This window comes from Arthrobacter bambusae (assembly GCF_030812595.1).
GTDB lineage: Bacteria > Actinomycetota > Actinomycetes > Actinomycetales > Micrococcaceae > Arthrobacter > Arthrobacter bambusae_B.
The window spans coordinates 1-57,671 of sequence record NZ_JAUSSZ010000005.1 but is presented as its reverse complement, the minus strand read 5'-3'; the positions used below and the strand labels follow the sequence as shown (position 1 = coordinate 57,671).

The 57,671-nt window shown below is 64.7% G+C and carries 52 protein-coding genes, 1 tRNA gene, 1 pseudogene and 1 riboswitch (1 of these 55 running past the window's edge); of the genes and pseudogenes, 45 read left to right on the top strand and 9 right to left on the bottom strand.

The genetic code is table 11. The features are described 5' to 3' along the window. From J2S96_RS08685 to J2S96_RS08660, 6 genes and pseudogenes are all read left to right on the top strand, one after another. On the top strand, positions 1-327 hold the final stretch of the coding sequence (locus J2S96_RS08685) for a PP2C family protein-serine/threonine phosphatase (RefSeq protein ID WP_306861884.1). It extends 471 nt beyond the left edge of the window; 327 of the gene's 798 nt are visible here — the last part of the coding sequence; the start codon falls outside the window, past its left edge; it ends in the stop codon at positions 325-327. 104 nt (positions 328-431) lie between these two features. Further along, positions 432-1,094: a hypothetical protein gene (locus J2S96_RS08680; RefSeq protein ID WP_306861883.1), complete on the top strand. Its 663-nt coding sequence runs from the start codon at positions 432-434 to the stop codon at positions 1,092-1,094. Positions 1,095-1,187: 93 nt separating this feature from the next. Next, positions 1,188-3,395, top strand: a pseudogene (gene ligA / locus J2S96_RS08675) (NAD-dependent DNA ligase LigA); the annotation flags it as partial. Then, positions 3,392-4,219 (top strand): inositol monophosphatase family protein, encoded by an 828-nt coding sequence (locus J2S96_RS08670; protein ID WP_306861879.1) that lies wholly within the window; start codon positions 3,392-3,394, stop codon positions 4,217-4,219. The pseudogene ligA and the gene J2S96_RS08670, both read left to right, overlap by 4 nt. A gap of 320 nt (positions 4,220-4,539) precedes the next feature. Next, complete coding sequence (locus tag J2S96_RS08665) at positions 4,540-5,052, top strand: GNAT family N-acetyltransferase (protein WP_306861877.1); 513 nt, start codon at positions 4,540-4,542, stop codon at positions 5,050-5,052. A 57-nt stretch (positions 5,053-5,109) separates the two neighbouring features. Beyond that, positions 5,110-5,502, top strand: coding sequence for a RidA family protein (locus J2S96_RS08660; RefSeq protein WP_306861875.1), 393 nt, complete (start codon positions 5,110-5,112; stop codon positions 5,500-5,502). A 56-nt stretch (positions 5,503-5,558) separates the two neighbouring features. On the opposite strand, the gene J2S96_RS08655 is transcribed toward J2S96_RS08660, so the two are convergent. Both J2S96_RS08655 and J2S96_RS08650 read right to left on the bottom strand, forming a co-directional pair. After that, positions 5,559-6,233: a response regulator gene (locus J2S96_RS08655; RefSeq protein ID WP_306861873.1), complete on the bottom strand. Its 675-nt coding sequence runs from the start codon at positions 6,231-6,233 to the stop codon at positions 5,559-5,561. Beyond that, a complete protein-coding gene (locus J2S96_RS08650) occupies positions 6,230-8,059 on the bottom strand; it encodes a sensor histidine kinase (protein WP_306861871.1) in 1,830 nt (609 codons plus the stop codon). The genes J2S96_RS08655 and J2S96_RS08650 overlap by 4 nt, the downstream gene beginning before the upstream one ends. A gap of 228 nt (positions 8,060-8,287) precedes the next feature. Here J2S96_RS08650 and J2S96_RS08645 point away from each other — a divergent pair, with 228 nt between their 5' ends. The 11 genes from J2S96_RS08645 (at position 8,288) to J2S96_RS08595 (ending at position 21,708) form a co-directional block, all read left to right on the top strand. Then, positions 8,288-9,745 (top strand): CitMHS family transporter, encoded by a 1,458-nt coding sequence (locus J2S96_RS08645; RefSeq protein ID WP_306861868.1) that lies wholly within the window; start codon positions 8,288-8,290, stop codon positions 9,743-9,745. 266 nt (positions 9,746-10,011) lie between these two features. Then, a complete protein-coding gene (gene gatC / locus J2S96_RS08640) occupies positions 10,012-10,308 on the top strand; it encodes an Asp-tRNA(Asn)/Glu-tRNA(Gln) amidotransferase subunit GatC (RefSeq protein WP_078105822.1) in 297 nt (98 codons plus the stop codon). 4 nt (positions 10,309-10,312) lie between these two features. Next, entirely contained in the window at positions 10,313-11,884 is a 1,572-nt protein-coding gene (gene gatA / locus J2S96_RS08635; RefSeq protein ID WP_306861866.1) for an Asp-tRNA(Asn)/Glu-tRNA(Gln) amidotransferase subunit GatA, read from the top strand. Further along, on the top strand, positions 11,884-13,392 hold the full coding sequence (gatB, locus tag J2S96_RS08630) for an Asp-tRNA(Asn)/Glu-tRNA(Gln) amidotransferase subunit GatB (protein ID WP_306861865.1): 1,509 nt from the start codon (positions 11,884-11,886) through the stop codon (positions 13,390-13,392). The genes gatA and gatB overlap by 1 nt, the downstream gene beginning before the upstream one ends. 172 nt (positions 13,393-13,564) lie before the next feature. Next, on the top strand, positions 13,565-14,152 hold the full coding sequence (locus tag J2S96_RS08625) for a DUF5666 domain-containing protein (protein WP_306861863.1): 588 nt from the start codon (positions 13,565-13,567) through the stop codon (positions 14,150-14,152). A 146-nt stretch (positions 14,153-14,298) separates the two neighbouring features. Then, a complete protein-coding gene (locus J2S96_RS08620) occupies positions 14,299-15,303 on the top strand; it encodes a LacI family DNA-binding transcriptional regulator (RefSeq protein WP_306861861.1) in 1,005 nt (334 codons plus the stop codon). Between the two features lie 253 nt (positions 15,304-15,556). Further along, complete coding sequence (locus J2S96_RS08615) at positions 15,557-16,879, top strand: ABC transporter substrate-binding protein (protein ID WP_306861859.1); 1,323 nt, start codon at positions 15,557-15,559, stop codon at positions 16,877-16,879. Then, positions 16,876-17,841 (top strand): carbohydrate ABC transporter permease, encoded by a 966-nt coding sequence (locus J2S96_RS08610; protein WP_306861857.1) that lies wholly within the window; start codon positions 16,876-16,878, stop codon positions 17,839-17,841. The genes J2S96_RS08615 and J2S96_RS08610 overlap by 4 nt, the downstream gene beginning before the upstream one ends. After that, positions 17,834-18,763, top strand: a complete 930-nt coding sequence (locus tag J2S96_RS08605) for a carbohydrate ABC transporter permease (protein WP_306861855.1) — start codon at positions 17,834-17,836, stop codon at positions 18,761-18,763. The genes J2S96_RS08610 and J2S96_RS08605 overlap by 8 nt, the downstream gene beginning before the upstream one ends. A gap of 16 nt (positions 18,764-18,779) precedes the next feature. Next, a complete protein-coding gene (locus J2S96_RS08600) occupies positions 18,780-20,474 on the top strand; it encodes a DUF4091 domain-containing protein (protein ID WP_306861853.1) in 1,695 nt (564 codons plus the stop codon). Positions 20,475-20,520: 46 nt separating this feature from the next. Further along, positions 20,521-21,708, top strand: a complete 1,188-nt coding sequence (locus J2S96_RS08595) for a Gfo/Idh/MocA family protein (protein ID WP_306861851.1) — start codon at positions 20,521-20,523, stop codon at positions 21,706-21,708. A gap of 18 nt (positions 21,709-21,726) precedes the next feature. On the opposite strand, the gene J2S96_RS08590 is transcribed toward J2S96_RS08595, so the two are convergent. Continuing rightward, positions 21,727-22,659 carry a LysR family transcriptional regulator gene (locus tag J2S96_RS08590; RefSeq protein WP_306861849.1) on the bottom strand — a complete coding sequence of 311 codons (933 nt, stop codon included), beginning with the start codon at positions 22,657-22,659 and terminating at the stop codon, positions 21,727-21,729. A 114-nt stretch (positions 22,660-22,773) separates the two neighbouring features. Between J2S96_RS08590 and tdh the strand changes: the two genes are divergently transcribed. From tdh to hutI, 6 genes are all read left to right on the top strand, one after another. Then, positions 22,774-23,820: an L-threonine 3-dehydrogenase gene (tdh, locus tag J2S96_RS08585; protein ID WP_306861847.1), complete on the top strand. Its 1,047-nt coding sequence runs from the start codon at positions 22,774-22,776 to the stop codon at positions 23,818-23,820. A 53-nt stretch (positions 23,821-23,873) separates the two neighbouring features. Continuing rightward, on the top strand, positions 23,874-25,082 hold the full coding sequence (locus J2S96_RS08580; protein ID WP_306861845.1) for a glycine C-acetyltransferase: 1,209 nt from the start codon (positions 23,874-23,876) through the stop codon (positions 25,080-25,082). A 6-nt stretch (positions 25,083-25,088) separates the two neighbouring features. Continuing rightward, a complete protein-coding gene (locus tag J2S96_RS08575) occupies positions 25,089-26,489 on the top strand; it encodes a 6-phospho-beta-glucosidase (RefSeq protein WP_306861843.1) in 1,401 nt (466 codons plus the stop codon). A 54-nt stretch (positions 26,490-26,543) separates the two neighbouring features. Next, a complete protein-coding gene (locus tag J2S96_RS08570) occupies positions 26,544-27,014 on the top strand; it encodes a pyridoxamine 5'-phosphate oxidase family protein (RefSeq protein ID WP_306861841.1) in 471 nt (156 codons plus the stop codon). A gap of 87 nt (positions 27,015-27,101) precedes the next feature. Further along, positions 27,102-28,199 (top strand): NAD(P)/FAD-dependent oxidoreductase, encoded by a 1,098-nt coding sequence (locus J2S96_RS08565; RefSeq protein ID WP_306861839.1) that lies wholly within the window; start codon positions 27,102-27,104, stop codon positions 28,197-28,199. Between the two features lie 11 nt (positions 28,200-28,210). Then, the gene (hutI, locus tag J2S96_RS08560) at positions 28,211-29,434 is read left to right on the top strand and encodes an imidazolonepropionase (protein WP_306861837.1); all 1,224 of its coding nucleotides are present in this window, start codon (positions 28,211-28,213) and stop codon (positions 29,432-29,434) included. Positions 29,435-29,451: 17 nt separating this feature from the next. Here hutI and J2S96_RS08555 read toward each other — a convergent pair whose 3' ends face one another. Beyond that, complete coding sequence (locus J2S96_RS08555) at positions 29,452-29,703, bottom strand: PLDc N-terminal domain-containing protein (RefSeq protein WP_306861835.1); 252 nt, start codon at positions 29,701-29,703, stop codon at positions 29,452-29,454. 486 nt (positions 29,704-30,189) lie between these two features. On the opposite strand from J2S96_RS08555, the gene J2S96_RS08550 reads away from it, so the two are divergent. The 6 genes from J2S96_RS08550 (at position 30,190) to J2S96_RS08525 (ending at position 35,587) form a co-directional block, all read left to right on the top strand. Next, entirely contained in the window at positions 30,190-31,137 is a 948-nt protein-coding gene (locus tag J2S96_RS08550; RefSeq protein ID WP_306861833.1) for an SIS domain-containing protein, read from the top strand. Positions 31,138-31,146: 9 nt separating this feature from the next. Beyond that, on the top strand, positions 31,147-32,097 hold the full coding sequence (locus J2S96_RS08545) for an ROK family protein (RefSeq protein WP_306861830.1): 951 nt from the start codon (positions 31,147-31,149) through the stop codon (positions 32,095-32,097). A gap of 8 nt (positions 32,098-32,105) precedes the next feature. Continuing rightward, a complete protein-coding gene (locus J2S96_RS08540) occupies positions 32,106-33,065 on the top strand; it encodes a 1-phosphofructokinase family hexose kinase (protein WP_370873050.1) in 960 nt (319 codons plus the stop codon). Next, a complete protein-coding gene (locus J2S96_RS08535) occupies positions 33,062-33,901 on the top strand; it encodes a class II fructose-bisphosphate aldolase (RefSeq protein ID WP_306861826.1) in 840 nt (279 codons plus the stop codon). Before J2S96_RS08540 ends, J2S96_RS08535 begins: the two co-directional genes overlap by 4 nt. Positions 33,902-33,924: 23 nt before the next feature. After that, positions 33,925-34,716 carry a DeoR/GlpR family DNA-binding transcription regulator gene (locus tag J2S96_RS08530; protein WP_306861824.1) on the top strand — a complete coding sequence of 264 codons (792 nt, stop codon included), beginning with the start codon at positions 33,925-33,927 and terminating at the stop codon, positions 34,714-34,716. Positions 34,717-34,822: 106 nt separating this feature from the next. Then, positions 34,823-35,587 (top strand): CPBP family intramembrane glutamic endopeptidase, encoded by a 765-nt coding sequence (locus J2S96_RS08525; protein ID WP_306861823.1) that lies wholly within the window; start codon positions 34,823-34,825, stop codon positions 35,585-35,587. 174 nt (positions 35,588-35,761) lie between these two features. Here the strand turns inward: J2S96_RS08525 and J2S96_RS08520 are convergent, their stop codons facing one another. Continuing rightward, a complete protein-coding gene (locus J2S96_RS08520) occupies positions 35,762-36,400 on the bottom strand; it encodes a VOC family protein (protein WP_306861820.1) in 639 nt (212 codons plus the stop codon). Positions 36,401-36,682: 282 nt separating this feature from the next. Here J2S96_RS08520 and J2S96_RS08515 point away from each other — a divergent pair, with 282 nt between their 5' ends. Beyond that, positions 36,683-37,999, top strand: a complete 1,317-nt coding sequence (locus tag J2S96_RS08515; protein ID WP_306861818.1) for a bifunctional o-acetylhomoserine/o-acetylserine sulfhydrylase — start codon at positions 36,683-36,685, stop codon at positions 37,997-37,999. A gap of 160 nt (positions 38,000-38,159) precedes the next feature. Next, positions 38,160-38,275: riboswitch (SAM riboswitch) on the top strand. 13 nt (positions 38,276-38,288) lie between these two features. Then, a complete protein-coding gene (metX, locus tag J2S96_RS08510; RefSeq protein ID WP_306861816.1) occupies positions 38,289-39,410 on the top strand; it encodes a homoserine O-acetyltransferase MetX in 1,122 nt (373 codons plus the stop codon). A gap of 45 nt (positions 39,411-39,455) precedes the next feature. Here the strand turns inward: metX and J2S96_RS08505 are convergent, their stop codons facing one another. Next, positions 39,456-39,947, bottom strand: a complete 492-nt coding sequence (locus tag J2S96_RS08505) for a hypothetical protein (protein WP_306861814.1) — start codon at positions 39,945-39,947, stop codon at positions 39,456-39,458. A gap of 102 nt (positions 39,948-40,049) precedes the next feature. Next, positions 40,050-40,934, bottom strand: coding sequence for an SGNH/GDSL hydrolase family protein (locus J2S96_RS08500; RefSeq protein ID WP_370873049.1), 885 nt, complete (start codon positions 40,932-40,934; stop codon positions 40,050-40,052). Positions 40,935-41,003: 69 nt separating this feature from the next. Here J2S96_RS08500 and J2S96_RS08495 point away from each other — a divergent pair, with 69 nt between their 5' ends. Continuing rightward, positions 41,004-41,672, top strand: a complete 669-nt coding sequence (locus J2S96_RS08495) for an alpha/beta hydrolase (protein WP_306861811.1) — start codon at positions 41,004-41,006, stop codon at positions 41,670-41,672. 19 nt (positions 41,673-41,691) lie between these two features. On the opposite strand, the gene J2S96_RS08490 is transcribed toward J2S96_RS08495, so the two are convergent. Further along, a complete protein-coding gene (locus tag J2S96_RS08490) occupies positions 41,692-41,922 on the bottom strand; it encodes an RNA-binding S4 domain-containing protein (protein ID WP_306861809.1) in 231 nt (76 codons plus the stop codon). Positions 41,923-41,946: 24 nt separating this feature from the next. Here J2S96_RS08490 and J2S96_RS08485 point away from each other — a divergent pair, with 24 nt between their 5' ends. The 13 genes from J2S96_RS08485 to J2S96_RS08425 all read left to right on the top strand — a co-directional run bounded on the left by J2S96_RS08485 (position 41,947) and on the right by J2S96_RS08425 (position 57,169). Further along, a complete protein-coding gene (locus tag J2S96_RS08485; RefSeq protein WP_306861807.1) occupies positions 41,947-42,999 on the top strand; it encodes a DMT family transporter in 1,053 nt (350 codons plus the stop codon). Between the two features lie 87 nt (positions 43,000-43,086). Next, positions 43,087-44,472, top strand: coding sequence for a glycine--tRNA ligase (locus J2S96_RS08480; RefSeq protein ID WP_306861806.1), 1,386 nt, complete (start codon positions 43,087-43,089; stop codon positions 44,470-44,472). Between the two features lie 2 nt (positions 44,473-44,474). Next, positions 44,475-45,449: a GNAT family N-acetyltransferase gene (locus J2S96_RS08475; protein WP_306861804.1), complete on the top strand. Its 975-nt coding sequence runs from the start codon at positions 44,475-44,477 to the stop codon at positions 45,447-45,449. Positions 45,450-45,654: 205 nt separating this feature from the next. Continuing rightward, on the top strand, positions 45,655-47,028 hold the full coding sequence (locus J2S96_RS08470; protein ID WP_306861802.1) for an FAD-binding oxidoreductase: 1,374 nt from the start codon (positions 45,655-45,657) through the stop codon (positions 47,026-47,028). A 133-nt stretch (positions 47,029-47,161) separates the two neighbouring features. Next, positions 47,162-48,619 carry a YibE/F family protein gene (locus J2S96_RS08465; protein WP_306861800.1) on the top strand — a complete coding sequence of 486 codons (1,458 nt, stop codon included), beginning with the start codon at positions 47,162-47,164 and terminating at the stop codon, positions 48,617-48,619. A 101-nt stretch (positions 48,620-48,720) separates the two neighbouring features. Then, positions 48,721-49,659 carry an ABC transporter ATP-binding protein gene (locus J2S96_RS08460; protein ID WP_306861798.1) on the top strand — a complete coding sequence of 313 codons (939 nt, stop codon included), beginning with the start codon at positions 48,721-48,723 and terminating at the stop codon, positions 49,657-49,659. Continuing rightward, on the top strand, positions 49,656-50,432 hold the full coding sequence (locus J2S96_RS08455; RefSeq protein ID WP_306861797.1) for an ABC transporter permease: 777 nt from the start codon (positions 49,656-49,658) through the stop codon (positions 50,430-50,432). Before J2S96_RS08460 ends, J2S96_RS08455 begins: the two co-directional genes overlap by 4 nt. A 21-nt stretch (positions 50,433-50,453) precedes the next feature. After that, positions 50,454-51,647: a sensor histidine kinase gene (locus J2S96_RS08450; protein ID WP_306861795.1), complete on the top strand. Its 1,194-nt coding sequence runs from the start codon at positions 50,454-50,456 to the stop codon at positions 51,645-51,647. Continuing rightward, positions 51,644-52,255 (top strand): response regulator transcription factor, encoded by a 612-nt coding sequence (locus J2S96_RS08445; protein WP_306861793.1) that lies wholly within the window; start codon positions 51,644-51,646, stop codon positions 52,253-52,255. Before J2S96_RS08450 ends, J2S96_RS08445 begins: the two co-directional genes overlap by 4 nt. 105 nt (positions 52,256-52,360) lie before the next feature. Then, positions 52,361-53,542: a tRNA dihydrouridine synthase DusB gene (gene dusB, locus J2S96_RS08440; protein WP_306861791.1), complete on the top strand. Its 1,182-nt coding sequence runs from the start codon at positions 52,361-52,363 to the stop codon at positions 53,540-53,542. A 113-nt stretch (positions 53,543-53,655) separates the two neighbouring features. Continuing rightward, positions 53,656-54,966 carry a deoxyguanosinetriphosphate triphosphohydrolase gene (locus J2S96_RS08435; protein ID WP_370873048.1) on the top strand — a complete coding sequence of 437 codons (1,311 nt, stop codon included), beginning with the start codon at positions 53,656-53,658 and terminating at the stop codon, positions 54,964-54,966. A 75-nt stretch (positions 54,967-55,041) separates the two neighbouring features. After that, positions 55,042-57,033, top strand: a complete 1,992-nt coding sequence (gene dnaG, locus J2S96_RS08430; protein ID WP_306861789.1) for a DNA primase — start codon at positions 55,042-55,044, stop codon at positions 57,031-57,033. A 63-nt stretch (positions 57,034-57,096) separates the two neighbouring features. Further along, positions 57,097-57,169, top strand: a tRNA-Asn gene (locus tag J2S96_RS08425). A 67-nt stretch (positions 57,170-57,236) separates the two neighbouring features. On the opposite strand, the gene J2S96_RS08420 is transcribed toward J2S96_RS08425, so the two are convergent. Further along, on the bottom strand, positions 57,237-57,671 hold a 435-nt coding region (locus tag J2S96_RS08420; protein ID WP_370873047.1), incomplete at its 5' end, for a hypothetical protein.

Sequence of the window (57,671 nt, the reverse complement as noted above, 5' to 3'; positions counted from 1 at the left end):
ACGCGTGAAGAAGCCACGGTGCATCCGCGCCGCCATGTGGTGACCCGCGCGCTCGGCACCGGCGGTGAAAACGAAGCGGATTTCTGGTTGCTGCCCATCCAGGACGGGGACCGGATGCTGGTCTGCTCTGACGGACTCACCGGGGAGCTGAGCGACGAGCACATCTCCCGGATCCTGAGCACGGTCGAGAAGCCCCAGGACGCCGTGGATTCCCTGATCCAGGAGGCATTGCTGAGCGGCGGCCGGGACAACGTCACCGCGATTGTCGTGGACGCCAGGATCGCGAAGAACGACGCCGGAGGTTCCGATATACGGCCGTCCGCCTAGCGTTTTCGGAGCCCGGGATTTGCGACACGCCCGGACTTTGTAGGAAGATTCCGGTCAATACCACCCCAACTCCGGGCGGCCTGTGCCGTCCTGCAGAGGTAAACATGACCCAACGCTCTTCCGCGCGTTCCAGCGGCGCGGCCCGTGCCGCTGTGCGACGCCCGTTCTCCGTTGCCCTCGCGGGCATTGCCATGGCTGTGGCGATGTGCGCTTTCCCGTTGCTTTCGGCACACGCCGAGCCGCTCGTGGCTTCCCAGAATAGCCAAACCACCACGGCTCCGGCGCCGGCCCCGACACCGGACCCGGCACCTGTACAAACTCCGCCGAGTCAGTCGAAGGTGGAGCCCGCGCCTTCCAAGCCACCCGTCGTCGCGCCGGTTCAACCCGCTCCGGTGGCACCGGTCCAACCCGCCCCGGTGGTGCCCGCCCAACCCGCCCCGGTCGAGCCAGCCGCTCCCGCACCCGCGCCCATGACGGACATGACCGAACCGGATCCCGGCGTGGCGCCGTCGGATGCTCCGGCGGCCACCAGCCAGGCGACCCCGTCGGACAGCCCGACGACGAGCAGCGCCTCGCCGTCGGCGTCGTCCAATTGGAATACCCCCATCCAAGACGGTCTCAAAGCCACCCAGGCTGCCGCGGTGAGCAATGCCAAAGGTCCGGGTTCGGATATGTTCGCGGTGATTGCCATTATGGGCGGCGTGCTTTTGGTGGCGGCCGGCGGCATTGCCTTCGCGTTGTGGAGCCGCAACCGCTTTACGCACTGAGTGCAACTAGTTGCCCGGCGGCCCTAATTTGTCGCGGCTTTGCGGCAAGATAGGTACGTGAGCACAGCAGAGAGCGAAACCGCAGTTCCAACGGAAGCCGTACGGGAAGAGTACGAAAACCTCGCGGACCTCGTCCGCAAGTACCGCTACGCGTACTACCAGGAAGATGCGCCGACGGTTTCGGACGCCGAGTTCGACTCCCTGTACCGCCGCCTTGAAGAACTCGAGGCCCTGCATCCCGAACTCGTGTCCAACGATTCGCCCACGCAGGAAGTGGGCGGCGAAGTGTCGGCTGCTTTCGCCGCCGTCGAGCACCTTCAGCGGATGTACAGCCTCGAGGATGTCTTCTCGCTTGACGAGTTGGAAGCGTGGGTCCGCAAGGCAGAGGCTTCCGTCGAAAAGCTCGGCACGGCGGCTTCCCGGATTGCGTGGCTTACGGAGCTGAAAATCGACGGCCTGGCTGTGAACCTGCTCTACCGTGACGGCAAGCTCGTGCGTGCCGCCACGCGCGGAGACGGCACCACGGGAGAGGACATCACCCACAACGTGCTCACCATCAAGGAGATCCCGCGCCAGCTCAGCGGCAGCGGATTTCCGTCCGAGGTGGAAATCCGGGGCGAAGTCTTCATTCCGTCCAAGGCTTTCGCCGAATTCAACGAAGCGCTGATCGAGGCCGGCAAGGCGCCGTTGGCCAACCCCCGCAACGCCGCGGCCGGTTCCCTGCGCCAGAAAGACCCCGCGGAAACCGCCAAACGCCCGTTGCGGATGTTCGTCCACGGCATCGGTGCCCGCGAAGGCCTTGACTCCACCAGCCAGTCGGAAACGTACAAGCTGCTGGAGGAGTGGGGACTGCCGGTCAGCCCCTACCTGAAAGTCCTGGACTCCTTCGAGGAGGTCCTCGACTTCATCAAGCACTTCGGCGAACATCGGCACGACCTCCTGCACGAGATCGACGGCATCGTGGTCAAAATCGACGACTTCGCCACGCAGCGTGCCCTCGGTTACACCTCACGCGTGCCTCGTTGGGCCGTTGCCTACAAATATCCGCCGGAGGAAGTCCACACCAAGCTGTTGGACATCCTCGTCAACGTGGGCCGCACGGGCCGCGTGACTCCTTTCGGCGTGATGGAACCGGTCAAGGTGGCCGGATCCACCGTCGAGATGGCGACGCTCCACAACCAGGACGTGGTCAAGGCCAAGGGCGTGATGATCGGCGACATCGTGATTCTCAGGAAGGCCGGAGACGTCATTCCTGAGATCGTCGGGCCGGTACTGGCCCTGCGCGACCAGCAGGTTCCACCCGTTCGCGAGTTCGTGATGCCCACGGAATGCCCGTCCTGCCACACGCCCTTGGCTCCGGCGAAGGAAGGGGATGTCGATATCCGCTGCCCCAACGCGAAGTCATGCCCGTCCCAGCTGCGCGAGCGCGTGTTCCACGTCGCCAGCAGGGGCGCCTTCGACATTGAGGCCTTGGGGTGGGAAGCAGCCATCGCGCTCACGCAGCCCGCGGAACCGGAAACGCCGCCGCTGCGCAGCGAGGCGGCCCTGTTCAGCCTCAAGCCGGAGGATCTCGCCGACGTCCGCATCCGCCGTGAGAAACGCTCCAAAGGCGTGGGCACGGGAACATTCGAATTGGTGCCCTACTTCTATTCCAAGGCGACCGCGAAAAGCCCCTCAAAACCCACAGCCACCACGGACAAACTGTTCAAGGAACTTGAGAAAGCCAAATCGCAACCTCTCTGGCGCGTCCTTGTTGCCCTGTCCATCCGGCACGTCGGACCCACTGCGTCCCGGGCGCTCGCAACGGCCTTCGGGAGCATGGAAGCCATTCGGGCCGCATCTGAGGAGGAATTGGCCAACGTGGACGGGGTGGGACCGACCATTGCCGCGGCGCTCAAGGAATGGTTTGCCGTTGACTGGCACCAGGAAATCGTGGACAGCTGGGCCGCCGCCGGGGTGCGCATGGTTGACCAACGCGATGCCGGGATCCAGCGGAACCTGGAAGGCCTCACCATCGTGGTGACCGGCTCCCTGGCCACGCTGAGCCGGGACGAAGCCAAGGAAGCCATCATCATCAGGGGCGGCAAGGCAGCCGGCTCGGTGTCCAAGAACACCGACTACGTCGTGGCGGGCGAGAACGCAGGCTCCAAGCTCGACAAGGCTGAGCAGTTGGGCATCCGGGTGTTGGACGAGGACGGCTTCAAGGCATTGCTCGACGGCGTCCTGGAACCCGCCGCCGGCACGGCTTCCGGTGATGAGGACGCAGCCGTCGCCGTGGCGGAAATGGAAGCCGCCGAATGACGGCCGATGCACTGGAGCTTCTCGCTGTCGCGCAGACGGCGGCCGCGGCAGGAGCGGAGGTGCTCGCCGGCCGGCCCGCCGGCCCCAACTCGGTGGGGAGTCTCGGCGTCGTGAACAAAGGCGACGCCGGCGATTGGGTGACGGCCTTCGACGTCGCGGCAGAGAACGCTGTGCGGGTCGCAATTACGGCTGCCCGCCCGCAGGACACCATCACGGGTGAAGAGCACGGCACCACCCGGCCAGAGCAGCCCAGCGGCTACCGGTGGTCCATAGATCCGCTGGACGGCACTACCAACTTCATCCGGAATATCGTCTACTACGCCACGTCTGTGGCCGTTGCGGATGCCGACGGCGTTTGGCTCGCCGGCGTCGTCAACGCACCTGCGTTGGGACGCGTCTACTCTGCGGCCCGCGGCCACGGAGCGTGGCTCGAAGAAAACGGCCAGCGGACCCAGCTGAGCGGACCGCTCCTGGGCCGCACGGGACTAATTGTGGCTTCCGGGTTCAGCTACGACCCGGCAACGAGGGCTGAGCAGTTCGCCGGGCTCGGGAACCTCATGGAAGGCTTTGCCGATCTCCGCCGGCTCGGCTCCGCAGCGCTGGACCTCTGCCTCGTGGCCGACGGAACCCACGATGCCTTCGGAGAGCGCGGGCTCAACGAACACGACTACGCGGCGGGGGCCTTGATCGCCGAGGAAGCCGGCTGCTGGGTCCGCCGCCCCCGGCTGACCAGCCCATTGGACGGCGGCCCCACCGACGCGGAACGTTTGGAAGCGTGGACGTGCGCCGGAACCCTCGAGCTCTCGGGCAAGTTCCCGCTCTAGCCCCGGGCGACGCTCGGTCACTTGTGGCGGCTTTTCGGGCGACGCTCGGTCACGTGTGGCGGCTTTTCCCGCGACGCTCGGTCACTTGTGGCGGCTTTTCGGGCGACGCTCGGTCACGGCCGGAGAGTCGACCCTCGTCAGGCCCTGGTGAGCGACTCCGTTTTATCTGAGCGAGCGTTTGGGGATTGGGGTGCGGATGTGAGCGAGCGTTTGGGAATTGGGGTGCGGATCTGCGCGAGCGTCCGGTCGGGCGTGATAGTTCGGTCACGGAAACGCCGCTTTGGCGCTTCGATCCCCGTGGACCCGACTAGCATGGATCAGTGCATTCGCAGATTACCGTCCGTCCCGCCCTGCCCGAAGACTACGACGACGTAGCCCGTATCACGATGGCGTCTTACGTGACCGCTGGCTACTATGGCAGCCCGGATCACCCATACCTTGAGAAGCTGCGCGACGTGGCCGGCCGCGCCCGGCATGCCGACATATTCGTCGCCGAGCGCGATGGCCAGGTTATCGGTTCCGTCACGTCAGCGAAGGCCGGAGGCGATTTCTCGGACATTGGCCTTCCGGACGAACTCGAAATGCGCACCTTGGTAGTTGATCCCCAGGTCCAGCGTTCCGGCGCGGGCCGCGCCCTTGTTCAGGCGGTAGTCGACCAAGCCCGCTCCCTGGATGGCATCAACGCCGTTTCCCTCACGACAGGGGCTACCTGGGAAAGCGCCAATGCCCTCTACGCGAAGACCGGATTCGAGCGCGAACCGGACCGTGATTGGTTTGTTCCCGGGACCGACATAAAGCTGTTCGTTTACCGGCAGGACGTCCGCCAGCCATAAAGTTTCCTCGTAAACCCCGGCCATCGGGCCGGGTGCGGAAACCGAGAAAGGCGCGGCATGCGCAAGACATTCGGCACGGGCTCGGTCTGGGAACAGACCCTTGGATACTCCCGTGCGGTCCAGGTGGACAACACACTCTTCATTTCGGCCACGGCGGCGAGCGGTGTCGTTGACGGCAAAAACACGATCGTCGGCGACGACTTCTATTCGCAGACCAAGTACATCCTCGAAAAACTGGGCACGGTCCTGGAAGACGCCGGGTTCGCCTATGAGGATGTCGTGCAGTCCAAGCTTTACCTGACAGACATCAGCAAGTGGGAAGACGCCGGCCGCGCGCACGGAGAGGTCTTCGGCGAGATCCGTCCCACCCTTTCCCTGGTTCACGTCCTGCCGTTCCTCGACCCGGAAATGCTGGTCGAAATCGAACTGGTAGCCCAGAAGAGCGCCTAATCAGCCCAGGCTATGCGCGAACTGGCAGTAGATGCCCTCAAAATCGACGGGAGGGGTCATTTACTGCCAGCTCGCGAGGGGACGCCGTAGCGGTGTTCCGGGCGGCCGGTGCTGCCGTAGCGCAGTTGGATCTCGACGGCGCCATCATCGGCCAGCGACGACAGGTACCGTTGCGCAGTGGCGCGTGAGACGCCCACGCGTTCCGCCACTTCGGTGGCCGAGTATTGCTCCCCGGGTGCCAGGGATTCCAGTACCGAGGCTTCGGTGGCCGAACGCGGCTTTCCCGACGGCGCCACGTCACCGGCTATGAGCGCTCGCTTGGCCCGTTCGATCGTGTCCTGGTCCACGGCGTGCTGCCGGCCGAGAAGGCGCCGGTAACGGGCATAGGAACGCAGTTGCTGCGATAGTGATTCCGCTGTGAACGGCTTCAAGAGATAAGCCAAGGCCCCGCGGCGTAGCGCCGTCCTGATGGACACGGCGTCCGACGCCGCAGTCAGCATCATGGCATCCACATCGAGTTGCCCCAGGAGGTCCAGGCCCGAACCGTCCGGCAGGTAAACGTCCAGCAACACAAGGTCCGGCCGCAGGCTGTGCACGGACTGCAGCGCCTGCGCCGTGGATCCCACCGGGGCCAGGGCAAGGAAACCGGCCACGGAGTCCACGTAGGCGGCATGGAGCTTCGCGACGTGGAAATCGTCATCCACAATCAACACCCTGAAGTCTTCGCTCACTGGCGTCCTTCCTTGCGTTCGGAGGGTTCGGCTGAGGCTGCGGCGCGTTCCGCCGGCGGGTTATCGTCCGGCGTACCGGTGACGTTCGGCATCGTGGCCATGAAGACGGCGCCAGGACCGCCGGGGGAGCCTGGTTCCAGGACCCGCACATCTCCACCCCGACGCCGGGCGATTTGCCGCACTAGCGCAAGGCCCAGTCCCTGCCCGCCCGCCTTGGCGATACCGCCCTCGGCGGGCTCCGCCGTCGTGAATCCTTCCACGAAAACCCTATCGGGCTCGATACCGCCCAGGCCGTCGCCGGAGTCCGCGACGACGATGTGTAGCGTGCCGTCGTCGGGCCCCGGTTCGTCGAGCAGCTCAAGCTCCACCCAACGTTTCGCCGAAGAGCCGGCGACGGCGGCGTTGACAGCGTTGTCGATCAGGTTGCCAAGGACCGTGGTGACGTCCTGTGGTTCGGTGACGTGCTCCCGCACCAGGGTCTCCGGGCCGATCCGCAATGACACCCCTCGCTCATCCGCTTCCACGCTTTTCGCGCCGACGAAGGCCTGCAGATAAGGATCCTGAAGAAGCTCGGCTTGTTGGACAGGAAACTTCAAGGGCCCAGTGGCGGAGATCCTGGCGAGGTAGTCTTTGGCCTGGCCGTGTTGACCGATGCTCATGAAACCGGCGATCGTGTGGAGCTGGTTCGCGAATTCGTGGCGTTGGACCCGGAGCGCGGCGGACATCGTGCCCACCGCGTCGAGCTGGCGTGTCAGTTGCTGCAGCTCGGTGCGATCCCTGAGCATGACCACCCAGCCGAGATCCTCCTTGCGGTGCAGCGCCTTGCGGGCGTTGGCGACCAGGACCCGGCCGCCCGCCACGATTTCCACGGCTTCGGCGTCGTGCGCGGAAGGTTGGGTGAGGGCCTTCAGCTGCGCCGGGACGGCGGCCCTTTCCCAGTCAGTGCCGGTCAAGTCAGTGCCGGCCAAATCCGAGCCGGCATAGTCGCTGCCTCCCGTTGCGGGGGAGCCCGTCCTGGGGGAGCCGGGGGTTCCCGGTGCTTCCGGCATGCCCAGCAGCCGCCGGGCCGCGGCATTGAAGACGGTGATGCGGCCATCGGCGGAAATGCCGATCACGCCGTCGTCCACGCCTTGAAGCACGGCAACCTGGTCATGGACGAGGGTACTGATCTCTTCGGGTTCCATGCCCAGGGTCAGGCGTTGCAAGCGACGACGCAGGAGGAAGGACGCGAGAACGCCGGCAACCAGGGAGCCGGCCGCGGTCAGCGCAATCGGCACGATGTCCTCGGCAAGGCTCTGGCCCAGAGTCTCCATGGAGTAGCCGACGCTTATCTCGCCCACCACCGTGGCTGCGGAACCTGGCGCGTACACGGGAACCTTGGCGCCCGCGGACGGTCCCAGGGTTCCGGTGTTCCGGGTGGTGATTTCCTTCCCGGAGAGGGCATCCGAGGGGTCGGTGCTGACCCGTTCGCCGAGCCGGGCTTGGTCCGGGTGGGCGAGCCGCAGGCCCGTCTCGTCCGTGACCACCACGAACAATGCACCCGTGCGGCTCCGGGCAGCCTCGGCAGCGGCTTGGATGGGTCCGGCCGCGAGAACTGCAGCGGGCGGGGTTCCTGCCTCTTTGCTGATGGCTTCGACCTGGCTTCGGATCGCCGGATCCGAAGCCACCGTTCGCGCCAAGGTCAGCGCCTGGTTCTCCGCCTCTGTGCCGATCCGGCCATAGACGAGCCACGCATGGACGCTGCCGCTGAGCAGCACCACCAGGAGGACGACGCCGAGCTGAAGGAGCAGTGTCTGCGTCGAGAACCGGACGGCAAGCCTGGGCATCCTGCCTCCTTCCGATGCGGGAAGGGCCGGCTGGAGCGGGGCAAGCAGCGGCGCTTCACTTCAAGGTCTACATCTCCATTGAAGCATTGAGCAGAATGAGCAAAATGCTCTCAATCAGCACTATGCCAATCAAATCCCGCAAACACCTTGCCGTAAGCGCCGCCACTATACGTTCTGTATCGCGCATCACATCGACGTGATGCCGTTCACTGTAGTAAGGAGCCGGCTGTGCTGGTATTGCTTGGATTCGCAATGATTGCGGTGTTCATGGTCCTGATCATGACAAAGAAGTTGACGCCCGTTCTGGCGCTGATCATCGTTCCCACTATTTTCGGCCTGTTTGCCGGTGCCGGTCTTGGCATCGGAGGCATGGTGATGGACTCGATGAAGTCCATGACGTCCACGGCCGCCCTCCTGATGTTCGCGATCGTGTATTTCGGACTCATGATCGACGTCGGCCTGTTCGACCCTCTCGTGAAGTTCATTCTCCGCAAGCTCGGCAACGACCCAGCCAAAGTCGTCTTGGGCACCGCCATCCTGGCTGCCGCGGTATCCCTCGATGGTGACGGCTCCACGACCTTCATCCTCACCACCGCAGCGATGCTGCCCGTGTACCTCCGTTTGAAGATGAGCCCCGTGGTCCTGACCTGCGTGGCCGGCCTGGCAAACGGCACCATGAACATCCTGCCGTGGGGTGGTCCCACCGCCCGGGCGGCCACTGCCCTCAAGGTCGACGTCAACGACGTGTTCGTTCCCATGGTGCCGTCCCTCATTGCGGGCCTTGTTGTCGTCTTCGTGTTCTCCTGGCTGTTGGGCCTGCAGGAACGCAACCGGCTCCGCGCCGCGGTTCCCGAGATCTGGGGCGACGTCGCCGACGCCGGTGACGTGTTCGACGGCGGAGCGCGCCGCGGCGGCACGGGCGCCGGTTCCTCTGGTGCTGGGTCCTCGGGCGGCGCCGCCGCTAAGCCAGGCGCCGGCGTCGGACTCTTGGAAAGCACCAAAACCCTGGTCGACCTCGCCGACACCGGCTTGACCGACACCGCACTCGATCCCAACCGCAAGACCCTGCGCCCGAAGCTCTTCTGGTTCAACCTCGGCCTGACGGTCGCTGTCATGGTCATGCTCGTGGCCAACCTGGTGCCGTTGCCTTACGTCTTCATGGTGGGTTCCGCAATTGCCCTGCTGGTGAATTTTCCCATGGTCAAGGAACAGGGAGCGCAACTAGTGGCCCACGCGCCGTCCATCGTGGCCGTGGTCAGCATGGTCATGGCCGCGGCTGTCCTCACGGGTGTCCTTAACGGCACCGGCATGGTCAAGGAAATGTCCGCGTGGCTGGTCCACATCATCCCTGCCGAGATGGGTCCGTTCATGGCCGTCATCACCGGCCTGCTCAGCATCCCGATGACGTTCTTCATGAGCAACGACGCCTTCTACTTCGGGGTCCTGCCGGTCCTGAGCGAAACCGCCGCGCACTATGGCATCAGCGGCGCGGAAATGGCCCGCGCCTCCATCACCGGCCAGCCCTTCCATCTCCAGAGCCCCCTGGTCCCTGCCATCCTGCTCTTGGTTTCCCTGGCCAAGGTAGAACTCGGCGACCACCACAAGAAGGTCCTGTGGCGCACGGCGGTCATCTCGGTAGTCATGCTCGCGGTCGGCATGCTGACAGGAGCAATCGGCATCGGGTAACCCCACTAAAAGACAACCGAGACGGCAGAGTGCAAATGGTCCGCACCCTGCCGTCTCGCTTTGTTGTGGCAGGCGCAACGTGATCGGGGCACATCGGGGACGGAGCCGGACATCCTGCCGGCTGCGTCTAAGCGACGAAGGAGCGAGCAGCCAAAGGATCCGTCCGGTCCGGCGCCGGAAGCCGACCCCGGACACGGGCGCCGGGGAGTGCGCCCAACCAACGTAGACTAGTCCGGAAAACCATTTGAACTTTGCAGGGGAGATCCATGGCTGCGATCAACCGTGACGACGTCGCGCATCTTGCGCGTCTTGCTCACATTGAAATGAGTGCCGAAGAGCTGGACAGGATGGCCGGCGAGCTCGCCGTCATCGTGGATTCGGTGAAGTCCGTCAGCGAAGCCGCCGGGGACGATGTCCCGGCTACGTCCCACCCGATTCCGTTGAGCAACGTGTTCCGTGAGGACGTCGTGGGCCACACGTTCACTGCCGAGCAGGCCTTGTCCGGGGCTCCGGATTCCTTCGAGGGCCGCTTCAAGGTTCCGGCAATCCTGGATGAGGACTAAGCGAATGACTGAATTGAACAACTCCGAACTCATCCGCCTGTCCGCAGCGCAACTGGCCGTCAAGCTCGCCGCGCGCGAGGTCACGTCCGTCGAGGTCACCCAGGCGTACCTGGACCGCATCGCCGATGTAGATGGTCAGGTCAACGCGTTCCTGCACGTCAACGCCGAAGAGGCGCTCGCAGTCGCCGCCGAGGTGGACGCGATCCGCGCCGCCGGCGGTGCCGAAGCTGAAGAGCTGCACGAACTCGCGGGCGTTCCCATCGCCGTCAAGGACCTGATCGTCACCATTGGCCAACCCACCACGGCCGGTTCCAAGATCCTCGAGGGTTGGCACAGCCCCTACGACGCCACGGTCATCAAGAAGCTGCGCGCAGCGAAGATGCCCATCCTGGGCAAGACCAACCTGGACGAATTCGCCATGGGGTCCTCCACGGAGCACTCGGCGTACGGCCCCACCCGCAACCCGTGGGACCTGGACCGCATTCCCGGCGGCTCCGGCGGCGGCTCCGCGGCCGCGGTCGCAGCTTTCGAAGCTCCGCTGGCCCTCGGCACTGACACCGGTGGATCCATCCGCCAGCCGGGCGCCGTCACCGGCACGGTTGGCATGAAGCCCACCTATGGTGCTGTTTCCCGCTACGGCGCCATCGCCATGGCGTCTTCGCTGGACCAGATCGGCCCCGTTTCGCGGACCGTGCTGGACTCCGCCTTGCTGCAGGAAGTCATCGGCGGCCACGATCCCTTCGACTCCACTTCCCTGACGGATCCCTTCGACACCCTCGTGGCCGCAGCCAAGACCGGCAACGTCAAGGGCATGAAGATCGGCATCGTCAAGGAACTCCACGGCGAGGGCTACCAGGCCGGCGTCGAGAACCGTTTCAACGAGTCCCTCGAGCTGCTCAAGGAGGCCGGCGCTGAAATCGTCGAGGTTTCCTGCCCCAACTTCAAGTACGCGCTGGGCGCCTACTACCTGATCATGCCGTCCGAGGTTTCCAGCAACCTGGCCAAGTTCGACGGCGTGCGCTACGGCTTGCGTGTCCTGCCGAAGGACGGACCCATGACGATCGAACGCGTCATGGGCGCAACGCGCGCGGCCGGTTTCGGCGACGAGGTCAAGCGCCGCATCATCCTGGGCACCTACGCCCTGAGCGCCGGCTACTACGACGCCTACTACGGCTCGGCGCAGAAGGTCCGGACGCTCATCCAGCGTGACTTCGATGCCGCATTCGCGCAGGCCGATGTCCTGATCTCGCCGACCGCTCCCACCACAGCCTTCAGGCTGGGGGAGAAGCTGGACGACCCGCTGGCCATGTACCTCAACGACGTCGCCACCATCCCGGCGAACATGGCCGGCATCCCCGGTCTGTCCCTGCCCGGCGGCCTCGCCGACGAAGACGGACTGCCCGTGGGTATCCAGCTGCTGGCACCCGCCCGGGAGGACGCCCGCCTGTACCGCGTGGGCGCTGTCCTTGAATCCTTGCTCGAAGAGAAGTGGGGCGGGCCGTTGCTGGCGCAGGCGCCTGAATTGAAAAACGCAGCTCTCGGTACAGCATCCAACTCCGCCGGAGGTTCCAACTAATGTCTACCGACGCTATCCTCAGCTTCGAAGAGGCCATGGAGAAGTACGATCCCGTCCTGGGCTTCGAGGTCCATGTGGAGCTCAACACCAAGACCAAGATGTTCTCCTCCGCCCCGAACGTCTTCGGCGACGAGCCCAACACCAACGTCAACGAAGTGGACCTCGGCATGCCCGGCGTCCTGCCGGTAGTGAACAAGGCGGCGGTGGAGTCCTCCATCAAGATCGGCCTTGCCCTGAACTGCAAGATCGCCGAGTCCTGCCGGTTCGCGCGGAAGAACTACTTCTACCCGGACACCCCGAAGAACTTCCAGACTTCCCAGTACGACGAGCCCATCGCATACGACGGCTACCTGGACATCGAACTTGAGGACGGGACCGTGTTCCGCGTGGAGATCGAGCGCGCGCACATGGAAGAGGACGCAGGCAAGCTCACCCACATGGGCGGCGCCACGGGCCGCATCCAGGGCGCTGATTACTCACTGGTGGACTACAACCGGTCGGGCGTTCCGTTGGTGGAAATCGTCACCAAGCCGATCGAGGGCGCCGGCAGCCGTGCACCAGAGCTCGCCAAGGCCTACGTTGCCGCGGTGCGCGAAATCGTCAAGAACCTGGGCGTTTCCGACGCCAGGATGGAACGCGGCAACGTCCGTTGCGACGCCAACGTCTCCCTGCGCCCGCACGGCCGCGAACGTTTCGGCATCCGTTCCGAGACGAAGAACGTGAACTCGCTGCGCGCCGTCGAGCACGCCGTCCGTTACGAAATCCAGCGCCACGCCGCCGTCCTCGAGTCCGGCGAACCGGTCATCCAGGAGACGCGCCACTGGCACGAAGACACGCGCACGACGACGTCGGGCCGGGCAAAGTCCGACGCCGACGACTACCGCTACTTCCCGGAGCCGGACCTCGTTCCGGTCCTCGCGTCCCGTGAATGGGTGGAAGAACTCCGCGCCACGCTGCCCGAGCCGCCCGCCGCCCGCCGCAAGCGCCTCCAGGCCGACTGGGGCTACTCGGACCTCGAGTTCCGCGATGTGGTGAACGCCGGCGTCATGGATTCCATCGAGGAAACCATCGCGGCAGGTGCCAGCGCTTCCGTGGCCCGCAAGTGGTGGATGGGCGAGATTGTCGGACGTGCCAAGACGGCCGACGTCGACCCCTCCGATCTCGGCGTCACGCCGCAGACCATCGTAGAGCTGCACAAGCTCGTCGAAAGCGGCAAGATCAACAACAAGATGGCCTCCCAGGTGCTCGACGGCGTCCTCGCCGGCGAAGGCGCTCCGGCCGAGATCGTCGAGAAGCGCGGCCTTGCGGTCGTGTCCGACGACGGCCCGCTCCTTGAGGCTATCGACGCCGCACTGGCGGCCCAGCCGGACGTCGCGGAAAAGATCCGCGGCGGCAAGCTGCAGGCCATCGGTGCGATCGTCGGCGGAGTCATGAAGGCCACCCGCGGGCAAGCCGACGCCGGGCGTGTCCGCGAGCTCATCCTCGAGAAGCTCGGCGTCGAAGGCTAACCCGGGCCCAGGCAGTTGGTGTCGTTTTGAAGGGTTAAAACGACACCAGCTGCGGCCTTTGTTGTGTCCGGATCCACAGCCCCCACACAGCTTCGCGGCGCATCATGGTGTCATCAGTTCTTTGCTGCCCGCCCCTTGCCGGCTCGGGGAGGAGCGGAGGAAGGATTCGGCCATGTCCACCATGTCTCCGGGGCTTCGCAAGGCCCTCATCGCCGGCGGTATCGCCGTCGTCTTGAGCGGAGGTGGTGTGGCCGCAGTCTGGGCTGCCGGCCAGGTCATCCCCTCGTACGTAGTGAGCGCGACGCCTACGGATACGGCTTCCCCTGCCACCCCGTCACCGGGGGCCACCTCGCCCGGCGCTCCGTCACCCGGCAAGGCCCGGCCGTTCCCCGCACCTCCCCGCGGCTTCGCAGTTCAGCGGCTCCACGGTGAGTTCACGGTCAAGAACAAGGACGGCACCTTCACAACGCTTGTGATGCAGCGCGGCACCGTGCAGTCAGTCAGCGATTCAAACATCTCCGTGAAGAGCGATGACGGCTTCACCCAGAGCTACGCGATCACATCGTCTACTACCATCGTCAAGCTCCCCGCCTCCGGAACGGGTATGCAAGGCCGGAAGCCGTCGCCCCAAAGCATCAAGGCGAGCGATCTGAAGGCGGGGGATACCGTCGCAGTCTCCGGTACGAAGAGCGGCACCACGGTCACGGCCACGCGTATTACGGCAGGTACCCCGCGCAGCACCCAGCTAAGCCGCAGTTAGTTACGCGGAGCCCGAAAACGGCAACAAAGGCGAGCTAGTCGGGGACGATGCGGCCACGATAAGCGGGGCAGGGGACAACGCTGGCTATGATGCTAATACCGTCGAACTCCACTTACGGGGTGCCGGTCGAGTCAGAAAGGTGACGAATGCGCCCCACGATCAAGTCCGTGGCGGCGGTGGCCGGAGTTTCGACGGCGACTGTGTCTTACGTACTCTCCGGCCGGAGCGGGAAAGCCGGCGGGGGGAGTGGCTCGGGGGTAGCCCCCGCTACGGTGTTGCGTGTCCAGGAGGCTGCCAAGTCTTTGGGTTACAGGCCCAACCAGGCCGCCAGGGCGATCCGCACCGGAAGAACAAATCTGCTCATGTTGTCCTTGACCATGATTTCGGATCCGTGGGCATTGGACATCAGCCGGGCCGTCGGCACGGCTGCGGGTCAGCACGGTATCACCCCCATGATCCTGGCCGACACTGACTGGCGCATCGCACTCAAGCGGCAGAACGCAGACGTGACCTTCATCGACGCCGCGGAGGAACCGGGCGACGCTGAACTGTTGGCGCAGGCGGCCAAACTGCAGCGATTGGTTGTCTTCAGCGACACCATGGAACCTCAGGGGTTCGACGTCGTACGCTCCATGCCCGGGTCCTCCTGCGACCAGGCGGTGGCACACCTGACCAGTCGGCACGTCCGGGTGGGTTGCCTTGCCGCTGCGCCTCGACCAGGCAACCCCATTTCCATCCGCCTGCGGGCGTACATCCAAGGTCTCGCGGCCGCCGGTTTGGATTACCGCGACGAATACGTCGAACGGTTCGACCTGGACACCCAAAGCGCCTTCGACGCGGCCCAGCGCCTGTTGCTGCGGAAGGACCGCCCGACGGCGATTTACGCAACCACGGACTTTGCGGCCATTGCGGCCATTCACGCAGCCCAACGCCTCCAGCTTCGCGTTCCCGAGGACGTCGAAGTGGTGGGCATCGGCAACACGACCGAAGGCGAATTCATGGCGCCGTCGCTGACTACGGTCGGCCCTGAAGGATTTTTCGACGGCGTGGCAGAGTTCCTCCTTGACCGGGCAGAAGATCCGGATGCACCGAGCAAGGTGCTGGAATTCCCTTGGAGCCTCATCGTCAGGGACTCGGCACCCGCCGTTTGAAGTACGACGGCGGTAGGCAGGGGCCCCGGAAGCCCGCCTCCTGCACTGAAGCCCATTCTTCAACCCCCCTTAACGTGCACTTTGGTGACGTTTTGAGCAAAGAAAAATCACTAAAAGATCATTCTCGACCTTGCATTTAAACGATTAACATGATGTGATCGACTACACATCACCAGTGGTGTTGGCTTCCGAATGCGTTGCCGCCGCCGCGAGGGATCGTCGGTCTCCTGACCCATGACATCGGAGAATTCATATGAACCACAACCTGAACCGCAGGTCGTTTCTGTCCTTTGCGGCCGCCAGCGCCGCTGTCGTTTCGCTCGCGGCTTGTGGCGGCAACGGTGCCGCTGGAAGCAACGCCGCCCAGGCTGCGTACGCTGCCCCCGCCAAGGACTTGAGCGCGGAGCTTAACTACGCCATTTGGGACGCGGCGCAAAAGCCCGCGATGCAGAAGATCGTCGCTGAATTCAACAAGCAGTACCCCAATATCAAGGTGACCATCGACGTTACGCCATCGAAGGGTTCCGCCTACTGGACGAAGATTCAGACCCAGGCAAGCAGCAACACCCTGCCGGACGTTTTCTGGATGAATGGCCCGCACATCAAGCTTTACGCCCAAAACAACCAGCTGATGCCCCTGGATGGCCTGGCGTCCGGCAAGGCAGTGGACAAAGCCAGCTATCCCAAGGCGCTCGTGGACCTTTACACCGTCAATGGCACGTTTTATGGGGTGCCGAAGGACTTTGACACCAGTGCGCTCTTCTACAACAAGGCGCTCTTCAAGGACGCGGGCGTGGCTGAACCGACCTCGTCCTGGACCTGGGACGACGTGAAGTCCGCAGGCGCCAAGCTCTCCAAGTTCTATCAAGGCAAGGGCATCTACGGGTACGCCGGAGACCTCACCGGCGGCCAGACCAGCTACTACAACACGATGCTTGAAGCCGGCGGAACCATCATCTCGGCGGACGGCAAGAAGTCCGGATATGACTCGCCCGGCTCCATCGCCGGCCTGCAGTTCTGGCGTGACTTGATTGAATCCGGTGTTTCGCCCTCCATGCAGCAGCTGACCGACACTTCCTCGAGTGACATGTTCACTTCCAAGAAGCTCGCCATGACCATGGATGGATCGTGGACTGTTGGACCGGCACACACCGCCCTTGGCGCCGACCTGGGCATTGTGTCCCTTCCCAAGGGCCCGAACAGCAACCAGAGCGTGATCCATGGTTTGGCCAACGTGATTCCCGCAAATGCGAAGAACCCGGCAGCAGCCCAGGCGTTCGTGGCGTTCCTGGGGTCCCAGGACGCGGCCAGGATCCAGGCCGAAACAGGAACGGTCATCCCGGCCTTCAACGGCACGCAGGATGCCTGGGTCAAGTCCGTGCCGTCCGTTGACCTCGGTGTGTTCCTCGACCTCGCCAAAGATGCCTCGCCTTACCCGGTGTCGGCCAATACTGCGGCATGGAACGAACTGGAGAACTCCCTCTTGCCGCAGGCTTTCGCCGGGACCAAGCCGGTGGCCGACGTCGCCAAAGACCTCGCCAGCCAGATGAATTCTGCGCTGGCCAAAGAGTCATGAAAGCCCCGGTCCTGACAGCGGGTACCGAAACCAGCCGCGACCATGCCACCAAAGCCCCGCTTCCATCGGCGGCCCGAAGGAAAGGCAAGTCAAAGTCAGACGGGTTCTGGCCGTGGTTGTTCGTGGTCCCCACCGTGGTTGGAATCGGCGTGTTCTATCTCTGGCCAATGGTCCAGACGTTCTACTACAGCTTCACGAAGTGGGGCGTCTTCGGCGGCGCCAAGTTCATCGGCCTGGACAACTACACCCGGATGTTGGCCGACTCCAGCATTCCCCAATCAATTCTCAACACACTGATCTATACCGCCATCGTGCTGTTGGGGATTCCCGCCGCCGTGATTCTCGCATCCCTGATTGAGCGTCCCGGGATGCGGTTCGCGTCCTTGTACCGGACTCTGTATTTCATTCCCTACGTCACCATGCCCGCCGCGGTCGGCATTGTGTGGAGACTGATTTACAACGGTGACTTCGGGCCAATCAACTGGTTCCTCAGCCTGTTCGGAATCCACGGCCCGTACTGGACCTCCACCCCCGGGTTTGCCCTCCTGGCCGTAGCCACGGTGGGACTATGGATGTCGCTCGGATTCAATCTCCTCATCATTAGCGCGGGACTGCGTGAAATTCCGCGCGAGCTCTTTGAGGCTGCGGAAATGGACGGCGCCAGCAGGATCCGCCAATTCTTCAGCATCACGGTGCCCTTGCTGACTCCCAGCATCTTCTTTGTCACGATCGTCACCGTGATCAGCGGATTCCAGCTATTCGACCTGCTGTACGTGATGATGGGCAAGGCCAACCTGGCCATGCCGCAGACGCAAAGCCTGGTCTATATCTTCTACAACCAGGCATTCCTGCAGAACGACAAGGGCTACGCTGCCGCCATCGGCATCCTGATCCTGGCAATTATCGCTCTCTTGACGGCTTTCCAATTCCGTATCCAGAAGAGGTGGGTCAACTATGTCTGAGTCGACGCTTGCTGCCACAGCCAGGGCCGAATCGGTACCGGTTGGCGAATTGGCGCCCAATCCGTCGTCGGCCCGGGCCCACATGCCCGATGCCAAGAGCCGGAGCGGCAAACAGGGATCCAATACCGTGGCCCATATAGTCCTCGGGATTGGCGGCCTGGTCATGGTCTCGCCCCTGCTGTACCAGATTGTCATGTCTCTTTCGACGAACACCGAGGTCCAGAGCACGCCGCCAACATTGTGGCCAAGCGTGATCCAGTGGCATAACTTCGCGGATGTTTTTGGGTCCATGAATTTTGGTTCACAGCTCTGGGTGACTGTGGCGATTACCGTCCTCAGGGTCATTGGACAGGTGCTCTTGTGCTCGATGGCGGGCTACGCCTTCGCCCGGATGCGCTTCCGATTCAAGGGGCCCTTGCTGGCGCTGGTGTTGTCGATCATCATGGTGCCGTCCCAGCTATTCCTCATTCCGCAGTACCAGATCATCCAGAACCTGGGATGGTTGAACAGCATCGCAGGCATCGTGGCGCCCGGCATCTTCAGCGCATTCGGCCTGTTCCTCATGCGCCAGTTCTTCATGGGACTCCCGGATGAACTTGAAGATGCTGCCCGGCTGGATGGAGCCAATCCGTTCCAGGTCTTCTTCAGGGTCATGTTGCCGTTGGCGGCCAATGGCCTGTGGGCGCTGGTGGTCATCACCGTGTTGTGGTCCTGGAACGATCTGCTCTGGCCTTTGGTCGTCACGTCGACGGCGAACGCCGCACCGTTGAGCGTCGGGTTGTCGAACCTCCAGGGCGAACATTCCAATAACTATCCGATCCTGATGGCGGCCTCACTGATGGCCATGGCACCGATCCTGATCATGTTCCTGCTCATGCAGAAACGTGTCATGGCGGGCATTGGCCGCTCCGGGCTCAAATAGGAGAGGACACCGTACTTTGACGGAAGAGAAATCCGCGCCAGGCGAAGGCTGGTCATTCGTCTTGGCTGACTCGTTGGAAAAGGTTTATCCGGAGCGGGAGCCGCGGCCGCTGGACACCAGCATTCCGCAGTCCGTTTTCCCGGGTGAAACGGCGTCGGTCCAGCTGGCTCTCCGGCCTCCACTGGGGCCTGACTTCCGGTCGCCGCAGCCGTTGGTTGTGGCAGTCGGTGGTTCCGCGGCGCCGTTCAGCTCCATCTACCAGGTGGAGCTCGTGCCATGCATCGTGGCTGCGTTTCCACAGCATGATGATGGTTATGACAAGGACACCCCTGGACTGTATCCCGATCTATTGCGGCCCGCCCCGGACGGAGCGATCCAACCCATCTTCGGTCATTGGACTGCTGCCTGGATCGATATCGTGGTGCCTTCCCCGGAACGAGCGGGAGAATACGACGTCGACATCTCGGTGACGGACGCATCGGGAGGCTTCCTCTTCACCACGAGCGTCACGATCCGGGTCCTCGAGGCTATGCCGGCGGAACTCGGGATCGTGAACGCCCATTGGTTGCACTGTGACGGACTGGCAACGCACTACGGGGTCAGTGTGTTCAGTGAGGACCATTGGGCCATCATCGATGCGTTCATTGGGTCCGCCGCGCGGATGGGGGCCAACTCGTTGTTGACGCCTACCTGGACGCCCCCGTTGGACACTGCCGTTGGCGGGAGCCGCTTGCCCACTCAGCTCATAGGCATCAGCGATGTTTCCGGATACGAATTTGATTTCAGCAATTTGCGCCGCTGGATCGCCTTGTGCGCTAAACATGGCATCCGCTATTTGGAAATCGCCCATTTGTTCACCCAGTGGGGTGCCAAGGCAACGCCTGCCATTTACGTCCGCACCGCCGAAGGGCAGGAACGCCGCTTTGGCTGGGACGTTCCTGCGACGTCGGCTTCATACCGGGCCTTGATGGCCGAACTGCTGCCAGCGTTGCGTTCTTTCCTGGCGGAGCATTGGTCCCTTGACCGGGTGATCTTCCATATTTCCGACGAACCGTCGGGAACCGAAGCCATGGCAGGGTACCAACAGGCCAAGGACGCGGTGGACGATCTTTTGTGCGGGCTGACGGTGGTTGACGCACTCAGCGACTTTGAGCTCTACAGCAGCGGTATCGTGCCGCATCCGGTCGTGGCAACGGACGCGGTGGTGCCGTTCCTGGCCGCCGGGGTGGAAAACCTCTGGGTCTACTACTGCGTCTCCCAGGACCGGGGCGTCGCCAATCGTTTCATCTCCATGCCCTCTGTCCGCAACCGGGTTCTGGGGCACCAACTGTTTGCTTTGGCGTGCGGCGGCTTCCTGCACTGGGGATTCAATTTTTACAACACTGCGCACTCGCTGGCACCCGTGGATCCATTTACGGACACATGCGCCGGCGGTGCTTTTCCGGGCGGCGACGCATTCATGGTCTACCCGGGGCCGGACCGAAAACCGTGGGAGTCGATCCGTTACAAGGTATTCGCGCAGGCCATGTGGGACCACCGCGCATTCTCCCTGTTGGCGAAGCTGACCGGCCGCAAGAAAGTGCTGGAGCTCATGGATACAAACGGCTCCGGCGGACGCCTGGCCATGGACGACTTCAGCTACGATCCGCTCCACTACAGGAGAGTTCGGGAGCAGGTCAACCAAAGGATCGCGGAGCTCATCGGTCAATGATCCACATGGCACGCGCACATCAACTTTTCGAGTTAGGGAATCACTTATGGACCTCAAAGTAGGCATCGTCGGCTTCGGGCTGCGCGCGTCCTTGTGGCGCCACGCGCACAAGCCGGGCGAAGGCTCCGAAGTCACCATCGTGTGCGACACGAGCGAGCGAGGCCGGGCGGATGCGTCCAAGCACATCCCCACAGCCCGGGTCGTGGCCGATCTCGACGAGATCCTGGACAGCGGGATCGACGCCGTGCTTGTCCTCACCCCGGACAACCAGCATGCCGCCGTCGCGGTCCGCACGCTGAAGGCTGGAATACCGACGTTCTGCGAGAAGCCCATCGACGTGACCATCGAGGCCGCCGACCTTGTTCTGCGGACCGCCCACGAAACCGGGACCAGGCTCTACGTCGGCCACAACATGCGGCACATGCCCGTGGTGGTCCAAATGCGCGAACTCATTGAGGAAGGCCGGATCGGCGAAGTCAAGGCCGTTTGGTGCAGGCATTTCGTGGGTAACGGAGGGGACTACTACTTCAAGGACTGGCACTCCGAGCGCAAGAATGTCACCTCGCTCTTGCTGCAGAAAGGCGCCCACGACATTGACGTGATCCACCGGCTCGCCAACGGGTACACGCGGCGGGTTTCCGCCGTCGGAGATCTGGCTGTCTACGGCTCGGTGCCCCGGCGGAGCGACAACAGCGGCCGGCGTATGCGGGACTGGTTTTCGATCGACAACTGGCCGCCTACAGAGCAGAAGGACCTCGCCGAGAACATCGACGTCGAGGACATCTCGATGATGAACATGGTCCTGGACAACGGAGTGCTGGCGTCCTATCAGCAGTGCCACTTCACGCCGGATTACTGGCGGAACTACACCGTGATCGGGACGAAAGGCAGGATCGAGAACTTCGGCGACGGACCCGGCCAGCAGATCAAGGTGTGGACAACACGGTCAAGCGGTTACGCGGAGCCGGACGCCGTCGTCGAAATCCAGGACGGCGAGGGCGGCCACGGCGGCGCGGATCCGCGGCTGATCGCGGAGTTCCTCCGCTTTGCGGCCGAGGGTGGACAGACGCAGACCAACCCGATCGCAGCCCGCCAGGCCGTTGCCGCCGGAGTCCTGGCCGCGGAGTCCCTGCGCGGTGACGGTTCCGCCCGCGACATTCCGGCCCTGCCCCAGGACCTGGTGGAGTACTTCGAAGCCGGGCAGCCGGGCTTGGTCCAGGGCCGCCGAAGCTAGCGTCCCGGGTCCAGCAGGTTAGGCGGCGTCGGCGAGTTCGGTCATGACGGTCTGCAGTGCTTCGCAGACCGTCATGACAGATTTCCGTTTCAGTGTTTCGGGCCTTGCCAGGATGTCGATTTTGCGCACGGAATTCACCCCCGCGAGCGGACGCAGCACCACGCCGGCGTCCAGTACCCGCTGGGCGGTGAACCGCGGGAGCAGACCTATCGCGCCTCCGTCCGCCACGAGCGAGGCCACGGTGGAATAGTCGTTGATGCGGTGCAGGACATCAGCCGGACGCCCGCTGACGGCCACAACGGCGGCCAGCACGTCCGCGGGGGAGTAGCCTGCGCGGCTGGTCACCCAGGGCTGCCCGACGACGTCGGCCGGCCTGAGTTCGCGGCTCGCCGCGAGCGGGTGCCCGGCAGGCAGCGCGACGTCGAGCGGTTCGTCGGCGAGCGGGATCACGGCTACTTTGTCGGTGGGCCACCCGGGACTGTGTTCCATCCGGTGCGCCAGCACGAGGTCATAGCGCGCGGCGAGTCCAGGGAAGTCTTCCTGTGCGACATCTTCGTCGGCGAGCTTCACGCGGGGAACGCTGTTTTCCGGACCCGCGTTGCGCGCGGAGGTCAGCAAGGCCGCGAGCGGAGCGAACAAGGCCTGGCCCGCGCTGTGGAAGGCGCTGACGGTGACTGTTGAGCCAGGCGAGTCGTGGTACGCGCCGATGGCTGCCTGGGCGTCCGCGAGCGCATTGACGACGGCGGCTCCGGCGTCGGCGAGGACCCGGCCCGCGTCGGTGAGCACCAGGGCGCGGCCCTCTTTGCGGGTCAGGGGTACGTCCACGGACTTCTGCAGGAGCGCGAGCTGCTGGGAGACGGCCGACGGAGTGACCATGAGGGTCTCGGCCACGGCCTTGACACTGCCCAGATCTCCTAGTTCCCTGAGCATTTGGAGCTGATGAACTTCCATTTAGCAAATGCTAAATCGTTGATTGAGAAAAACCTAGTTGTGCTAAACCGTGCGCGAAGCTTCAATGAAGTGAAACGGCACACAACGGCCCAATCCCTTGAGTTAGGAAGACCCATGAAGGCTCTCTACAAGTCCGGCCCCCACGCTGGTTTCGAACTCGTCGAACGGCCCGAGCCGGAGGCCGGTCCCAGCGACGTCAAGATCCGCGTCATGACCACCGGCATCTGCGGCACTGACCTGCACATCCAGTCCTGGGACGCTTGGGCACAGAGCATTATCGAGACTCCCTTGATCGCAGGACACGAGTTCTACGGCGAAGTGGTCTCCGTCGGCGAAGACGTCCGCGACGTCAAGGTCGGAGACCGCGTCTCCGGAGAAGGCCACGTGGTCTGCGGCATTTGCCGCAATTGCCGCGCTGGCCGCCGCCAGATGTGCATCCACACGGTGTCCGTAGGCGTGCAGCGCGATGGTGCGTTCGCCGAATACGTCGTCATCCCGGAGACCAACGTCTGGGTCCACCAGGATCCTTCCATCACCCCTGAGCTCGGCGCCATTTTCGATCCCTTCGGCAACGCCGTCCACACCGCACTGAGCTTCCCCCTGGTCGGCGAGGATGTGCTCATCACCGGTGCCGGACCCATCGGACTCATGGCAATCGCCGTCGCGCGCCACGCCGGTGCCCGCAAGATCGCCATCACGGACGTCTCGGCTCCCCGCCTTGAACTCGCCCGGAAAATGGGCGTGGATCTCGCCGTCGACGTTTCGAAGACGCGCGTCAAGCATGCCCAGCTCGAGCTCGGCATGCGCGAAGGATTCGACATCGGCCTGGAAATGTCCGGACATCCCACGGCCCTGCCTGAGATGATCAACAACATGAACCACGGCGGACGCATCGCCATGCTTGGCTTGCCCAGCCAGTCCATCGACATTGACTGGGGCAAAGTGGTCACGCACATGTTGACCCTCAAGGGCATCTACGGCCGCGAGATGTACGAAACCTGGTACGCCATGAGCGCCATGCTGTCCTCCAACCCCGAACTGCACAGCCGCATTTCGGCCGTCGTCACGGACAAGCTGTCCGCCACCGACTGGGAAAAGGGCTTCGAAATCGCCCGCGCCGGCACCGGCGGCAAGGTTGTCCTCGACTGGACCGAAATCTAAGAGCCCTTAAAGTCCGCCAAACCAGCACCCTACTCCCAGTACCAGGAGCCACCATGTACTCAAGCATCAAAGACCAGCTGCAGGGCGAACTTGAAGAGATCCGCACCGCCGGCCTTTTCAAGACCGAACGCCACATCGACTCACCGCAGGCCAGCCACATCTCCGCAGGCCAGCTAGGCCAGCCGGCGAACAGCGTCCTGAACTTCTGCGCCAACAACTACCTAGGCCTGGCAGACCACCCGGACATCATCGCGGCCGCAAAGTCCGCCATGGACGAGCGCGGCTTCGGCATGGCATCCGTGCGTTTCATCTGCGGCACCCAGGACCTGCACCTTGAGCTCGAGGCCCGCGTATCACGGTTCCTGGGGACCGAGGACACCATCCTGTTCTCCAGCTGCTTCGACGCCAACGGGGGTGTCTTCGAGTCCCTGTTCGGGGCCGATGACGCCATCATCTCCGATTCCCTGAACCACGCCTCCATCATCGACGGCATCAGACTCAGCAAGGCCAGGCGCTTCCGCTACGCCAACCAGGACATGGCCGATCTCGAGGCCAAGCTGATCGAGGCTTCAACCGGCGAGGCCCCGGCCCGGCGCAAAATCATCGTGACGGACGGCGTCTTCTCCATGGACGGCTACCTCGCTCCGCTCGAGGCCATCTGCGATCTCGCGGAAAAGCACGACGCGCTGGTCATGGTGGACGATTCCCACGCCGTGGGCTTCATGGGAGCCACCGGCGCCGGAACCCCTGAACACGCGGGTGTTTCCGACAGGATCGACATCTACACCGGCACGTTCGGCAAGGCCCTTGGCGGCGCCTCCGGCGGCTACGTCTCCGGCCGCGGGGAAATCGTCGCCATGCTGCGCCAGAAGGCCCGCCCGTACTTGTTCTCCAACTCCCTGGCTCCGGCCATCGTCGCGGCAACCATCAAAGCCATTGAGCTGGTCCAGGGCTCGGGCGAGCTCCGCTCCAGGCTCTTCGAGAACGCTGCCTTGTTCCGCCGCCGCATGGGCGAGGAAGGCTTCGAGCTGCTCGACGGCGAGCACGCAATCATTCCGGTGATGTTCGGCGACGCCGTGGCCGCCGCGAAGGTTGCCGACGAGATGCTCCACCACGGAGTGTTCGTCACGGCGTTCAGCTATCCCGTGGTACCCAAGGGGGCTGCCCGGATCCGTGTGCAGCTCTCGGCCGCGCACAGCTCCGACGACGTCGAGGCGTGTGTCCAGGCATTCGTGAAGAGTCGCTCCGCCGCGGGCCTCTGATTTCCCATGATCCTCACCATCCTGGGCGGCGGGGGATTCCGGGTACCCCTGGTCTATTCGGCGTTGCTGTCGGACCACGGGCCCGGCCGGGTCACCGAGCTCAGGCTGTTCGATGCCGACCCCGCGCGCCTGGGCGTGGTGGCCCGGGTCCTTGCCGACATGGCCGAAGGGGTGCCCGATGCGCCCGCCGTGAGGATGTTCACGGAGCTCTCCGAAGCCCTGCCCGGCACCGACTTCATCTTCTCTGCGATCCGGGTGGGCGGGCTCGAAGGGCGCTCGGCCGACGAACGGATTGCCCTGGAGCATGGAGTCATCGGGCAGGAGACCGTGGGTGCCGGCGGGATCTCGTACGCACTGAGGACCATTCCGGTGGTCCTGGACATCGCCGAGTCGGTGAAGAAGCATGCTCCGGAAGCCTGGTTCATCAACTTCACCAACCCGGCAGGGGTCATCACCGAGGTCATGACGCGGGTCCTTGGCAACAAGGTGGTGGGGATCTGCGATTCGCCGGTGGGCCTGGCCAGGCGATGCCTGCTCGCTGCTGGAATCCACCGCGGCGGTGCTGCCTTCCGGGACGGCTCCGTGGAGATCGACTACGTCGGCCTGAACCACCTGGGCTGGCTGCGCGGGCTGGTGGTCGGGGGTGAGGATGTCCTGCCGTGGCTCTTGGCGGACGACTCCGCCATCGAGTCCTTTGAAGAGGGCCGGCTGTTCGGTGCTTCCTGGATCAAGGCCTTGGGTGCGGTTCCCAATGAGTATCTGCATTACTACTATTTCCGGCGGGAAGCGCTCGACGCCGACCGGCGCGCCGGAACCACCCGCGGCGCCTACTTGGCGCGGCAGCAGTCCTCCTTCTACAGCGGTCTAAGGGTCGGAAACGACGGCGGTGCGGAGCTTGCCCAAGGGGAGACGGCGTCGAAGGCAGCCCTCAGGCTCTGGGAAAAGACCAAGCTGGATCGCGAAGAGACATACATGCAGAGCAACCGGGAGGCAGCCGGCACGTTCGAACGAGACGCTGATGACTTGGTATCCGGCGGCTACGAAGCCGTGGCTTTGGCAATCATGCGCGCCATCAGCCAGGGGGAGCCGGCGCGCCTGATCCTCAATGTCCCCAACGGGAGCACCCTGGCCGAACTGGACGCCGAGGCCGTCATCGAGACGCCCTGCTTCGTGGATGCCCGCGGGGTCCGCTTGCTCCCGGCCAAGGCGCTTCCGGACTATGCTCGCGGACTCGTCATCAATGCCAAGGCCGTGGAACGCGCCACGATCGACGCTGCGCTCACGGGGTCCCGGCGCTCCGCGTACAAGGCGATGGCGATGAATCCGCTGGTGGACTCGGTCAGGGTGGCAGAAGCGCTCCTGGACGACTACATCAACCATTTCACGGAGCTTCAATACCTGCGCTAGGTCCCTTCACGGGAGCCCTGTCCCAAGGGGGATCCGAGGCCTAGTATCTGCAGCATGGACAAAGATGCAGCACAACGTGTAACCGAGGTGTTGGATTCGCAGCAATGCTGGAATCTCCTGAGGGGCGTGTCCGTCGGCCGGCTGGCCGTGTGGCTTGGAGACCACCCCGACATTTTTCCAATCAACTACACCGTGGACCAGGGGACGGTTGTGTTCCGGACCGGAACCGGCACGAAGCTGGCCGCGGCTTTGGGCGACTTCCCGGTGGCCATGGAGGTGGACGGGGTGAACCCGGACACCGGAATCGCGTGGAGTGTGGTGCTCCATGGCAAAGCGGCGCCCGTCGAACAGATCGACGACGTGGTCAACACGTTCTCGCTGCCCCTCTTTCCCTGGGAAGCCGGCAAGAAGGACCATTTCGTGCGGGTTCCCGCGGATTCGATCTCGGGGCGGCGCTTCACCGTCACGGAGCCGCTCACGTGGTGGACCCCCTATAGCGGGATCAAGCGGTCCGCTGTGGAATAGGAGGTCCTGTCCCGGCAACGGGCCCACTCAGCCAGCCCCTCAGCCAGCCCCCTCGCATCTGGGCCCGAGCGCTGACAGGATGGTGGGATGGCGGCAAATTATGATGTGCTAATCGTCGGTGGAGGCATCGCAGGGTTGTCGCTGGCTTCAGCGCTGGCAGGCCAGTGTTCGGTTGCCCTCGTGGAAGCTGAACAGACGCTTGCCTACCACACGTCATCCCGTTCGGCCCGGCAGCTGATCCCGAGCTACGGACCTGCGGTAGTACAGGAACTCACCGTCCGCACGCTGGAACTGATGGCAGCCCGCGACGCCGAGTTGCCGGTGCCGGTGCTGGAACCGCGATCGTTCATGCTGGTGGGCGACGAAGCCACAGTCAAGGCAGAAGCCAGCGGCCACATGCATCCCATCACGCACGCCGAAGCCCTGGAGCTGTGCCCGGCACTCAACCCAGGATCCTTCACGGCCGCCGGCCTGGATACGGGCTCATTCGCGTGCAACGCGCCCGTGCTGTTGGAAGACCACCGGCAGCGCGCGGAGGCAAACGGAGCAGACATCATCACCGGCGCCAAGGTGCATTCGGCCCAACGCCTCGGTTCCGGCTGGCAAGTGGGCGCCGGGCTGGAAGGATTCCAGTCCGCCGTCGTCGTCAACGCTGCCGGCGCCTGGGCGGACGAACTCGCCGTGCTCAGCGGAGTGGAGAAGCTGGGCCTGCAGCCGTTCCGCCGCACCGCGGCGATCGTCGACGTCGAACGCCCGCTTCCGCCCGGAAGCCCCATGGTGTGCGCCGCGGACGACTCCTACTACTTCCGCCGCGAGGGCGAACAGGTGCTCATCTCGCCGTCGGAGACCGTACCGAGCGGCCCGGAAGACGCCCGGCCCCGGCCCGGTGACGTGGAAGCGCTCGTCACCCGGCTGAACTCCATTACCTCGCTGGGCATCCGCTCGGTCGCCAGGGCCTGGACCGGCTTGCGCACGGAAGCGGCCGATGGCGTCCCGGTGGTCGGGTTCGACGCCGAGGCCCCCGGCTTCTACTGGCTCGCCGGGCAAGGCGGGTACGGTTTCCAGACCTCCTCCGCCATCGCCGAGCTCGCCGCCGCGGAGATCCTTGGCTCACTATCCGGAACTAGTCCGGTATCCCGGACAGCGACGGCGCTCGCTGCGGCCCGTTGGTCGATCCGCCGTTGAACAATAGGTTCATGAGCGGGCGGACGAGCACACTGATCAGCAACATCGGCGAACTGATGACCCAGGATGCGGAGCATCGTGTCCTCAGGGACGCCGCCGTGGTGATCGAAGGTGAACGGATTTCCTGGATCGGTCCCGCGTCCGAGGCCCCGTCGGCTGATGGGCACGTGGATGCGGAAGGGCGCGCCGTCCTCCCGGGTTGGGTGGATTCGCACTCGCACCTGATTTTCGCCGGGGACCGCACCGCCGAGTTCGAGGCCAGGATGGCCGGCCAAGGCTACAGTGCCGGGGGCATCGCAGTCACCACAGGCGCCACGCGCGCCGCGAGCGACGAGGAACTGACCCGGCTCGCCGCCGCGCGCGTGGCCGAAGCCGTCTCCCAGGGCACCACCTATCTCGAGAGCAAGACCGGTTACGGACTGGACCTCGAGAACGAGGCCCGCAGCGCGCGCATCGCGGCGGCGACCGTGGACGAAGTGACTTACCTCGGCGCGCACTTGGTCCCGGCGGGAGCCGACGCCGAGGAGTACACGGACCTCGTCTGCGGTCCGATGCTCGACGCCGTCCGCCCCTACGTCAGCTGGGCCGACGTTTTCTGCGAGCGCGGCGCTTTCAGCGAAGAGCAGTCGCGCCGGGTCCTGTCCGCCTGCCGGGATGCGGGCCTGGGCCTGCGCGTCCACGGCAACCAATTGGGCGAAGGGCCCGGCGTGCAGTTGGCCGTGGAGTTCGGTGCGGCCAGCGTCGATCACGTCAACTACCTTTCAGCGGCCGATATCGAGGCACTCGCAGGGACGTGGAGCGGTTGGGATGCGTCCACCGGGACCGGCCAGCGCGGCACAGTGGCCACGTGCCTGCCCGCTTGTGATCTTTCCACCCGCCAGCCGCTCGCACCGGGCCGGGCGTTGATCGACGCGGGGGTGCAGATTGCCTTGGCCGCGAACTGCAACCCCGGCACCTCTTACACGAGTTCGATTGCTTTCTGCGTCACCACGGCGGTGTTGCAGATGCGCCTGAGCGTCCACGAGGCCGTCAGGGCGGCCACCTATGGCGGTGCGCTTGCCCTGGGCCGGGAGTCGGGCAACGACGTCGACGGCGAACGGGCCGTGGGCTCGATCGCCGTCGGGCACCGCGCCGACCTTCACATGCTCAAGGCGCCGTCGGCCACGCATCTTGCCTACCGGCCCGGTATCCCGCTGACCTTCGGGGTGTGGCGGGCCGGAGTCCGCGCGGTGTAGTCCAGCCGGGCCGCATTCTAACGGACAGCCGGCTTTCCCCGGTACCTGCCCCCCGCAATGAGCCAAGCGGCAGGCCCGACAAGGGGAACGAAGACGACCAGAAGGAGCCAGAGGATGGTTTCCCGTTTCGTCAGGGTCACGGCTTTGCGGGCAAGCAATACCAAGGCCCAAATGAACAGGCAGATTGAGATCAATGCAAGGGTGGTTGCAAAAATCTCGTATCCGGTAGGTGCGAGCACCTCATCGCCGGCTGGAATCGACAAGAACATCGGACCCCCTCAGATGTTGACGAATCTATCACTCACCAAGCCCCACGGCCCTTGAACTACCTGCTGAAGTGCGGCACGCTGGCCCAGGTTCAATCCGTTGACCCAGCCGAGCTTTTTCATTCTCATCTTCCCCAATGCTCATAAGTGATGGTTGGTCCGGATCGGCGCCGGTCCTAGGCCGATCCTAGGCAGCCGTCCCTGCCTCCAGGTGTGGATTTCCTAAAAATGAGTGCCAAAACAGGCGAGATTGAGTGTCGCCTGAGGAGTTTTTCTGTGAGTAAGAACGATGGATCCGGGCCAGGCATGGCCCCCGCTGCTGGCATGGAGGGTTTGGCTGGCTGGCATGCACGGAAGCCCTCGACGATCCTTGTGCGATTGAAAATGATCGTTTAGTGTTTCTATAGATCATTAAACGTCATATCGCCGGATGTTTCGTTGAGGGTTGAAGAGTGCGTCGAAGAAGCGCGGACAGGAATGGTAAGTGCGATGAGTAACAACACCCTCGGGGCCTTCATGGAAGAAGAGCTTCTTTCGCAGCCCGAGGTCTGGAAGCGGGCCATCGGACAATGCGGACTTGAGCAATCCAAGGCTGGGCACCTGCTGCCGGCGGACGGAGAGCGGATCGCCGTCGTCGGTTGCGGTACCTCATGGTTCATGGCGCAAAGCTATGCCGCTGCCCGCGAAGCCGCGGGCAAGGGCGTCACGGACGCGTTCGCAGCGTCCGAAGCGTTCCTTAATCACAACAGCGCGGGCCGCCAGTACGACGCCGTGATCGCCGTTACCCGCTCCGGCACCACCACGGAGGTACTTGAGCTCCTGGAAGCCTTGCGGGGAATGGCCGTCAGCGGAAAACCAAGGACGATTGCGGTGGTCGGAGACGTGGATTCACCCATCACCGCGTTGGCCGACGCCGTGATCGGCCTTCCTTACGCCGACGAGAAATCAGTGGTCCAGACCCGCTTCGCCACAACGGCCCTCGTGTATCTCCTGACGAGCCTTGGCATCGAACTCGGCACCGCCATCGAGGATGCCCGGACCGCGGTCTCCGAGCCTGTCTCCCAGGAGTTGCTCGACGCCGAACAGTTCACCTTCCTGGGGACCGGCTGGACCGTTGGCCTGGCCCACGAAGCCGGACTGAAGATGCGCGAAGCCGTGCAGGGTTGGACGGAATCCTATGCCGCGATGGAATACCGGCACGGGCCTATTTCCATTGCGGCACCCGGCAGGGTGACATGGATCTTCGGTCCGCAGCCTGAGGGGCTGGACGCCGATATGGGCCGCACGGGCGCGTTGTACATCCACACCGGCAAGCACCCGCTCGCCGAGCTGGCCCGGGTCCATAAGGTCACCCTGGAGCGGGCACGCGTGCGCGGCCTCAACCCCGATCTTCCGCGCAACCTCACGCGCTCTGTCGTACTGAACGCCCCGGCCTAGGTCATCCCCATGGTTCTCGGAGCCGCTGAATCCGCAGTCCTGGCCTTCGACGTAGGCGGGACCGACCTGAAGGCAGGCCTTGTCGACACGGCCGGGAATGTCCTGGGATTGCGCCGCACTGCGACGCCGCACGATCCCTTGCGACCGGGCGAGGCAGTCCTGGACGCTGTAGCGGCATTGGCCTCGGAATTTGCCGCCGAATTCCCCGGCCACCCGGCGAAGGCGGCGTGCATTGTTGTCCCGGGAATCGTTGACTCCGACTCCGGGGTGGGAATCTATTCGGCGAACCTGGGGTGGCGTAACTTTCCCTTCGGGGAAAAGGCCGCGCAGCGCCTCGGGCTGCCGGTCTCCTTCGGTCATGATGTCAGCACGGCGGCCGAAGCCGAATTCCGGTTCGGAGCTGCCCGCGATTTTCGAAACGTCGTGGTGATGGTGGTTGGCACGGGAATCGCCGCCGCCGTCATTTCCGATGGGTACCCCGTGCGTGCAGGTGGGTTCGCCGGGGAACTGGGCCACGCCCTCGTTCCTGACCCGGACGGTCCAGGCCACGCGATCCTCGAGGCCGTCGGATCGGCCGGAGCGATCGCCCGGCGTTACAGCGACAAAGCCGGAACTCCGCGCACCGGTGCCCGTGAAGTCCTCGAACGGGCCAAGGCGGGAGATGCGCTGGCAGCCCGGATCTGGGCCGACGCCGTGGACGCCCTCGCCTTCAGCCTGAGCCAATGCGTCAGCATCATCGGTACCGAAGCGGTGGTGGTGGGCGGCGGCCTGGCCGAAGCGGGCGACGGACTCCTTGAGCCACTTCGTTCGCGCCTCGACGAGCTGCTCGATTTCCAGCGCCGGCCGATCATCACCCGCGCCCAACTGGGCCAGGATGCAGGCCTGCTCGGCGCCGCCATGCGGGCCAGGGCCCTCCTCCCTGCCGGGAAGGCCGCCTCCGGCACGGGTACGCGGCGATGAACCAGGCCATGAAACCGGTCATCACCGTGACGCCCAATCCGGCGGTCGACCTCAGCTACCACGTCGCCGGGATCACCCCCGGAGCAAGCCATCGCGTCGCCGCACCCCTCAGCCGCGCAGGTGGAAAAGGGCTCAACGTCGCGCGCGTGGCCCACCAACTGGGCCATCCCGTACTGGCACTCGCGCCCGCGGGCGGCACGGCCGGTGCCGAATTCGCTGCCGAACTGCGCAGCAGCGGCGTGCCGCACCGCCTGGTCCCGGTTGCCGCCGAAACGCGGCGCAGCATCGCCCTTGTGGATACGGTGGGCGGTGAAACATCCATTTTCAATGAAGAGGGGAGCCCCCTCCAACCGGCCGAATGGCAAGCGCTGGCCGCCGCCGTCGTCGACGCCCTGCACATCGACAACCCGGACGGGCACGGCGCGGGAGTTCTTGTCGGTTCCGGCAGCCTGCCGCCAGGCGCGCCGGCCGACTTCTACCCGGCGCTCGTGCGTCTGGCGCACGACGCCGGGATTCCCGCCGTCGTCGATACCTCCGGTCCCGGGACCATCGCTGCCGCACGGGCCGGGGCGGACCTCCTCAAGCCCAACAACCACGAGCTGCTTGAAGCAACGGGTGAAATCGGGCTGGAAGACGCGGCACGGCGCTTGATCGCCCTGGGGGCAAAAACCGTCCTGGTCAGCGCCGGCGCCGACGGCATGCTCGCGTTCCATCATGCCGCCCCCGGAGGCCACTGGAGCGCCCGACTCCCGGAACCACTCAGCGGCAACCCCACGGGCGCCGGCGACGCCGCAGTGGCCGCGGCTGCCGTCGCGCTCGCCGCCGGCATCACCGACATCCCGACGATCCTGCGCCGGGCAACAGCCTGGTCCGCGGCCGCAGTGCTCATGCCTGCCGCCGGTGAGATCTCGCCGAGCTACGCGGACCTTGAAGACCAACTCATTCTCAGCTGGAAGGAAACCCTGTGACGCTCGTCAGTACACGGGAACTCATGGATACCGCCGCGGCCAACGGAATCGGGCAGGGCGCCTTCAATGTCATCCACCTCGAAACCGCGGAAGGCCTGGTCGCCGGGGCCGAGGCCGCGGCTGTCCCGCTGATCCTGCAAATCTCGGAGAACTGCGTCCGTTTCCACGGCGGACTCGTCCCGATCGCCCGCGGCGCAATGTCCATCGCCCGGGACTCCTCCGTGCCGGTGGCACTGCACTTGGACCACGCCGAAACCGAAGAACTGGCCCTGCAGGCCGTCGACCTCGGGTTCGGCTCCGTCATGTACGACGGCGCGCACTTGCCTTATGACCGGAACGTTGAAGTTACGCGACGGGTCGCCACATACGCCCAGGACCACGGGGTCTACGTCGAGGCCGAGCTCGGGAAAGTAGGAGGCAAGGACGGCGCCCATGCTCCCGGAGTCCGGACGGACCCGGTCGAGGCCCGTTCCTTCATTGACGCTACCGGCGTCGACGCGCTCGCCGTCGCCGTCGGCTCCTCGCACGCCATGACCGAACGCAACGCCGCCTTGGACTTGGCCCTCATTGCCCGGCTCAAGCAGGCCGTCCAGCGTCCGCTGGTCCTGCATGGTTCCTCCGGCGTGCCTGATGAAATGCTCGTAGCGGCAATCCGGGCCGGTATGACTAAGATCAACGTATCCACACACTTGAACGGGTTCTTCACCCGCGCCGTCCGTGAGTACCTGGATGCCAACCCTTCGGTGGTGGACTCCCGCAAGTACATCAAGGCCGGACGGGACGCGCTGGTGTTGGAAACCGCACGTCTGCTGACGCTGTTCGCGAAAGTGAATTAGTCCCAATTTCCGGAAGGTTCGTGATGACCCGCAACGATCGACTGACGGCCATCCTTGATCTCCTCGCCGAGTCAGGGCATGTTGAGGTCGACGATATCGTGACCCGCCTGGCCGTCTCGCCGGCCACGGCCCGCCGTGACCTGGACAGCCTTGCCAAGCAGCGGCTCCTGAGCCGTACCCGAGGCGGAGCAACCACGGGATCGGTGGCGTACGACCTTCCAGGGCGCTACAACAGGGATGATCACGCCGAGGAAAAGCAGCAGATTGCCTTGGCGGCCTCGGAGCTCATCGTGCCCGGGGCAGTGATCGGATTAAGTGGCGGCACCACCAACACCGCCCTCGCCCAGGTCCTGTCCACCCGGGAGGACTTGAACGCGCCCTCCAACCGGCCCATGCTGACCGTGGTCACCAACGCCATCAACATTGCGGCCCAGCTTGCCGTGCGCCCCAACATCAAGATCATGGTCACCGGCGGCATCCTGAATCCGCGTTCCTATGAACTGGTAGGGCCTTACACGGATGTCATCATGCAGAAGGTCGCCCTGGACATCGCCTTCATCGGCGTCAACGGAGTCGATCCGAAGATCGGTCCCACCATCACCGACGAGGGAGAAGCCATGGTGAATACCGTCATGGCCCGACGCGCCACGGACTCCTATGTCCTGGCGGACTCCACGAAGATCGGCAAGCGTGCCTTCGCGGCGATGGCCGGGTACGATTTCCGGCGGCTCATCACTGACTCGGGCATCACGCCGGAGGAAAAGGCGGCGTTTGAAGCCAGCGGCACCCAAGTGATCGTGGCCAAGGACGCCTAGCCCGGAAACTGGAAGCCCAGGGTCAGGAGCAGCCCTGGCCATGCACTCGGACAGCGGCCACTGGGCTCCGAGGAAAACATCAGGCAAATGAAGGCAAGATAGGAGCATGCTCCTAGCCTCCACGCGCCGGTTGCGCGCCGAAGTACTGATCGTCCTTGGCCTCTCCCTGGGCCAGTCGGCGGTGTACTCCGTGGTGCAGTTGTTGGACAAGATGACCCAGGGGCCCTTGGCCCATGCGACATCCACCCTTAACCGCTCGCAGAGCACGCGCGAGTACTTCGATCTCACCTACCAACTGCTGGATATCGCGTTCGCCCTGGTCCCCGTGGTGTTGGTCTTCTACTTCCTGTCTATGCACCGCCAAACGGCGGAGAGTCCCTCGGGCTTCACCCGGCTGGGGTTCAACTTCGCCCGCCCGGGCCGCGACGCATTGCAGGGACTAGGCCTCGCCGCGCTGATCGGGATTCCGTCGCTGGGCCTCTATGCGGCCGGCCGTGCCCTGGGAATCACGACGGCGATCATCCCCAGCGGCCTGGACTCTTATTGGTGGACCGTGCCGGTGCTGGTCCTCTCTGCGGTGCGGCACGCCATCGTCGAAGAAGTGATCGTAGTTGGCTATCTCCTGGACCGGTTCGGGAAGTTCGGGTGGAGCACTCCGCTGGCGATCGTGCTCAGCGCCCTCCTTCGCGGCAGCTACCACCTGTACCAAGGCTTCGGGCCGTTCATTGGCAACGCCGTCATGGGGCTCGTGTTCGGCTGGATTTACACCAAGACCAAACGGGTCATGCCCCTCGTGGTGGCCCATGCGCTCCTGGACATCGTGGCGTTCGTCGGCTTCAGCGTCTTCGGCAAGGCCATTGGGTTGGGGTAAGCGGGTTTCAGCGGAGCGCGCCATCCTCCCCGCCTCTCGAGCCGGCGCCTCTCGAGCCGGCGCCGCTTAAGCCGGCGCCGTTAAAAGGTTTCGGCCGCCACTGCGAGGAGACGTCATTGGCGCCCCGCATATGGCGGCCGAAGTTTTTCCCGGGACTTCCTGGCCCGGGGTCCGTCAGATGGTGACCGCTCCGTTGGCGGTTTCGAACGTTACCGACATGATTCCCGGCGTACCGTGCGGTGCCATCCATTGGACTGCGACGTCCTCAAGCGGCTTCTCCACGGGTTCCCCGAGCCATTCGGTGACGCGCTCAGCCGAGCCGGCAATGGTGAGGCTGGACATCTTGACATCGCTTGGGTAAACGAGGGACGGATGAAGTGAAGGGTCGCCCTCCCAACGGAGCAGGTAGGGCACCTGTGGATCGGCAATGAGTCCGAGGATGCCGATCTGGGACCAGACGAGTTCGCGGCCGTCCGGAAACTTGCGGTTGCCGGGGACAGCGGACCGTCCGAGCCGCTGTTCGAAGGGGCTCAGGTCGTCCACGGCGACGCACCAGCCCATCCAACCACCTCCGGCTGCGGAGCGTGCACGGACGGCTTGTCCAAAAGGTGCCTTGTCGGATGCCGGGTGGTCAAGGACCTCGACAACTTCCAGGTATTTGTGGTCAGCAAGGGGAATGATCATGTTCCGGGTACCGAAGCGCGGGTGCACTCCGCCCCGGACTGCGTCCACTCCCAATGCTGCGGAAATCCGCTCGGTGGTGGCCAAGAGGCCATCTCGTTCACAAGCGTAAGAGACGTGATCCATGCGCATGGCTTCATCTTGGCACTTTGTGATGGACCTCTCAGCTAAGCCCTGCCTTACCAAGGTGGGATGTTTTGAAAAGGTGGCCCAGAGTCACTTCAGGACGCGGCGGGACCGAAAACTACTGTGTTCGTCATAAAGCTTCCGAAGCCCGCAATCCCGTCCCTAGACTGGCGGCAACCGAACGCCGGCAGGCCGAACGCCGAGCACCGGCAGGCCGAACGCCGAACGCCGGAAGGCCCAAGCGCGGCAAAGAAGCCAGAGCAACAACCCGAGAAACCAGGAGTCCGCATGTCCCAAGGATGGTCATTCGAAACGCGCCAGATCCACGCCGGCCAGGAGCCTGACGCGGCCACCGGCGCCCGGGCGCTCCCCATCTACCAGACCACCTCTTTCGTTTTCCCCAGCGCGGAAAGCGCGGCCAACCGCTTTGCGCTCGCCGAGCTCGCGCCCATCTACACGCGGATCGGCAACCCCACCCAGGACGCGGTGGAACAGCGCATAGCGAGCCTGGAGGGCGGCTTGGCGGCACTCCTGCTGAGCTCCGGCCAGGCCGCGGAAACGTTCGCCATCCTCAACGTCGCCGAGGCCGGCGACCACGTGGTCGCCAGCCCGAGCCTCTATGGCGGCAGCTACAACCTCCTGGCACACACGCTCAAGAAATTCGGAATCTCGGTCACCTTCGTCGGGGACCCCGACAACCTCGAGCAGTGGCGGGACGCGGTACAGCCAAACACCAAGCTGTTCTTCGCCGAAGTCGTCTCCAACCCCCGCCAGGACGTTTTGGACATCGAAGGCGTCTCCCGCATCGCGCACGAGGCAGGAGTTCCGCTCGTCGTGGACAACACGCTCGCCACGCCCTACCTGATCCGGCCCATCGAGTGGGGCGCGGACATCGTGGTGCATTCGGCCACCAAGTACCTGGGTGGGCATGGATCCGCCATAGCCGGTGTCATCGTTGACTCCGGCAACTTCGATTTCGGCAAGGACCCCCAACGGTTCCCCAACTTCAACACCCCGGACCCCAGCTACAACGGCCTGGTCTACGCCCGCGACCTTGGCAAGGACGGTGCCCTCGGCGCGAATCTCTCCTACATCCTCAAGGCCCGGGTCCAGCTCCTGCGCGACCTCGGCTCGGCTGTTTCCCCGTTCAACGCGTTCCTGATCTCCCAAGGGATCGAGACCCTCAGCCTGCGGGTGGAACGCCACGTGGACAACGCCACCAAGGTGGCGCAATGGCTCGAAGGGCGCGACGACGTCGAATCGGTCGCCTACGCGGGGCTGCCTTCCAGCCCGTGGTTCGAACGCGGGCGCAAGTACGGACCCCGGGGCACCGGCGCGGTGGTGTCCTTCGTCATCCGCGGCGGGATCGACGCCGGCAAACGCTTCGTAGATGCCCTTGAGCTGCATTCTCATGTGGCAAATATCGGCGATGTCCGTTCCTTGGTCATCCATCCTGCGTCGACGACGCACAGCCAGCTGACATCTGAACAGCAGGCCGTGGCTGGAGTGAGCCCGGGCTTGGTGCGCCTGTCGGTAGGGATCGAGCACATTGACGATATCCTCGCCGACCTCGAGTCCGGGTTCCGGGCAGCCAAGGGCGCCTAGCATCGCCCCGGACGGTGTACGGGGCCGGTCGGCGAGCCAGGATGAATCTTCGCCGACCGGCCTCCACGGTCCATGCTTCGTGAACAAAACGCGGCCAAGTGTCACAAAGATGTCATAATCTTCGTCAGAAGTGGTCCGGCTTTCCTAGACTCTTCCTATAGGTCATGAGTGCCAGCGACAGCCCCGGCTTGCTGGCCGGCAACCCTCCTCTCGCGGTGGGGTGCCCCGGGTGAAGACCTGGCCTTTCGCCGAGTTGGCGGCGGGCAAGCGCGATGTGAGGTGTCAACGAATGACGATTGCTGCAACAGCCATACCCGTTTCCGGTACCCAGGATGGAACCGTCAAGTATGTTTCCGTGGGTGGACTCGAGCTGGAGGCCGGAGGTTCCCTGCCGGACGTCGTCCTCGCGTACGAGACGTGGGGCCGGCTCAACGCAGACGCTTCCAATGCCGTCCTGGTGGAACACGCCCTCACCGGCAGCACCCATGTTGCCCGGGGTGAGAGCGACGAAGAAGGTTGGTGGGAGCAGCTTGTTGGTCCCGGTGCGACCATCGACACGGACCGCTACTTCGTGGTCTCCGTCAACATCGTGGGAGGCTGCTACGGCAGCACCGGCCCGTCGTCGAGCGCTCCGGACGGCAAGCCGTGGGGCTCCCGCTTCCCGCTGGTGACCCTGCGTGACAGCACTGTAGCCGAGGCCCGGCTGGCCGACGCCTTGGGGATCCGCAGCTGGCACACGGTGGTGGGCGGGTCCATGGGCGGTGCCCGTGCACTGGAATGGGCCGTCAGCTATCCGGAACGCGTGAAGAGATGCGCCGTGATTTCGATCGGGGCGTACAGCACTGCCGAGCAGATAGCCTTCGCACAGGCCCAGACGCTCGCCATCCGGCAGGACGCCCACTTCAATGGCGGCGACTACTACGGCCAGGCTGCGCCGGAGGCGGGACTGGCCCTTGCCCGGCGGATTGCCCACATCACCTACCGCTCGGCGGACGAACTGGGCTTCCGCTTCGGCCGGAACGCCCAGGGCGGCGAGGCTCCCCTTCAGGCTGCGGCGCTAGGGGACCGGGGCCGCTACCAAGTGGAGAGCTACCTCGACCATCAGGGAAGGAAGTTGGTCCAGCGCTTCGACGCGAACAGCTACATCGCCCTCACCGAGGCCCTCATGAGCCATGACATCACCCGCGGCCGGGGCTCATTGGAGGAATCGCTGGCCGGGGCAACGGCGAAGTTCTTTGTTGCTTCCGTGGACTCGGACCGGCTCTACTTCCCGGAACAATCCCACGAGCTGGCCAAAGCCTTGCCGGGTCAGGTCCCCGTTCACGTGATCGAGGCCCCCATCGGGCACGACGGGTTCCTCACCGAGATCGGACAGCTCGGCCCCCAGTTGCGCGAAGCCTTCTTCGGCTGAATCTTGGGACAAGGCGCGGGATAAGGCGCGCTACGGCGCGACTGCTTAGCCGTTCATGATCTCCTGGCGGAGCTTCATGTAGTCCTCCATGGCGATTTTCCCGTCACTGTAGTCCTGGTCCAGCTCGGCCAGCTTCCGTGCCCGGTAGCCTTGGGGGCCGTTGTTCGGCCGCGCGTTCGGGGCGGGATTCGGTGCGGGAGTAGCCGACGACGGCGGAGCGGCCTGCGGTGCGTGAGTCGCCACCGGCGGCCGCGGCTCGGACGGGATGACTACCGGGGGCTGGGCAGGGTTCGAAGGATCCGGGAAGTACCCGCCCGGCGGGTACCGGCTCGGATCATACGGCCTGGGATCGTAACGCCCTGGAGTGTACGGACCCTGCTCGTATTGGCCCGGGATGTACGGGCCTGGTGGGTTTCCGGGGACGTTGCGCCCGTAGTCCCCGTCCTGGATCCTACGCCGGCGCGAACGGTTGTACATGCGGATCCCCATGGGAATCAACCAAGAGCAGACGATGATCCAGAAGATCAAATTGTTCACGTGGAGGCCTCCCTGTCTCTCATCAGCTTAGCCCCGCTCCCTGCACCTGCCCCCTGCACCTGCCCCCTGCACCTGCCCCCCTGATTCCCGGTCAGTTCCCGGTCAGCCCTCCGGCAAGCTCTCGGGCAAAGCAGTGTCAGGCAAAGCAGTGTCGGGCAAAAAGGTGTCGGCAGGACCGAAGACGGGCCCCGGCGTCGGGCGCTTCGGCAAGATTCCGTCACCGGAGGACCGGTGCGTTATCCGGCGGATGACCCACGGGACGAAATACTCCCGTGCCCATACGAGGTCGCCCGAGCGGGCTTCGCGCCAACTCCGCCGGGGGAGCGGCTTGGGGAGCAGCGGCTCGAGGCTATGCGGCACATTGAGTGAGTCGAGGACCATCGCCGCGATGGTGTGATGGCCGAGCGGCGAAAAATGCAGGCGGTCTTCGTCCCACATCTGGGAGTTGGAAAGTTGCCGCAAGGACCACATATCGGCGATGACGGCATCGTGGCGGGCGGCCACGGTGCGGAGGTTTTCGTTGTAGATGGCCACCTTGCCGCGGATCCGGCCGAGAACCGAGGACACGGTGTCCGGGCCGTTGAAGAGAACCACGGTGGCGCCTTCGGAACCCAAGGTCTGCACGGCGGTATCGAGTTTTTCGGCCAGGGCGTCGGGATCTCCACCGGGACGGATGAGGTCGTTCCCGCCTGCCGAGATGCTCACCAGGTCCGGCTTGAGGTCCATGCACGGGCCAAGTTGTTCGTCGAGGATTTGCTGGAGGAGCCGGCCCCGGATCGCGAGGTTGGCGTACGCGAAATCCCGGTGCCCCTTGCTCAGTTCCTCGGCTACGCGGTCAGCCCAGCCGCGATATCCACCGGGGCTGCCGGGTTCGGGGTCGCCGATTCCTTCGGTAAAGGAATCTCCCAACGCCACGTAGCGGGTCCACGGATGAATCCGCTCTTCTGAATTCGGCCCCACTGCGGAACCAGTGCCACTCACGTTCATATCCTGCCTCTTGCCGCAACGCTACGCGCCCGTAGCTTGTTACTCATGGGTAACTGCAAGAATAGTCCCATGAGTCAAGCTTCCGCCTTTGCTGCCCCTGCTTTTCCAGATCCGGTTGTTCTGTGGTCCCATGCCGAGGAAGAGCGGGCTGGAAAGCCGTTGCTGGTCCTGTTGCACGGTTATGGATCCAACGAGCAGGACCTCTTCAGCCTTGCCGGCATGTTGCCCCGGGACTTCGTCGTCGCTTCGCTCCGAGCACCGATCGCCACAGGCCCGGGCTTCACATGGTTCCCGCTCACGGCGTCCGTCGAATACTCCCTCGACGCCGTCAAGCATGCCGCGGAGTACGTGTTTTCCTGGCTGGATTCGGTCAAGTCCAACCACAGCTCGGTGACGCTCCTCGGTTTTTCGATGGGCATGGCAATGGCCACCTCGCTGCTTCGCCAGCGCCCGGCTGACTTTGCCGCCGTCGTCGGACTTTCAGGCTTCGCCGTCGACGCCGATGGGGACCCCGCGTTCCGCGACGACGAACTTGATGGTTCCGTGCCGCTCTTCTGGGGACGGGACCAACAGGATCCGGTCATTACCCCGGACAAGATCGAATACACCATGGAGTGGGTGCGAAAGCACACGGACCTCACCAAAGTGCTTTACACGGGCATGTGGCATGGCATCAACCAGCAGGAGATCGGCCACGTTGCAGAATTCCTCGAACACAAGGTCCTCGCCTCCGTCTGAAAGCGTTCACCTACGAAGGCTAGGACTCCGTGGTGATCCGCACCGTCTGCCCGTTGACGGTTACCGTATCGCCTGCGTGGAGTTGGCGGCCGCGCCGTTCATCGATCTCGCCGTTGACTTTGACAAGGCCGTTTTTGATGAGCTCGGTGGCCTCCACTCCGTCTTCAACCAGGTTGGCGAGCTTGAGGAGCTGACCGAGGCGGATCATGTCGTCGCGGATGGGGATTTCTTGGATTTCCTGGTCGTTCATAGAAGCAATGATGCCTGAAGTAGGGTGGTGAAAGTGCCGCAATCGCCCCGCCCCGCCTCCCGAACGTCCCTGCCTTTGCTCACCGGGCTGCTGCTGGCTGTAGCAACCGGACTCCTGATTCCCCTTCAAGGCAGGATCAACGGCGCCTTGGGGGCAACGCTCGACGACGGCATCGCGGCCGCCGTCGTGAGCTTCACTACCGGGCTGATAGTGATCGCCGCGATCGGACTGGCCCTGCCGAGGGGCCGGGCCGCCCTCCGTAGGATCCTGCCTGCCCTCAAGAAGCGGAGCTTTCCGAGGTTCTACGTCGTTGCGGGCGGCATCGGCGCCCTGTTCGTCTTTGCCCAGTCCTTCACAGTCGGCTTGCTGGGGGTGGCCTTGTTCACCGTCGCGGCCGTGACTGGCCAGACCCTGAGCGGACTGCTCGTTGATCGGCTCGGCATCGGGCCCGGCGGCAAACGCTCGGTCACCGGGGTCCGGATCCTCGGCAGCTTCCTGACGATCGCCGCCGTCGTCTGGGCCGTTTCCCCGCGCCTCGGGGCCGCCTCCGACGTCGGGTCCTTGCTGCTCCCTCTCCTGTTGCCCGTCGTGGCGGGCTGCCTGATGAGTTTCCAGCAGGCAATGAACGGCACCGCGACCGTGCACTATGGCAGCCCTATCGCCGCGACGCTGGTGAATTTCGTCGCCGGAACGGTGATTCTGTGGATCGCCTGGCTCACCAAGGTGATGCTGCTTGGAACCGGCCACGCCCTGCCTTCGGAGTGGTGGTACTACTTGGGCGGCCCGATGGGCTGCGTCTTCATCGGCTTGGCTGCCTTGCTGGTCCGGAGCCTCGGTGTCCTCGTGACGGGCCTGGGGATGATTGCCGGGCAATTGCTCGGATCGCTCGCACTTGACCTTCTGCTGCCGGCTCCCGGAGCAGTGGTTGCCCTGCCCACGATCCTTGGCACGTTGCTGACGCTGTGCGCCATCATCGTGGCCACGTTGCCTTGGCCAAAGGGCGCGCTCTCTTCCCGCCGTCCCGCCAGCGGCAAGCAAGCCACCCCCGGGGGCAGGGCCACGGCCAAAGGCCGGTAGGCTAAGACACGCAGCTTCCTGCACAGCATCACCTTCTTGCACAACCACGGACCGCACCCAGCGGCCCTGTAGAACATTGGAGTACCCATGGCAGCAAAATCCGTCCTCGACCAGGTCATCTCCCTCTCCAAACGGAGGGGCTTCGTGTTCCAGGCCGGTGAAATCTATGGTGGCTCCCGGTCCGCATGGGACTACGGCCCCCTCGGTGCCGAGCTCAAGGAAAACATCAAGCGCCAATGGTGGCAGAGCGTTGTCCGCGGCCGTGAAGACGTAGTGGGCCTGGATTCCTCCGTGATCCTGCCCCGCCAGGTATGGGAAGCCTCCGGCCACGTCGAGGTGTTCTCCGACCCCTTGGTCGAGTGCCTTTCCTGCCACAAGCGCTACCGCGCCGACCACCTCCTGGAAGAGTACGAGGAAAAGAAGGGCCGTCCCGCCGAAAACGGCCTCAAGGACATTGCCTGCGCCAATTGCGGCACCCGCGGCCAATGGACCGAACCGCAGGAGTTCTCCGGCCTGCTCAAGACCTTCCTGGGCCCTGTGGCCAGCGAAGAAGGCCTGCACTACTTGCGCCCTGAAACGGCCCAAGGCATCTTCGTGAACTTCAACAACGTGCTGACCACCTCGCGCAAGAAGCCGCCGTTCGGCATCGGCCAGATCGGCAAGTCCTTCCGCAACGAGATCACCCCGGGTAACTTCATCTTCCGCACCCGCGAGTTCGAACAGATGGAAATGGAATTCTTCGTCGAGCCCGGCACGGACGAAGAATGGCACAAGTACTGGATGAATGAACGCATGTCCTGGTACACCGGCCTGGGCATCCGGCCGGAAAACCTGCGTTTCTACGAACACCCGCAGGACAAGCTCAGCCACTACTCCAAGGGCACCACGGACATCGAATACCGCTTCGGTTTCCAAGGCTCCGAATGGGGCGAGCTTGAGGGCATCGCCAACCGCACCGACTTCGACCTCTCCACGCACTCGAAGGCCTCCGGCCAGGACCTCAGCTACTTCAACCAGGCCACCAACGAGCGATACACGCCGTACGTCATTGAACCGGCCGCCGGCCTGACGCGCTCGTTCATGGCTTTCCTGGTGGACGCCTACACGGAGGACGAGGCACCCAACGCCAAGGGCGGCGTCGATGTCCGCACCGTGCTGAAGCTCGACCCGCGCCTGGCCCCCGTCAAGGCAGCCGTGCTTCCCCTGAGCCGCAACGAGGACCTGTCCCCGAAGGCGAAGGACCTGGGCGCGCAGCTGCGCAAGAACTGGAACATCGACTTCGACGACGCCGGTGCCATCGGCCGCCGCTACCGTCGCCAAGACGAGATCGGTACTCCGTTCTGCATCACCGTGGACTTCGACACGCTTGAGGACCAGGCCGTCACGATCCGTGAGCGCGACACCATGAGCCAGGAACGCGTGTCCCTGGACAAGGTGGAGGGCTACCTGGCCGCACGCCTGATCGGCGCCTAAGCGTGTCCATCGAATACCGCGAATGGCGCGAGGGCGACGACCTCGCCCTGTTGGAAATATGGGGTGGGCCCGAGACCCTGCCGGCCCAGCAATTCCGCGCGGCCCTGGCGCCGTCGAGCACCGGCGGCCAAGGCAAGCCTTGGCGTCGGTGCATCGTGGCGGAAGACGTCGTTGACGGCATCGGCATCCCGGTGGCTGCGGGTGTGGTCCATGAGGCCTCCCTGCATCCGGAACGGCTCTGGGCCTACATCGAGGTCGCCAAGGATCACCGCCGGAGCGGGATAGGGGCTACCCTCCTGACCATGCTGCGGCGCGAAGCCGAGCGGTCGCCGTCGGGGGTCGCCAAGCTGCGCAGCAAAGTGGAGCCCGGCACGGCCGGTGCAGCCTTCGCCGAATGGGCGGGGCTTGCCCCCATCCAGCGTTCCCGGCTTGTAGTGGTGGATCCGGAGGCGCTCAGGCTACCGGTATTCGGGGACGGCAGCGAAGAAGCCGCTTCCGAGCAGGTGGAAGACCTCGCCACGGGATCCGTGGAACTGAGCGACGTCGTCGGCCGGTACTACAGCGCGGTGCACCACTGGGACAGCCCCGGCGAGCTCGGCATCCCCGCAGTGCAGCGGATGTTCCTCGACGAGCTGACGGGGGCGCACGGTGCGCTTGTCCTGCGTGCGCCTAAGGCGAGTGCCTTTGGCCCGGGCGTGCCGACCACGCGCAAGGGCAAACTGCAGGCCTTCGCGATCAGCTATGCCATCGGCAGCTCGGACGAGCCGTCGGAAGTGTTCCTTGGCCACGATCCGCTCTTGCAGGAGGACGAGGCGCACGCCGCAGTCCGAGACCTGCTGGCGCTCATTGCCTACCAGCACCCCGTGCTCCTTGAAGTGGACGATTCCATGACGGCCGTGCGCGCCGTCGTCGATCCTTTGCTGGAGCAGGGCAAAGCCAAGGTCCGTGGCGCGGACACCCTGGTGGTGAGCGACTAAGCTGCCGGGCTAACCCGCAGTTGTGGCCGTTATGAGCCCTCATAGCGGCCACAACCTCGAGCTAGTTGAGTGTGTAAAGCCGAAGCCTTGACGAGGCAGTGGTATGGGTGTAGTGATGACGACGTAAGCCCCGGCCGGTGGTCTGGTGGGGCAGCGGCGGGTGCAACGAATCCGGTCTCATGAAAGAGAATCGGCGGTAACACCCATGAATGAAACAGCGCTCGACGGACTGCGCGAACAGCTCCGCGGGCAACTCGTCACTCCAAGCGATCCTGACTATGACTCCGCACGTGCGGTCTATAACGGCATGATCGACAGGCATCCGGCAGGGGTGGTCCGGGTGGCTCAGGTTGCGGACGTCATTGCGAGCGTGAACTTCGCCCGGGACAATTCCCTCCCCTTGGCCATTCGCGGCGGCGGCCACAGCGCCCCCGGCTTCGGGACCTGGGACGATGCCCTGGTCATCGATTTCGTCAACCGTACCGGGGTCCGTGTCGACCCTGAAGCGGGGACGGCCCGTGCCGAGGCGGGAACAACCTGGGCAGATTTCAACCGCGCCACCCACGCGTTCGGGCTGGCCACCACAGGCGGGATTGTGGGGTCCACGGGCATCGCAGGCCTGACTCTCGGTGGCGGCATCGGCTATCTGGCCCGCAAATACGGGTTGTCCTGTGACAACCTCATTTCCGCGGACGTTGTGACCGCGGACGGCACGTTCCTCGTTGCCAGCGAGACCCAAAACGAGGACCTTTTCTGGGCCTTGCGTGGTGGCGGAGGAAACTTCGGCGTGGTGACATCCTTTGAATACAAGTTGCACCCGGTGGACATGGTCCACGTTGCGATCATCCTCTACGGCATGGAGCATGCTGAGACCGTGGTGAAGTTCTACCGCGACTACATGGAGACTGCCCCTGAGGAATTCGGAACCTTCGTGGGCTTCCACCAGGGGCCTCCCGTGCCGTTCCTGCCGGAGGAATGGCACGGCAAGCCCGTCTGCGTGGTCATCGGCATGTGGACCGGTGATCCGGCCGAAGGAGCCGCCCGCTGGCAGCCGTTCCTGGATGTTGCCCCCGTCGCGGGTTCCCTGGTTGGCCCCATGCCGTACCCGGCACTTAACTCGGCATTCGATCCGCTGCTTCCGAAAGGGATGCAAGCCTACTGGAAAGCGTATTTCCTCCCGGAGCTCAACGACGGCGCCACCGCGGCCCATCTTGAATACGGCAGCAAGGTTCCCAGTGTGCAGACGTCCGTCCACGTCTATCCGATCGACGGAGCGGTGCAACGCGTAGCGAAGACGGATACCGCCTTCGCCAACCGCGACGTCAGGTTCTCTCCAGTGATCGCCTGCATGTGGAACGATCCTGCGGACAACGAGGCGAACATCGACTGGGTCCGCAGTTACGCCGCGGCATTGCGCCCGCATTCCTCGCCGGCAGGCTACATCGGCTTCATGGACGGTGATGACCAGGGCAGGATCCGCGAGAACTACGGGGTCAACTACGAGCGGTTGCAATCCATCAAGGGCAAGTACGATCCAGGAAACCTCTTCCACGTGAACCAAAACATCAAGCCCGCCTGAACGCCCGCACGGGACGCCCGACTGACTGGCAGGAAGTGTTGTTTCGGAGGCTCAAAACGGCCAAAACTGCGAGCCACCTGGGCGGGGCCCCCGTTGCCCCACGTAGGCTTGTGGGCATGAGGTTTTGCAGCTAATGGGTCACGGCCATTCACATGGACAGACAGAACATTTCGAGCCAAGCGCGCAGGCGCTCGCGGCGCGCAAGCGGGCCAACTGGCTCCTCGTAGCCGTGTTGGCCCCGATTGCCGTGCTCACGGTCGTTGCCATGCTGCTCATGTGGCCGTCGGGAAGCAAGGAAGGAATCACTTTCGCGAGCCCTTACGCGGCCGCCCCCGGAGTGACGTTCGATACCGGCAAGATCCAAGCCGTCACCCAGGAAAGCTGCACGCAGGGTACACAGGCATCGGCCGCGAACCAAAACGGTTCCGCGAACCAAAGCAGTGCCGCGAACCAAAGCGGTGCCACCCAGCCGCAGGGATCCCAATGCACCTTCGCCTCCACGCAACCGGATAACGGCGGCAGTCCCGTGAAGGTGGTCATCAATCCGGACGTCGCCAAGTCCCACGGTGTCAAAGCAGGGGACAGCATCCGCTACCTGAATCTTTCACACGTGCAGGGTGCAGCGGCGGGCAACGGCTCGCCGTCGTACGTTTTCCTGGACTTCGTGCGGACGGTTCCCATGGCCCTTCTGGCAATCCTGTATGCCGTGGTGGTCATTGCGGTCGCGCGCTGGCGCGGCTTCAGGGCGCTGCTGGGACTGGCCGGAGCCTACGTGGTGATGGTCAGCTTCATGCTTCCGGGATTGGTGGAAGGCAAGCCGCCGCTGCTCGTGGCTCTGGTCGGCTCGACGGCCATCATGATGGGGGTGCTCTATTTCGCCCACGGATTCTCGGCCAAGACCTCCACGGCATTGCTGGGCACGATCTTCGGCCTCGGCATTACCGCGCTGTTGGCGGCTTGGGCCACGGACGCCGCCAATCTGACGGGGATCGGGACCGGAGAAGGCGCCACGCTGGTGAACATGTCGGACAAGATTTCCCTGTCCGGAATCATCCTGTGCGGACTGATCATCTCCGGGCTCGGAGTCCTCAATGACGTGACCATCACCCAGTCCGCGGCCGTGTGGGAACTCTATGAACTAGCCCCCGAGACCGGCGCGCGCAAGTTGTTCACCTCAGCCATGAGGATCGGCCGGGACCACATCGCCTCCACGGTCTACACCATCGCCTTTGCCTACGCCGGCGCCGCTCTGCCCATCCTGATCATCGTCATGCTGTACGACCGCCCGCTTGTGGATGCCCTCACCAGTGCAGAGCTGTCCGAGGAAGTCATCCGAACGCTTGTCGGCTCCATCGGCCTTGTGCTGGCCATCCCGGTGACCACCTTGATCGCCGTGTTGGTGGTCAAGGCGACCGGTCCGAGGAGGCTGGCGGCCGCCGGCGCCCCGGATTCGGAACCAGCCCGCGGCGACAGCGACGTCCGTGAGCTTGAAACCGCCGGGTCCGCCGACGCCTTCGAATCGTTCGACACCGGCGAGCTTGCCGCCGTCGTCATGACCAGGCGGGCACGCAGGGAAGCCGAGCGCCGCTAGCGCATGACATTTGTCATCCCTCATTGGTGACACGCGCCCCGGCGCCGGACGCCGATCTCGGCTTTGATGGGTAGTGGAGTAAACCAAAGCCAAGGAGAGTCATGAGAACAGGGAGCGTGCCGGCCGTCCACGCCGCCGGACTGCACAAGAGCTTCGGGAAGGTCCACGCCGTCCGCGGCCTTGACCTTACCGTTCAGCCGGGGGAGGTGGTGGCGTTCCTCGGTCCCAACGGGGCGGGCAAGACCACCACCATCGACATGATCCTCGGATTGAGCGCCCCGGACCAGGGAAGCGTTTCCATCTTCGGCCACACTCCCCGGGGAGCCATCGCCCGCGGCCAGGTGGCGGCGGTGATGCAGACCGGCGGCCTGCTGCGGGACATCAGCGTCCGCGAGACCGTGCAGCTCAACGCAGCCATGTTCGATTCCTCCCGCCCTGTGGACGAAGTCCTGGCGCGGGCGGGCATCCTGGAGATCGCCGACCGCAGGGTGGAGAAGTGCTCAGGCGGCCAGCAGCAGCGGCTGCGCTTCGCCATGGCTCTCGTCTCCGATCCTGGTTTGCTCATCCTGGACGAGCCCACCACGGGCATGGACGTCGCGGGACGACGCGACTTCTGGACGGCCATCAGGACCGATGCCCAGCGCGGACGCACCGTCATTTTCGCCACCCACTACCTCGAAGAAGCCGACGCCTACGCGGACCGGATCGTCCTGGTCCGGCAAGGCAGCATTGTTGCCGACGGTACCGCCGCCCAGATCAAGAACCTTGCCTCGGGCCGTACCGTCAAGGCATCGCTTGCCGCGACTGAGCAGGGGCTGCTCGCCGGGATGCCGCCGGTCGAAAGCATGGAGTACGACGGCGGCCGCCTCACGGTCCGCACGGGCGACTCGGACGCCGTCGTGCGGTACCTGCTCAACAACACGGGCGCCCACGACGTCGAAGTGGCGGCCAACAACCTCGAAGAAGCGTTCGTCGCCCTCACGGGGGACGATGCCGCGCCGGAGTCCACGAGCATCACTTTCGAAGGAGACCTCGTATGAGCACGGCAACAGTCGTCCAGGACCGGAAGCCGTCCACCGGCGGGGTCAACCGCACGTTCCTCTGGATCGAGATCAAGCGGATGCTCCGGAACCGGCGGACCATCATTTTCACGGTCTTCATGCCTGCGGTCTTCTTCTTTATTTTCGGCCTCTCCAACAAGGACAAGCTCCTGCCCAACGGGCACAGCTACGGCCAGTACATCCTCATCAGCCTCACCGTGTACGCCGCGATGACCGCCGCTACCGGCGCCGGGAGCCAAGTGGCAGTGGAACGTGCCCAGGGGTGGAGCCGCCAGCTTCGCCTCACGCCCCTGCTTCCCGGTGCGTACATTGCGGTGAAAGCCATGGCCGCGCTGACGCTGTCCCTGCTTGCCGTCGTGGCCCAGTTCGTCATCGGTGCGCTGGCCGGTGTCACCATGGATGCCCAGACGTGGCTCACAGCGGGGTTGGTGGCTTGGCTGGGTTCCCTGGTCTTCGCGGCCCTTGGCTTGTTCGTCGGATACCTCATGCCGAGCCAGAACGTCATGCAGATCCTCGGCCCGGCCCTGGCGATCCTGGCCATGCTCGGTGGACTGTTCATGCCGATCGAGATCATGGGGGAGACCTTCGGGAACATCGCCAAGTTCACGCCCGCATACGGAATCGGGCAATTGGCCCGCAGTCCCATTACCGGGGAGTTCGATTGGGCGTGGATCGTCAACGTGGTCATCTGGCTCGTGATCTTCGTGGCCGGGGCCGCGATGGCGTTCCGCCGCGACACGAAACGTGTCTGATCGGCCGCTAGGGTGGGCACCATGACCAGCAAAGAACGCGGAGCCTCGTTCAGGGAGGTGCCCACCGGAAAGGGGCCCCGCGGCCCGGTGTTCAGTGGTTCGGTGTTCCGCGCCCGCGGGCCGGTGTTCAGCTCCCCGGGGCCACGAGGCTGGTTCATCGGTGCGGGCCTCTCCATCCTGCTTTGGGCGTGGCCGACGTGGAACACCGTGTGGTCCGTGGACGAGCCGCTGGCTTGGAAAGCGGCGGCTTCGGCATCCCTGATCGTGTTCTTCGCCGCCTATGTCTTCCTGCCCCAGCTCAGTTGGCGCCTGGGCGTCCGGACGGGCGTCGTGTGTGTCTGCATCCTCCTGGTGCTGAACGGCGTGATCGTCCTCCTCCTCGGAAGGGACGCCTTGTGGACCTGGACGTTCCTTGCGTGCGCCATCGCCATGACGTCCCTTCCGCCACGCATGGACTTCTTCCTCATTGTCAGCTTGTCCCTCGTGTCCTTCTCCACCCAGCTGGTGACGGGCAACGGTGAGCAGGCCTTGCTCCAGGCCGGGATCATCTTGTCCCTTGGCCTCATGATGTCCGCCTTCGCGCGGCTGATCCGGCAGACCGCACGTCTCCGGGAAGCGCAGACTGAACTGGCCGATGCCGCCGTCGCCGCGGAACGCAGCCGAGTGGCCCGGGACATGCACGACATCCTGGGCCACTCCCTGACGGTGATCGCCGTGAAAGCCGAGTTGGCCGGCCGGATGCTGGACACCGTTCCCGGAGGCGACCCTGCCCGGGACCGGGCAGCCGCCGAGATTTCTGCTGTGCAGGACTTGGCCCGCGGTGCGCTCGCCGACGTCCGCGCCACGGTGGCCGGGTACCGCGGCGTCAACGTCCTGGCGGAGCTCGCGGTCGCCCGGACGGCTTTGGAATCGGCCGGGATCGATGCCGAATTGCCGGGAACCGTGGAACAGGTTCCAGCCCGCCACCGGGAGCTTTTCGGCTGGGTGCTGCGCGAAGGCATCACGAACGTTGTTCGGCATTCCGGCGCCGCGCGTTGCCGCGTCCGGTTGACGGCGTCGAGCGTATTGGTGGAGGACGACGGCGTTGGCCCGGCCTCCGGGGGCCGCTCCGGGAACGGACTGGACGGGATCCGCGAACGCGTGGGTGCCGCCGGGGGAACAGTCAGCATTGGCCCGAGTGACCTGGGAGGGTTCAGATTGGCGGTGGAGGTGTGAGCATCCGATTGGTGATCGCAGACGACCAGGCATTGGTGCGTGGAGCACTCGCGGCTTTGCTCGGGCTGGAACCGGACATCGAGGTGGTCGCTGAACTGGGCGACGGGACCGGGGTGGCTGCCGCCGTCGTCGAGCACCGCGCCGACGTGGCAATGCTCGACGTCGAGATGCCCGGCCTGGACGGGATCAGCGCGGCAGCGGCCGTGCGGCGGGCCGCGCCGTCGTGCCGGGTCCTCATGGTCACCACCTTCGGGCGGCCAGGCTACCTCAAGCGCGCCATGCAGGCCGGTGCCTCCGGATTCGTCGTCAAGGACACGCCAGCCCGGCAATTGGCCGAAGCGGTGCGCCGCGTCCACCAGGGGCTGAGGGTAGTGGACCCCGTGCTCGCTGCCGAATCCTTGACCGCGGGGGACAGTCCGCTGACCGAACGCGAGGGCGAGGTGCTCAAGGCAGCATCCGACGGCGGAACGGTGGCCGACATTGCGAAGTCGGCGATGCTTTCCGAAGGGACAGTGCGGAATTACTTGTCCGCGGCCATGGCGAAAACCGGGGGCCGTACCCGGGCCGAGGCCGCGCGGATCGCCGAAGACAACGGCTGGCTGCTCTGAGTTCTTGTGCCGAGAACGTGGGTGCGGGCCGGGAGCTGCGTTCCCGACCGCAGCCGTGGGCCCGCACCCACGTATTGAGCCTGCCCAGTCTGAGACAATGGACGGGTGACTGTAGTAGCAACGCCCCCTTCGCCCAAGCTTGAACTGCCCCCGCTGCAGCTCGGCCGGATCACCGTGGACACCCCTGTGATCCTTGCGCCGATGGCCGGTATCACCAACTCGGCCTTCCGCCGGCTGTGCCGTGAATACGGCGGTGGCCTGTACGTCGCGGAGATGGTGACCTCCCGTGCGCTGGTGGAGCGTACCCCGGAATCGTTGCGCATCATCTCCCACGACGACGACGAAAAGGTCCGTTCCGTGCAGTTGTACGGCGTGGACCCCGTCACCGTGGGCCAGGCCGTGCGCATGCTCGTTGAAGAAGACCGGGCGGACCACATCGACCTCAACTTCGGCTGTCCCGTGCCCAAGGTCACCCGGCGCGGTGGCGGATCCGCGCTTCCCTGGAAGATCGACCTCTTCACCTCCATCGTCCAGACCGCTGTCAAGGAAGCCTCCAAAGGCGATATCCCGCTGACCATCAAGATGCGCAAGGGCATCGACGAGGACCACCTCACCTACCTCGACGCCGGCCGCATCGCCCGCGATTCCGGCGTTGCCGCCGTCGCGCTCCACGGCCGCACGGCCGCGCAGTTCTACTCCGGCCAGGCCGACTGGTCCGCCATCGCTCGGCTGCGCGAAGCCCTCCCGGACATTCCCGTCCTGGGCAACGGCGATATCTGGTCCGCCGAAGACGCAGTGCGCATGGTGCGTGAAACCGGCGTCGACGGCGTCGTAGTGGGCCGTGGCTGCCAAGGCCGCCCATGGCTCTTCGGTGACCTCCAGGCCGCCTTCGAAGGAAGCGAGCGGCGCCACCGTCCGGGCCTGCGCGAGGTAGCCGACGGCGTCTACCGGCATGCCGAGCTCATGATCGAAACCTTCGGCAACGACGAGTACAAGGCGCTGCGCGAGATCCGCAAGCATATGGCCTGGTACTTCAAGGGCTACGTCGTTGGCGGGGAACTGCGCGCCAAACTTGCCACCGTTCCGACCCTCGAGGTTTTGCGCGAGCTGCTGGACGAACTGGATATGGACTTGCCGTACCCGGGCGTCGACTCGGAGGGCCCGCGCGGACGCGCAGGTTCCCCCAAGAAGCCGGCGTTGCCCAAGGACTGGCTGCTCAGCCGGCAGATGGACGCGGATCAGACGCGCGATATCGCCGCAGCCGAGCTGGACGTCTCGGGCGGCTAAAGCGCGGCCCGGATCGCCGCGTGCACGCGCACAGCCAGAGTCATGGAAAACTGGCTCCATAGGCACTGGCTGCAGAGATGCTGGTGCACGGCAAGCGGAGGAGGCGGATGCCCATGGGAACTGAAGCGATGTCTGCAGCACGCCCGGCCGAAAACGCGACGGGTATTCCAGGCTATGTGGAGGCCGACTCGGCACGCTGGGTCCAGGAACCCCGGAAGAATACCTACCGCTCGGACTTCGAGAGGGACCGGGCGAGGGTATTGCATTCCTCTGCCCTCCGGCGGCTCGGGGCGAAGACCCAAGTGGTGGCCCCGGATACCGACGATTTCGTCCGGACCCGGCTGACCCACAGCCTTGAAGTCGCCCAGGTGGGCCGCGAGTTGGGCCGCGCGCTAGGTTGCGATCCGGATGTTGTGGACACCGCGTGCCTGAGCCACGATCTTGGCCACCCGCCTTTCGGGCACAACGGGGAATCCGCCCTCAACGAGGTAGCCCACGGAATCGGAGGCTTCGAAGGCAACGCCCAGACGCTGCGCCTCCTGACCCGCCTTGAGCCCAAGGTGCTCACCGCCGACGGCCGTCCCGCGGGCCTGAACCTGACCCGCGCCAGCCTTGACGCCGCGTCCAAATACCCGTGGTCCGCCGTCGATGCCCCCGTCATCCACGGACAGCGGAGCAGCAAATTCGGTGCCTATGAAGACGATCTGCCCGTTTTTGCCTGGCTTCGTGACGGGGCTCCGGGCAACCGCTCCTGCATCGAGGCCCAAGTGATGGACCTGGCCGACGATATCTCGTACTCCGTCCACGACGTTGAGGACGCCATCGTTGCCGGCCATTTCCAGCTGAAGTGGCTGGACAATCCTGATCACCGTGCCCGCGTGGTGGGGTACACCAAGCAGTGGTACCTGCCCCACAACGATCCTGCGGAAATCGACGCCGCCCTTGCCCGCCTCGAAGCCACGAGCGTGTGGGTACGCGAGGCCGATGGCAGCCGCAAGGCGATGGCTGCGCTGAAGGACATGACCAGCCAGCTGATCGGCCGGTTCTGCCAGAGCGCCCTGGAGACCACTCGCGCCCACTTCGGCCCGGACCGCCTCACGCGCTACGGCGCCGAACTCATGGTTCCCGAGGAAACCGTCACGGAGATCGCCGCCATGAAGGGCCTTGCCACGACGTTCGTGATCTCCACCGACCATCGGCAGCCCGTCTATGAGCGGCAGCGCGAAGTCCTGCATGCCCTCGTTGGCGTACTCAACGCGAGCGGAGACCGGCACCTGGAACCAATGTTCGCCGCGGACTGGCGGGACGCTCCCGACGACGGCGCCCGCCTTCGCGTCGTCGTCGACCAGGTGGCGTCCCTGACGGATGCTTCGGCGCTGGCGATGTACGAACGTTTGGTGGGTAGCCTGCCCTCGCTCTGGTAGGCCGTCGTCGAGTTGTCGGCCGTCCCCGGGGCTGTCCGCGCAGGGGCTGGCCACGCGGAGGACTAGGATGGTGACGTGGCTGGCCTGATCAAACGTGAAGATATCGACGAAGTACGCCAGCGCACCGATATCAAGGAAGTGGTGGACGGCTACGTCACCCTCAAGGGCGCCGGCCTGGGCACTTTCAAAGGCCTTTGCCCCTTCCACGACGAGCGCTCGCCGTCGTTCACCGTCCGTCCCCAAGTAGGCCGGTACCATTGCTTTGGCTGCGGTGAGGACGGCGATGCCATCTCCTTCGTCCAGAAGATGGACCACAGCTCCTTCCACGAAGCGGTGGAGAAGCTCGCTGCCCGGATCGGCTACGAGCTGCGCTATGAAGACGGCGGCACCGGCCCCAGCCGGGAAGAGGTCGGCAAACGCCAACGGCTGCTGGATGCCCACAAGATCGCCGACGAGTTCTTCCGTGCCCAACTACTCACGGCAGGTGCCGCCGAGGGCCGCAACTTCCTGCATGGGCGCGGTTTCGATCGGACCGCAGCCGAACAGTTCGGCGTCGGGTACGCGCCGCAGGGTTGGGACTCGCTCCTGAAGCACCTGCGCGGGCGCGGATTCACGGACGCTGAATTGAAATTGACGGGGATGTTCTCGGCCGGGGGACCCGGAAACCAGCAGAGGATCTATGACCGCTTCCGGGGCCGGCTCATCTGGCCTATCCGGGACATTGCCGGTGACACTATCGGATTCGGTGCCCGCAAGCTTTACGAGGACGACCAAGGTCCCAAGTACCTGAACACTCCGGAGACTGTGCTCTACAAGAAATCCCAGGTCCTCTACGGCATCGATCTCGCCAAGCGGAACATCGCCAAGAACCGGCAGCTCGTGGTGGTGGAGGGGTACACGGACGTCATGGCCTGCCACCTTGCCGGCGTCAGTACCGCTGTGGCTACCTGCGGTACGGCATTCGGTACGGACCACATTAAGATCGCCCGCCGCTTGCTGTCCGACGACGGCACCGGGGGTGAGGTCATTTTCACCTTCGACGGCGACGCCGCCGGACAGAAGGCGGCACTGCGCGCCTTCGAAGAGGACCAACGTTTCGTCGCCCAGACGTACGTGGCCGTGGAACCGAGCGGAGCCGATCCCTGCGACCTGCGCCAACTCAAGGGGGACGAGGCTGTTCGGGACTTGATCGGCACCCGCCGGCCGCTCTTCGAATTCGCGATCCGGGCCTCACTCAAACGCCACAACCTCGATACCGTGGAAGGCCGGGTCGCCGCTCTCCGTGAGGCGGCACCGGTGGTGGCGCAGATCCGTGATTCGGGGATCCGCCCGGCCTACGTCCGGGAGTTGGCCGGCTGGCTTGGCACGCCCATTGAGGAGGTCAGCCGGGCCGTGGGATTGGCTGCCAAACGGGCTGCTTCCGGCGAGACGGGCACCGCTGGCACTGCAGGGTCAGCAGGAACTGCGGGAGCCCCGGGGGTCGGCCACGGCACCCAGCCGGGCCAAGCCGGCCAGCCGACGGCAGCACCGCCATCGGCTGCTCCCATCGCCTTCATGCGCCCGGATCCGCGGGATCCCATCGCCGCCATGGAACGGCAGGCCCTCGAAGTGGTCATCCAGAACCCTGCCGTCCTAGGCGGCGAAACTGCGCTGGGCGGTGGAGCCGTGCCCAACATCGGAGCGTGGGAACGGTTCGAAGCCTCCCATTTTGTCACCCCGGCCTATGCTGCTGTGCACACCGCCATCCGGGCCGCCGGGCTGGCCCACGTGGGAGACCCCGTGGCCTGGGTCGAAGGGATTCGCCGGGAGGTTCCGGAACCGCTCCAGGGCTTGGTCTCCGAGCTTGCCGTCGTTCCGCTGCCGGCCAGCACTCCCGAAGCGCTCCAGCGGTACTGCCGCGACATCCTGGCGCGGCTTTTCGAATTGCAGATCACCAGGATCAAGGCGGACAAGATGGGCCAGCTGCAGCGACTTGATGCCACGGCCCAGCCGGAAGAGTTCCAACGCCTCAACCGGGAACTCATGGAGCTTGAAATGCAGCGCCGCGCCCTCCGTATGGAGGGCTAAGGGCTTCGGCTGGCGCCGATTTCGTTTCCCGGCAGCCCTTTGTTAGGCTTGTACACGCTTCATTCCTCCGTAGCTCAATTGGCAGAGCATTCGACTGTTAATCGAAGGGTTACTGGTTCAAGTCCAGTCGGAGGAGCTCCGAGTCGGAATCCCCGTCAGCCGCGTGCTGGCGGGGATTTTTGGCGTCTGGTTCTTTCGCGGGGTCAGCCGTTGGTGAGCGTGACGTCGTCGAGGTACATCCACGTGTCGTCGGCAGGGTTGGAACCGTCGAGGTGGACGTTGAACCAGAGGGTGATGGTCTGGCCTTTGTAGGCGGTGAGGTCGGCGCTGAACTGGGTCCAGGTGCCGTTGTTGTTGCAGAGCTTGAGCAGGCTGGCCAGGGTGGTGCCGGTGGTGGATCGGACTTGGGCTTCCATCCAGTCGTACGGGCAGGCGTTTCCGGTGCAGGGGTCTTCCTGGCTGTGGGGCTGGTACCAGAAGGACAGCGTGGATGTCCCGGTGGCCGGAACGGTGATGGTCTGGGACAGGCTGCTGTCGCCCAATGGCTCGGCACCGGATGCCAGGCCCAGCAACGCCGAACCGGTGCCGGTGTGGGCAATCGTGGAGGCCACGGGTGCTTTGACGCCGCCGGTGGTCCA

Excerpts from the sequence above, each read along its gene's own strand:
- J2S96_RS08680 (WP_306861883.1), top strand. The coding sequence starts at position 432 with ATGACCCAACGCTCTTCCGCGCGTTCCAGCGGCGCGGCCCGTGCCGCT.
- J2S96_RS08670 (WP_306861879.1), top strand. The coding sequence starts at position 3,392 with ATGACGGCCGATGCACTGGAGCTTCTCGCTGTCGCGCAGACGGCGGCC.
- J2S96_RS08660 (WP_306861875.1), top strand. The coding sequence starts at position 5,110 with ATGCGCAAGACATTCGGCACGGGCTCGGTCTGGGAACAGACCCTTGGA.
- J2S96_RS08650 (WP_306861871.1), bottom strand. The coding sequence starts at position 8,059 with ATGCCCAGGCTTGCCGTCCGGTTCTCGACGCAGACACTGCTCCTTCAG.
- gatC (WP_078105822.1), top strand. The coding sequence starts at position 10,012 with ATGGCTGCGATCAACCGTGACGACGTCGCGCATCTTGCGCGTCTTGCT.
- gatA (WP_306861866.1), top strand. The coding sequence starts at position 10,313 with ATGACTGAATTGAACAACTCCGAACTCATCCGCCTGTCCGCAGCGCAA.
- gatB (WP_306861865.1), top strand. The coding sequence starts at position 11,884 with ATGTCTACCGACGCTATCCTCAGCTTCGAAGAGGCCATGGAGAAGTAC.
- J2S96_RS08625 (WP_306861863.1), top strand. The coding sequence starts at position 13,565 with ATGTCCACCATGTCTCCGGGGCTTCGCAAGGCCCTCATCGCCGGCGGT.
- J2S96_RS08620 (WP_306861861.1), top strand. The coding sequence starts at position 14,299 with ATGCGCCCCACGATCAAGTCCGTGGCGGCGGTGGCCGGAGTTTCGACG.
- J2S96_RS08615 (WP_306861859.1), top strand. The coding sequence starts at position 15,557 with ATGAACCACAACCTGAACCGCAGGTCGTTTCTGTCCTTTGCGGCCGCC.
- J2S96_RS08610 (WP_306861857.1), top strand. The coding sequence starts at position 16,876 with ATGAAAGCCCCGGTCCTGACAGCGGGTACCGAAACCAGCCGCGACCAT.
- J2S96_RS08605 (WP_306861855.1), top strand. The coding sequence starts at position 17,834 with ATGTCTGAGTCGACGCTTGCTGCCACAGCCAGGGCCGAATCGGTACCG.
- J2S96_RS08595 (WP_306861851.1), top strand. The coding sequence starts at position 20,521 with ATGGACCTCAAAGTAGGCATCGTCGGCTTCGGGCTGCGCGCGTCCTTG.
- J2S96_RS08590 (WP_306861849.1), bottom strand. The coding sequence starts at position 22,659 with ATGGAAGTTCATCAGCTCCAAATGCTCAGGGAACTAGGAGATCTGGGC.
- tdh (WP_306861847.1), top strand. The coding sequence starts at position 22,774 with ATGAAGGCTCTCTACAAGTCCGGCCCCCACGCTGGTTTCGAACTCGTC.
- J2S96_RS08580 (WP_306861845.1), top strand. The coding sequence starts at position 23,874 with ATGTACTCAAGCATCAAAGACCAGCTGCAGGGCGAACTTGAAGAGATC.
- J2S96_RS08575 (WP_306861843.1), top strand. The coding sequence starts at position 25,089 with ATGATCCTCACCATCCTGGGCGGCGGGGGATTCCGGGTACCCCTGGTC.
- J2S96_RS08570 (WP_306861841.1), top strand. The coding sequence starts at position 26,544 with ATGGACAAAGATGCAGCACAACGTGTAACCGAGGTGTTGGATTCGCAG.
- J2S96_RS08565 (WP_306861839.1), top strand. The coding sequence starts at position 27,102 with ATGGCGGCAAATTATGATGTGCTAATCGTCGGTGGAGGCATCGCAGGG.
- hutI (WP_306861837.1), top strand. The coding sequence starts at position 28,211 with ATGAGCGGGCGGACGAGCACACTGATCAGCAACATCGGCGAACTGATG.
- J2S96_RS08555 (WP_306861835.1), bottom strand. The coding sequence starts at position 29,703 with ATGTTCTTGTCGATTCCAGCCGGCGATGAGGTGCTCGCACCTACCGGA.
- J2S96_RS08550 (WP_306861833.1), top strand. The coding sequence starts at position 30,190 with ATGAGTAACAACACCCTCGGGGCCTTCATGGAAGAAGAGCTTCTTTCG.
- J2S96_RS08545 (WP_306861830.1), top strand. The coding sequence starts at position 31,147 with ATGGTTCTCGGAGCCGCTGAATCCGCAGTCCTGGCCTTCGACGTAGGC.
- J2S96_RS08540 (WP_370873050.1), top strand. The coding sequence starts at position 32,106 with ATGAAACCGGTCATCACCGTGACGCCCAATCCGGCGGTCGACCTCAGC.
- J2S96_RS08530 (WP_306861824.1), top strand. The coding sequence starts at position 33,925 with ATGACCCGCAACGATCGACTGACGGCCATCCTTGATCTCCTCGCCGAG.
- J2S96_RS08525 (WP_306861823.1), top strand. The coding sequence starts at position 34,823 with ATGCTCCTAGCCTCCACGCGCCGGTTGCGCGCCGAAGTACTGATCGTC.
- J2S96_RS08520 (WP_306861820.1), bottom strand. The coding sequence starts at position 36,400 with ATGCGCATGGATCACGTCTCTTACGCTTGTGAACGAGATGGCCTCTTG.
- J2S96_RS08515 (WP_306861818.1), top strand. The coding sequence starts at position 36,683 with ATGTCCCAAGGATGGTCATTCGAAACGCGCCAGATCCACGCCGGCCAG.
- metX (WP_306861816.1), top strand. The coding sequence starts at position 38,289 with ATGACGATTGCTGCAACAGCCATACCCGTTTCCGGTACCCAGGATGGA.
- J2S96_RS08500 (WP_370873049.1), bottom strand. The coding sequence starts at position 40,934 with ATGAACGTGAGTGGCACTGGTTCCGCAGTGGGGCCGAATTCAGAAGAG.
- J2S96_RS08495 (WP_306861811.1), top strand. The coding sequence starts at position 41,004 with ATGAGTCAAGCTTCCGCCTTTGCTGCCCCTGCTTTTCCAGATCCGGTT.
- J2S96_RS08490 (WP_306861809.1), bottom strand. The coding sequence starts at position 41,922 with ATGAACGACCAGGAAATCCAAGAAATCCCCATCCGCGACGACATGATC.
- J2S96_RS08480 (WP_306861806.1), top strand. The coding sequence starts at position 43,087 with ATGGCAGCAAAATCCGTCCTCGACCAGGTCATCTCCCTCTCCAAACGG.
- J2S96_RS08470 (WP_306861802.1), top strand. The coding sequence starts at position 45,655 with ATGAATGAAACAGCGCTCGACGGACTGCGCGAACAGCTCCGCGGGCAA.
- J2S96_RS08465 (WP_306861800.1), top strand. The coding sequence starts at position 47,162 with ATGGGTCACGGCCATTCACATGGACAGACAGAACATTTCGAGCCAAGC.
- J2S96_RS08460 (WP_306861798.1), top strand. The coding sequence starts at position 48,721 with ATGAGAACAGGGAGCGTGCCGGCCGTCCACGCCGCCGGACTGCACAAG.
- J2S96_RS08455 (WP_306861797.1), top strand. The coding sequence starts at position 49,656 with ATGAGCACGGCAACAGTCGTCCAGGACCGGAAGCCGTCCACCGGCGGG.
- J2S96_RS08450 (WP_306861795.1), top strand. The coding sequence starts at position 50,454 with ATGACCAGCAAAGAACGCGGAGCCTCGTTCAGGGAGGTGCCCACCGGA.
- J2S96_RS08435 (WP_370873048.1), top strand. The coding sequence starts at position 53,656 with ATGGGAACTGAAGCGATGTCTGCAGCACGCCCGGCCGAAAACGCGACG.